Annotated in this window: 49 protein-coding genes and 1 riboswitch (1 of these 50 running past the window's edge); of the genes, 25 read left to right on the top strand and 24 right to left on the bottom strand. The window is 72.3% G+C overall.

The window, feature by feature from the left end:
* On the bottom strand, window positions 1-738 hold the 5' portion of the coding sequence (locus tag A3IG_RS0105890) for a metallophosphoesterase family protein (protein WP_018382618.1). The gene continues 24 nt to the left of window position 1, outside the view; only the first 738 of its 762 coding nucleotides appear in the window; the start codon lies at window positions 736-738; its stop codon lies off the left edge, out of view.
* Window positions 739-1,002: 264 nt separating this feature from the next.
* Between A3IG_RS0105890 and A3IG_RS0105885 the strand changes: the two genes are divergently transcribed.
* Window positions 1,003-2,790: an AMP-dependent synthetase/ligase gene (locus tag A3IG_RS0105885; protein WP_018382617.1), complete on the top strand. Its 1,788-nt coding sequence runs from the start codon at window positions 1,003-1,005 to the stop codon at window positions 2,788-2,790.
* Window positions 2,791-2,835: 45 nt separating this feature from the next.
* Here the strand turns inward: A3IG_RS0105885 and A3IG_RS0105880 are convergent, their stop codons facing one another.
* From A3IG_RS0105880 to A3IG_RS0105865, 4 genes are all read right to left on the bottom strand, one after another.
* Window positions 2,836-3,966: a glycosyltransferase family 4 protein gene (locus A3IG_RS0105880; RefSeq protein ID WP_018382616.1), complete on the bottom strand. Its 1,131-nt coding sequence runs from the start codon at window positions 3,964-3,966 to the stop codon at window positions 2,836-2,838.
* Window positions 3,967-4,087: 121 nt separating this feature from the next.
* Entirely contained in the window at window positions 4,088-5,167 is a 1,080-nt protein-coding gene (locus A3IG_RS0105875; RefSeq protein WP_018382615.1) for a tyrosine-protein phosphatase, read from the bottom strand.
* Between the two features lie 16 nt (window positions 5,168-5,183).
* Window positions 5,184-7,172, bottom strand: coding sequence for a hypothetical protein (locus A3IG_RS0105870; RefSeq protein WP_018382614.1), 1,989 nt, complete (start codon window positions 7,170-7,172; stop codon window positions 5,184-5,186).
* A 7-nt stretch (window positions 7,173-7,179) separates the two neighbouring features.
* On the bottom strand, window positions 7,180-8,091 hold the full coding sequence (locus A3IG_RS0105865; protein ID WP_018382613.1) for an SGNH/GDSL hydrolase family protein: 912 nt from the start codon (window positions 8,089-8,091) through the stop codon (window positions 7,180-7,182).
* A gap of 110 nt (window positions 8,092-8,201) precedes the next feature.
* Here A3IG_RS0105865 and A3IG_RS0105860 point away from each other — a divergent pair, with 110 nt between their 5' ends.
* Window positions 8,202-9,452 carry a PucR family transcriptional regulator gene (locus A3IG_RS0105860; protein ID WP_018382612.1) on the top strand — a complete coding sequence of 417 codons (1,251 nt, stop codon included), beginning with the start codon at window positions 8,202-8,204 and terminating at the stop codon, window positions 9,450-9,452.
* Window positions 9,453-9,560: 108 nt separating this feature from the next.
* Entirely contained in the window at window positions 9,561-10,757 is a 1,197-nt protein-coding gene (locus tag A3IG_RS0105855) for a glycosyltransferase family 39 protein (protein WP_244885037.1), read from the top strand.
* 21 nt (window positions 10,758-10,778) lie between these two features.
* Here the strand turns inward: A3IG_RS0105855 and A3IG_RS0105850 are convergent, their stop codons facing one another.
* Genes A3IG_RS0105850 through A3IG_RS0105840 form a run of 3 tightly spaced genes read right to left on the bottom strand, consistent with a single transcriptional unit; the run spans window position 10,779 to window position 14,453 of the window.
* Window positions 10,779-12,077: a M48 family metalloprotease gene (locus tag A3IG_RS0105850; RefSeq protein WP_018382610.1), complete on the bottom strand. Its 1,299-nt coding sequence runs from the start codon at window positions 12,075-12,077 to the stop codon at window positions 10,779-10,781.
* Complete coding sequence (locus tag A3IG_RS0105845; RefSeq protein ID WP_018382609.1) at window positions 12,074-13,297, bottom strand: hypothetical protein; 1,224 nt, start codon at window positions 13,295-13,297, stop codon at window positions 12,074-12,076. Before A3IG_RS0105845 ends, A3IG_RS0105850 begins: the two co-directional genes overlap by 4 nt.
* A gap of 52 nt (window positions 13,298-13,349) precedes the next feature.
* Complete coding sequence (locus A3IG_RS0105840) at window positions 13,350-14,453, bottom strand: C40 family peptidase (RefSeq protein ID WP_018382608.1); 1,104 nt, start codon at window positions 14,451-14,453, stop codon at window positions 13,350-13,352.
* 539 nt (window positions 14,454-14,992) lie between these two features.
* Between A3IG_RS0105840 and A3IG_RS0105835 the strand changes: the two genes are divergently transcribed.
* The gene (locus A3IG_RS0105835) at window positions 14,993-15,901 is read left to right on the top strand and encodes an aminoglycoside phosphotransferase family protein (RefSeq protein WP_018382607.1); all 909 of its coding nucleotides are present in this window, start codon (window positions 14,993-14,995) and stop codon (window positions 15,899-15,901) included.
* Window positions 15,902-16,504: 603 nt separating this feature from the next.
* Here A3IG_RS0105835 and A3IG_RS0105830 read toward each other — a convergent pair.
* The 3 genes from A3IG_RS0105830 to A3IG_RS0105820 form a co-directional block, all read right to left on the bottom strand.
* Complete coding sequence (locus tag A3IG_RS0105830) at window positions 16,505-17,563, bottom strand: C40 family peptidase (protein WP_018382606.1); 1,059 nt, start codon at window positions 17,561-17,563, stop codon at window positions 16,505-16,507.
* Window positions 17,564-17,573: 10 nt separating this feature from the next.
* Window positions 17,574-17,770, bottom strand: a riboswitch (cyclic di-AMP (ydaO/yuaA leader).
* 404 nt (window positions 17,771-18,174) lie between these two features.
* Window positions 18,175-19,512, bottom strand: a complete 1,338-nt coding sequence (locus A3IG_RS0105825; RefSeq protein ID WP_026219935.1) for an NYN domain-containing protein — start codon at window positions 19,510-19,512, stop codon at window positions 18,175-18,177.
* A gap of 608 nt (window positions 19,513-20,120) precedes the next feature.
* Complete coding sequence (locus A3IG_RS0105820; protein ID WP_018382604.1) at window positions 20,121-20,354, bottom strand: hypothetical protein; 234 nt, start codon at window positions 20,352-20,354, stop codon at window positions 20,121-20,123.
* A 224-nt stretch (window positions 20,355-20,578) separates the two neighbouring features.
* On the opposite strand from A3IG_RS0105820, the gene A3IG_RS0105815 reads away from it, so the two are divergent.
* On the top strand, window positions 20,579-20,860 hold the full coding sequence (locus A3IG_RS0105815; RefSeq protein ID WP_018382603.1) for an Lrp/AsnC family transcriptional regulator: 282 nt from the start codon (window positions 20,579-20,581) through the stop codon (window positions 20,858-20,860).
* Window positions 20,861-20,872: 12 nt separating this feature from the next.
* Here the strand turns inward: A3IG_RS0105815 and trpD are convergent, their stop codons facing one another.
* Window positions 20,873-21,937 (bottom strand): anthranilate phosphoribosyltransferase, encoded by a 1,065-nt coding sequence (gene trpD / locus A3IG_RS0105810; protein ID WP_026219934.1) that lies wholly within the window; start codon window positions 21,935-21,937, stop codon window positions 20,873-20,875.
* Window positions 21,938-22,142: 205 nt separating this feature from the next.
* On the bottom strand, window positions 22,143-22,565 hold the full coding sequence (locus A3IG_RS0105805) for a hypothetical protein (protein WP_018382601.1): 423 nt from the start codon (window positions 22,563-22,565) through the stop codon (window positions 22,143-22,145).
* Between the two features lie 221 nt (window positions 22,566-22,786).
* On the opposite strand from A3IG_RS0105805, the gene ctaE reads away from it, so the two are divergent.
* The 4 genes from ctaE (at window position 22,787) to qcrB (ending at window position 26,978) form a co-directional block, all read left to right on the top strand.
* Window positions 22,787-23,404, top strand: a complete 618-nt coding sequence (gene ctaE, locus A3IG_RS0105800) for an aa3-type cytochrome oxidase subunit III (RefSeq protein WP_026219933.1) — start codon at window positions 22,787-22,789, stop codon at window positions 23,402-23,404.
* Window positions 23,405-23,494: 90 nt separating this feature from the next.
* Window positions 23,495-24,301 (top strand): cytochrome bc1 complex diheme cytochrome c subunit, encoded by an 807-nt coding sequence (gene qcrC / locus A3IG_RS0105795; RefSeq protein WP_026219932.1) that lies wholly within the window; start codon window positions 23,495-23,497, stop codon window positions 24,299-24,301.
* Complete coding sequence (gene qcrA / locus A3IG_RS0105790; protein WP_018382598.1) at window positions 24,301-25,356, top strand: cytochrome bc1 complex Rieske iron-sulfur subunit; 1,056 nt, start codon at window positions 24,301-24,303, stop codon at window positions 25,354-25,356. Before qcrC ends, qcrA begins: the two co-directional genes overlap by 1 nt.
* Entirely contained in the window at window positions 25,353-26,978 is a 1,626-nt protein-coding gene (qcrB, locus tag A3IG_RS0105785; protein ID WP_018382597.1) for a cytochrome bc1 complex cytochrome b subunit, read from the top strand. Before qcrA ends, qcrB begins: the two co-directional genes overlap by 4 nt.
* 88 nt (window positions 26,979-27,066) lie before the next feature.
* Here qcrB and A3IG_RS0105780 read toward each other — a convergent pair whose 3' ends face one another.
* The 4 genes from A3IG_RS0105780 to ctaC all read right to left on the bottom strand — a co-directional run bounded on the left by A3IG_RS0105780 (window position 27,067) and on the right by ctaC (window position 31,644).
* Window positions 27,067-28,218 (bottom strand): L,D-transpeptidase, encoded by a 1,152-nt coding sequence (locus A3IG_RS0105780; protein ID WP_018382596.1) that lies wholly within the window; start codon window positions 28,216-28,218, stop codon window positions 27,067-27,069.
* Between the two features lie 302 nt (window positions 28,219-28,520).
* Window positions 28,521-28,919, bottom strand: coding sequence for a cytochrome c oxidase subunit 4 (locus A3IG_RS0105775; protein WP_018382595.1), 399 nt, complete (start codon window positions 28,917-28,919; stop codon window positions 28,521-28,523).
* Window positions 28,916-30,676, bottom strand: coding sequence for an aa3-type cytochrome oxidase subunit I (gene ctaD, locus A3IG_RS0105770; protein ID WP_018382594.1), 1,761 nt, complete (start codon window positions 30,674-30,676; stop codon window positions 28,916-28,918). The genes A3IG_RS0105775 and ctaD overlap by 4 nt, the downstream gene beginning before the upstream one ends.
* The gene (gene ctaC, locus A3IG_RS0105765; RefSeq protein ID WP_018382593.1) at window positions 30,673-31,644 is read right to left on the bottom strand and encodes an aa3-type cytochrome oxidase subunit II; all 972 of its coding nucleotides are present in this window, start codon (window positions 31,642-31,644) and stop codon (window positions 30,673-30,675) included. The genes ctaD and ctaC overlap by 4 nt, the downstream gene beginning before the upstream one ends.
* 688 nt (window positions 31,645-32,332) lie before the next feature.
* Between ctaC and A3IG_RS0105760 the strand changes: the two genes are divergently transcribed.
* A complete protein-coding gene (locus A3IG_RS0105760) occupies window positions 32,333-33,772 on the top strand; it encodes a cysteine desulfurase/sulfurtransferase TusA family protein (protein WP_018382592.1) in 1,440 nt (479 codons plus the stop codon).
* Between the two features lie 173 nt (window positions 33,773-33,945).
* Here the strand turns inward: A3IG_RS0105760 and A3IG_RS0105755 are convergent, their stop codons facing one another.
* Window positions 33,946-34,923, bottom strand: coding sequence for a carbohydrate kinase family protein (locus A3IG_RS0105755; protein ID WP_018382591.1), 978 nt, complete (start codon window positions 34,921-34,923; stop codon window positions 33,946-33,948).
* A 219-nt stretch (window positions 34,924-35,142) separates the two neighbouring features.
* On the opposite strand from A3IG_RS0105755, the gene A3IG_RS0105750 reads away from it, so the two are divergent.
* Together A3IG_RS0105750 and A3IG_RS34115 are read left to right on the top strand one after the other, a co-directional pair.
* Entirely contained in the window at window positions 35,143-35,382 is a 240-nt protein-coding gene (locus A3IG_RS0105750) for a hypothetical protein (RefSeq protein WP_018382590.1), read from the top strand.
* 122 nt (window positions 35,383-35,504) lie between these two features.
* The gene (locus tag A3IG_RS34115; RefSeq protein WP_018382589.1) at window positions 35,505-37,124 is read left to right on the top strand and encodes a hypothetical protein; all 1,620 of its coding nucleotides are present in this window, start codon (window positions 35,505-35,507) and stop codon (window positions 37,122-37,124) included.
* Between the two features lie 126 nt (window positions 37,125-37,250).
* Here the strand turns inward: A3IG_RS34115 and A3IG_RS0105740 are convergent, their stop codons facing one another.
* The gene (locus A3IG_RS0105740; protein ID WP_026219929.1) at window positions 37,251-37,604 is read right to left on the bottom strand and encodes a HesB/IscA family protein; all 354 of its coding nucleotides are present in this window, start codon (window positions 37,602-37,604) and stop codon (window positions 37,251-37,253) included.
* 430 nt (window positions 37,605-38,034) lie between these two features.
* On the opposite strand from A3IG_RS0105740, the gene nadA reads away from it, so the two are divergent.
* Complete coding sequence (gene nadA / locus A3IG_RS0105735; RefSeq protein WP_026219928.1) at window positions 38,035-39,240, top strand: quinolinate synthase NadA; 1,206 nt, start codon at window positions 38,035-38,037, stop codon at window positions 39,238-39,240.
* 195 nt (window positions 39,241-39,435) lie between these two features.
* On the top strand, window positions 39,436-42,321 hold the full coding sequence (locus A3IG_RS0105730; RefSeq protein WP_018382586.1) for an AfsR/SARP family transcriptional regulator: 2,886 nt from the start codon (window positions 39,436-39,438) through the stop codon (window positions 42,319-42,321).
* A gap of 115 nt (window positions 42,322-42,436) precedes the next feature.
* Here A3IG_RS0105730 and A3IG_RS0105725 read toward each other — a convergent pair whose 3' ends face one another.
* Complete coding sequence (locus A3IG_RS0105725) at window positions 42,437-43,018, bottom strand: M23 family metallopeptidase (RefSeq protein ID WP_051087398.1); 582 nt, start codon at window positions 43,016-43,018, stop codon at window positions 42,437-42,439.
* Window positions 43,019-43,256: 238 nt separating this feature from the next.
* Between A3IG_RS0105725 and A3IG_RS0105720 the strand changes: the two genes are divergently transcribed.
* Entirely contained in the window at window positions 43,257-44,120 is an 864-nt protein-coding gene (locus A3IG_RS0105720; protein WP_018382584.1) for a GNAT family N-acetyltransferase, read from the top strand.
* 130 nt (window positions 44,121-44,250) lie between these two features.
* Here the strand turns inward: A3IG_RS0105720 and pspAA are convergent, their stop codons facing one another.
* Window positions 44,251-44,535 (bottom strand): PspA-associated protein PspAA, encoded by a 285-nt coding sequence (pspAA, locus tag A3IG_RS0105715; RefSeq protein WP_018382583.1) that lies wholly within the window; start codon window positions 44,533-44,535, stop codon window positions 44,251-44,253.
* A gap of 152 nt (window positions 44,536-44,687) precedes the next feature.
* On the bottom strand, window positions 44,688-45,458 hold the full coding sequence (locus A3IG_RS0105710) for a PspA/IM30 family protein (protein WP_078500079.1): 771 nt from the start codon (window positions 45,456-45,458) through the stop codon (window positions 44,688-44,690).
* 231 nt (window positions 45,459-45,689) lie between these two features.
* Here A3IG_RS0105710 and A3IG_RS0105705 point away from each other — a divergent pair, with 231 nt between their 5' ends.
* Both A3IG_RS0105705 and A3IG_RS0105700 read left to right on the top strand, forming a co-directional pair.
* Entirely contained in the window at window positions 45,690-46,292 is a 603-nt protein-coding gene (locus tag A3IG_RS0105705) for a DUF3043 domain-containing protein (protein WP_018382581.1), read from the top strand.
* A gap of 123 nt (window positions 46,293-46,415) precedes the next feature.
* Window positions 46,416-47,414 carry an aldo/keto reductase family protein gene (locus tag A3IG_RS0105700; protein ID WP_018382580.1) on the top strand — a complete coding sequence of 333 codons (999 nt, stop codon included), beginning with the start codon at window positions 46,416-46,418 and terminating at the stop codon, window positions 47,412-47,414.
* A 64-nt stretch (window positions 47,415-47,478) separates the two neighbouring features.
* On the opposite strand, the gene A3IG_RS0105695 is transcribed toward A3IG_RS0105700, so the two are convergent.
* Entirely contained in the window at window positions 47,479-47,682 is a 204-nt protein-coding gene (locus A3IG_RS0105695; RefSeq protein ID WP_018382579.1) for a hypothetical protein, read from the bottom strand.
* A 127-nt stretch (window positions 47,683-47,809) separates the two neighbouring features.
* Here A3IG_RS0105695 and A3IG_RS0105690 point away from each other — a divergent pair, with 127 nt between their 5' ends.
* From A3IG_RS0105690 to A3IG_RS0105675, 4 genes are all read left to right on the top strand, one after another.
* The gene (locus A3IG_RS0105690) at window positions 47,810-49,003 is read left to right on the top strand and encodes a bifunctional adenosylcobinamide kinase/adenosylcobinamide-phosphate guanylyltransferase (RefSeq protein ID WP_018382578.1); all 1,194 of its coding nucleotides are present in this window, start codon (window positions 47,810-47,812) and stop codon (window positions 49,001-49,003) included.
* Between the two features lie 36 nt (window positions 49,004-49,039).
* Entirely contained in the window at window positions 49,040-50,335 is a 1,296-nt protein-coding gene (gene cobT, locus A3IG_RS0105685) for a nicotinate-nucleotide--dimethylbenzimidazole phosphoribosyltransferase (RefSeq protein ID WP_018382577.1), read from the top strand.
* Window positions 50,332-51,123 carry an adenosylcobinamide-GDP ribazoletransferase gene (locus A3IG_RS0105680; RefSeq protein WP_018382576.1) on the top strand — a complete coding sequence of 264 codons (792 nt, stop codon included), beginning with the start codon at window positions 50,332-50,334 and terminating at the stop codon, window positions 51,121-51,123. Before cobT ends, A3IG_RS0105680 begins: the two co-directional genes overlap by 4 nt.
* A 119-nt stretch (window positions 51,124-51,242) precedes the next feature.
* Window positions 51,243-52,775 (top strand): leucyl aminopeptidase, encoded by a 1,533-nt coding sequence (locus tag A3IG_RS0105675; protein ID WP_018382575.1) that lies wholly within the window; start codon window positions 51,243-51,245, stop codon window positions 52,773-52,775.
* 81 nt (window positions 52,776-52,856) lie between these two features.
* On the opposite strand, the gene A3IG_RS0105670 is transcribed toward A3IG_RS0105675, so the two are convergent.
* Entirely contained in the window at window positions 52,857-53,204 is a 348-nt protein-coding gene (locus A3IG_RS0105670) for a hypothetical protein (protein ID WP_026219926.1), read from the bottom strand.
* A 286-nt stretch (window positions 53,205-53,490) separates the two neighbouring features.
* Between A3IG_RS0105670 and lpdA the strand changes: the two genes are divergently transcribed.
* The 4 genes from lpdA to A3IG_RS32340 all read left to right on the top strand — a co-directional run.
* Window positions 53,491-54,879 carry a dihydrolipoyl dehydrogenase gene (gene lpdA / locus A3IG_RS0105665; RefSeq protein ID WP_018382573.1) on the top strand — a complete coding sequence of 463 codons (1,389 nt, stop codon included), beginning with the start codon at window positions 53,491-53,493 and terminating at the stop codon, window positions 54,877-54,879.
* Between the two features lie 55 nt (window positions 54,880-54,934).
* Window positions 54,935-56,701, top strand: coding sequence for a 2-oxoglutarate dehydrogenase, E2 component, dihydrolipoamide succinyltransferase (sucB, locus tag A3IG_RS0105660; protein WP_018382572.1), 1,767 nt, complete (start codon window positions 54,935-54,937; stop codon window positions 56,699-56,701).
* Between the two features lie 208 nt (window positions 56,702-56,909).
* Window positions 56,910-57,437 carry a DUF4240 domain-containing protein gene (locus tag A3IG_RS0105655; protein ID WP_026219925.1) on the top strand — a complete coding sequence of 176 codons (528 nt, stop codon included), beginning with the start codon at window positions 56,910-56,912 and terminating at the stop codon, window positions 57,435-57,437.
* Between the two features lie 40 nt (window positions 57,438-57,477).
* The coding region (locus A3IG_RS32340) for a transposase (RefSeq protein WP_026219924.1) at window positions 57,478-57,671 on the top strand (194 nt) is incomplete at its 3' end.

The following is a 57,671-nucleotide window of genomic DNA, read 5'->3' as shown; positions in this document are numbered from 1 at the left end:
GCCGGTGGCACGGAAGTGACCGACGTTGACGCACTCGGTGACGCCGATGCGCATCCGGTCCGCGAGCGGTTGGTGGACGTGCCCGAACAGGGCGTACCGGGGCTGGGTGGCGCGGATCGCCTCGAGCACCGCCTCGCTGCCCCGCTCGAACCGGCGGGCCACCACGTCGTAGGTGAGGTCGGGGACGGCCGGGGGGATGTGGGTGCACAGCACGTCCACCGGCCCCAGCGCGGCGACCTTGGCGGCGTAGGTCTCCTCGTCCACCTCGTACGGGGTGCGCATGGGACTGGGCAGGCCGCCGCCGACGAAACCGAAGGTCCACTCCCCTATCCGCACGGTGGCGCCGTCGAGCACGGTCACGCCGTCCCCGGCGTACTCCGGCCACAGGTGCGGCAGGTCCACGTTGCCGTAGGTGGCGTAGGTGGGGGTGGGGAACGCGGCGAAGAGCTGGGCGTACTGGCGGCGCACCGCGGTCTCGATCGCCTGCTCCCGGTCCAGGTCCTTCCACAGCTCCGCGGCCATCGCCCGCGCCTCGGCGAAGCGGTTGGCGGTGCGCAGCGCGACGATCCGGCTGGCCGCGGCGGCTCCGAACAGGTCCGGGAAGATGCCCCGGGAGTGGTCGGCGTAGTCGAGGAAGAGGATCAGGTCGCCGAGGCAGAGCAGCGCGTCCGCACCGTCTCCCGCGCGGGCGAGGGCCTCGTGGGAACCGTGGACATCGCTGACGACATGGACCCGCATGGCACCAGCCTAGAACCAATGAGCGGTTACCTGCGGGTCACTCCCGAACTGACGTAGTGTTCCGCCCGGGGTGCCGCTCCGCGGGGTCGCGGCCGGCACAGGAAAGGCCCGGTCAGTGCCTGGCGATTCCGCTGTGACACTCGGAACATGGGTTCCCGACCCCTACCGATCAGCGTTACCGATCGGTAGCGTCCGAACCGTCCAGCAACGTTCCGCCCGCTGGAACCACACGCCGGCCGCCGGCGCCGATGAGGAGCAGCAGTCTTGCGCGAGTTCAGCCTTCCGGCACTGTACGAGGTACCTGCGGACAGCAACCTGACGGATCTCATCCGCCGCAACGCCGCCGAACACCCCACCATGACGGTGGTCAGGAGGAAGTCCGGCGACTCCTGGCAGGACGTGACCGCCGAGGGGTTCCTGGCCGAGGTCCGCGAGGTGGCCAAGGGCCTGATCGCGTCCGGCGTGGGGGTCGGGGACCGGGTCGGCCTGATGGCGTCCACCAGCTACGAGTGGACGCTGGTCGACTTCGCCGTCTGGTACGCCGGCGCGGTCACCGTGCCGGTCTACGAGACCTCTTCCGCGGAACAGGTCGAGTGGATCCTCAGCGACTCCGGGGCGGTCGCCTGCGTGGTGGGCACCGCCGACCACGAGGAGTGCGTGGGGTCCGTGCGGGACCGGCTGCCGGACCTGCGGAACGTGTGGCGGCTGGACGACGGGGCGGTGCGGGACCTCGTCGCGGCCGGGGCGGACGTCACCGACGCCACCGTGGAGGAACGCGGCACCGCGGCCGACGCCGACTCCCCGGCCACCATCGTCTACACCTCCGGCACCACCGGCCGTCCCAAGGGCTGCGTGCTGACCCACCGCAACTTCTTCGCCGAGTGCGGCAACGCGGTGGAACGGCTGCGCCCGCTGTTCTCCGAGGGGTCGTCGATCCTGCTGTTCCTGCCGCTGGCGCACGTCTTCGGGCGGCTGGTGGAGGTGTGCGCGCTGCTGGCCCCGGTGCCGCTGGGACACTGCTCCGACGTCAAGCAGGTCACCAACGAGCTGGCCACCTTCCGTCCGACGCTGGTGCTGGGTGTGCCGCGGGTTTTCGAGAAGGTCTACAACACGGCCCGGGCCAAGGCCGCGGCGGACGGCAAGGGGAAGATCTTCGACCGGGCGGCCGAGGTGGCCACGGAGTACAGCCGTGCCCTGGACACCCCGACGGGGCCCGGCCTGGGCCTGCGGCTCAAGCACCGGCTCTTCGACCGGCTGGTCTACGGCAAGCTCCGGGCCGCGCTCGGCGGCAGGGCCACCCACGCGATCTCCGGCGGGGGGCCGCTCGGCGAGCGGCTGGGGCACTTCTACCGCGGCATCGGGTTCACCGTGCTCGAGGGCTACGGGCTCACCGAGTCCTGCGCGGCGACCACCTTCAACCCCTGGGACAAGGTGAAGATCGGCACCGTGGGGCAGCCCCTGCCCGGCTCCTCGGTGGCCGTCTCGGAGGACGGCGAGGTGATGCTCCGCGGGGAGCACGTCTTCACCGGCTACTGGAACAACCCCGACGCCACCGAGGAGGCGTTCACCGACGGCTGGTTCCACACCGGTGACCTGGGCGCCCTGGACGACGACGGCTATCTGACGATCACCGGTCGGAAGAAGGAGATCATCGTCACGGCCGGCGGCAAGAACGTCGCTCCCGCGGTGATCGAGGACCGGATGCGGGCGCACGCCCTGGTCGCCGAGTGCGTGGTGGTCGGCGAGGGCCGTCCCTTCGTGGGCGCGTTGATCACCCTGGACGAGGAGTTCCTCCCCCGCTGGGCCGAACAGCACGGCAAGTCGGCGGACCCGGCCACCCTCCGGAACGACCCCGACCTGCTGGCCGCCGTCCAGCAGGCGGTGGACGACGGCAACAGGGCCGTCTCCCGGGCCGAGGCGGTGAAGAAGTTCCACATCCTCACCACGCCCCTGACCGAGGAGGGCGGGCACCTGACGCCGTCGCTGAAGTTGCGCAGGCACGTGGTGTTGAAGGAGTTCGCCGCCGAGGTGGACGCGCTGTACGGGGGGTGAGCGGCGGGGCCCCGCCGCTCTGGCCCCGCGGGGCCAGAGCGGCGGTCACAGCAGCGCGGCGAGCCGCTGCGCCAGTCGGTCCCACCGCCAGGACTCCTCCACCCAGCTCCGGCCGCGCTCCCCCATCCTGCGCCGCAACCCCGGGTCGTCCAGGAGCTCCACGACCCGCTCGGCGACCGACGCCGGCGAACCGCCCCGGACCACGTAGCCGGTCTCGCCCTGGAGCACCGCGTCGGGCGCACCACCGGAGTCCCCGGCGATGACCGGCAGCCCCGTCGCGGACGCCTCCAGGTACACGATGCCCAGGCCCTCCACGTCCAGGCCGCGCAGCCGGGTGCGGCACGGCATCGCGAACACGTCCCCCGCGGCGTAGTGCGCGGGCAGTTCCGTCCAGGGCACCTCGCCGGTGAAACGCACCGCCTCGCGCACCCCCGCGGTCTCCGCGAGCCGCTCGAGCCGGCGCAGCCCGGGCCCACCGCCCACGACCAGCAACACCGCGTCCGGCACCCGCGCCAGCACCCGGGGCCACGCCCGGATCAGCGTGTCCTGGCCCTTGCGCGGCACCAGTCGGGACACGCACACCACCACCGGGCGCGTCGAGAGCCTCAACCGGTCCCGCACCGCCTGGCGGTCCACCCCCGGGTGGAACAGCTCCGCCTCCACCCCCGGGGTGAGCCGCACCATCGCCCCCGCCGCCCGCGGGCTCAACGCGGGAGCGATCCGGGAACGGGTGTACTCGCCGAGGAACGTCACGGTGTCCACCCCGTCACCGATCCGCCGCAGCAACTGCCGGGTCACCGGCAGCGCCGCCCAGCCCGCCTCGTGCCCGTGGGTGGTGGCGACGATCCGGCGTGCCCCAGCCTCCCGCAGCGCGGGAGCCATCAGCCCCAGCGGGGCCGCTGCCCCGAACCACACCGACGAGCACCCGTGTTCCCGCAGCAGCCGCACCGCGCGACGGGTCACCCTGCGGCTGGGCAGCAGCACCCTGGACCGGTCCCGCACCACGGGGAACGGCTGCCCGGCGTCGAACCGGGCCACCTCCGCGGTGTCCTTGGTGGTGGACGCGTAGACCACCACCTGCTTCGGGTCGAGTTGGAGCGCCAGGCAGTGCACGAACGCCTGGATGCCACCCGGGCGGGGCGGGAAGTCGTTGGTGACGATGAGGGTCTTGTCCATCACGGCCGACAGTACCGGGCCGCCGCGCCCCCGGCCCGCCGGGCCCGCGGTCCTGGCGCGCCCCGGCCCCGTCGCCCACCGGCGGTGCCCGGTGGGCGACGGGCGTGCGGTGCGTGCCCGGTCAGACCAGCAGCTTGGCCTTGAGCGCCGCGATGGTCGCGTCGTCCAGCATCAGGCCCTCGTGGACGTAGGCGTCGAAGCTGCCGTAGAGGTGGTCCACCTCGTCGAACGCCGCCCGGAGCCAGGACAGTTCCACGGCCTTGTCGTCGCCGAGGTAGCCGTTGCTCGCCAGGAAGTCCGCCTCGACCGTGGAGCGGGGGACACCGAGCACGGTGAGCAGGACCGCGGTCCCCCAACCGGTGCGGTCCTTGCCCGCGCTGCAGTGGAAGACGGTGGCGCCGTCGTTGGTGGCGACGGCGGTCAGCAGGTCGTGGAAGGCGTAGTCGGCGCCCACGAAGTCCACCATGAACGGGTAGCCGATGGACTGGCCGAGGTCGGAGGAGCCGGAGAGCAGGCCGGCGGCCAGCGCCTTGAACAGGGTGACGGTGGCCGAGTCGTGGAACTTCAGGCCGTGGCTGACGTCGGCGACGTCCGCGACCTGGTAGCGGATACCGGCCGGCAGCAGGTCGGGGTCCTCGTCGCGCTCGAACACGTTGCGCAGGTCCACATCGAGGGTGATGCGCTGGGAGAGCATCTTCTGCTGCTCGGCGGCGGTGAGCGAGGACAGCTTGTTGGACCGGTAGACCAGGCCGGTGCGCACCCAGCGGCCGTCGGTGGTGCGGTAGCCGCCGACGTCCCTGAAGTTCTTCGCCGACGCGATGCCCAGGGACCGTTCCGCCACGACGACGGGGGTGCCGGTGCTCGGGGTGAGCCTGAAGTACCAGCGCTGGGCCGTGGGCAGCGTCCCCGCGGGGACGGTGAGGGTGCCGGAACCCGACGCGGTGCCGAGGACCGTGCCGCCGGTGGCGGACGGGTCGGTGACGGCCGTCACGGTCACCGACTGGGCGGTGGACGCCCAGCTCAGGGTGTACTGCCCGTCGGCGGCGAGACGGGCCTCGGCCTGGGTGAACGGTGAGGCGGCGGTGACCTGGGCGACCGCCGCCGGGGGCGCGGCCGAGGCGGAGGCGGACAGGGCCGTGCCGGTTCCCAGGAGCAGGGCCGTGGCGAGGACGACTCCGGTCAGTTTCCGCGGGGTACGCATGGGGGTTCCTCTCCGGTCAGGGGACGGGGGAAGCTTCGCAGGGCAGGCCACCGCAGACATCGATGACCTTTCCCGTGGTCAGGAAGACGGCCTTCTGCTGCCGGGCCGCCGCCGAGTGGCGCGGGTCGGCGTGCGGGTCGTGGCCGTACGCGGGACCGCTGGGCGGGGTGTTGGTGAGCGGCGGGCTCGGGGTGCCGCTGTCCCAGACCACCATTGCCGAGCCGCCGGCGGGCAGACGGTCCGCGGGCACGGTCCGCAGGCCCCAGTAGGGGGTGCGGTCCGGGCTGCGGCCGGGCCGGAGCGCCGGGGTGACCAGCCGGGCCCCGATCGTGCGGGCCTCCACCTCCGCGGCCACGTTGGCCACCTGGTGATCGCCGTACGCGATGTGCATCAGCACCTGGCGGTCCTCGGCGAGCCGGGCGGCGTAGCCGTTGGTCTCGCCGCGGTCCCACACCATCTGGAAGAGCTGCAGGACGAGCTGCTGGTCCAGCTCGTCCGGGTAGGAGACGTCCAGGACCTGCTGGAAGGGCGCGAAGTCCGAGCTGCGGTTGAGCAGCAGGCCGTAGTTCATCCCGGTGACCCCGAGGACCCCCCGCCGGATGTCGGGCGAGGCGGCCACCAGGGCGCCGCCGAGGATGCCGCCCTGGCTGTTGCCGTCGTAGGCGAGGCCGTGGCCGGTGTCCAGCAGGGGCCGGCCGTCGGGTGCCCGGAAGGCGGCGGTGTCCGCAAGCCCCCTGGGGTGGATCATCGCCCGGCCGAGGAGGACGGCGTTGAGCATGCCCTGTTCGCTGCGCTCGGGAACGGTGGGGAAACGGCTCAGGTCGCGCAGCGCGGCGATGACCGAGGGGACGTCCTCCTCGGCCATGCCGATCCAGTCGGTGGCGCAGAAGGTGAAGTTGTGCTCGGCGGCCATCGCCTTGACGTTGGCGGCGGCCACCTCGTGCCGGCGGCCGAGCAGCCCGTGCCCGTACAGCGCGGGCCGTGACGGGGTGGTGAACGCGGACCGCGGTACCTCGCAGCGGAACAGGGCGACCTGGGTGTTCCCCGGCAGGTGCCGGGGGCGGCCGTCCGGGCCGCGGCTCAGCGTCGAACCGGGCGGGCCGCCGGGCTCGTCGAGGTAGCTGGGGACGGTGAGCCGGCCGGTCACCTCGCGGGCGATGAGCGGGTCCTGTTCGACGGGGCGGTCCACGACGTCGGTGACCGTGAACGTCGGCGCCCGGGTGCCGAGTCGGCGCAGCGCGTCGTCGCGGATGGCGAACAGGTCGCCGGTGAGGCCCTGGGCGCTGGCGACGGTGAAGTCCCAGGCGAGGTGGAGCCCGTCGGGGTCCACTCCGCCGCGTTCCAACCGCCGCAGCACCGGCCGCAGTTCCCTCTGCCGGGGGTACAGGGGGTGGGTGCGGGGCAGGCGCGCACCGGCCGCCGTGCGGAACGCCTCGGGGGCCGGGAGCACCCTGCCGTCCGCGTCCCTCAGCCGGCGCAGGGCGACCAGGTAGCGGTGGCCCTCGCGGAAGTTGCGGGCGGGGTGGATCAGCAGGGCCCTGCGGTCCCGCGCGGTGGCGTTGGCGTCGAGCTCCGCCCAGTACGGCCACCGTTCGCCGGTCTCGGCGTCGAGGAGCACGATCGGGGCCGAGGGGTCGAGCGAGCGGGCGATGTCGGTGATCGGCGCGGCGCCGGTGGCTTCCAGGTCGAGGTCGGGCACCTGCGCGATGAGCGTGGAACCGGGGGAGAAGCCGTCGGAGCGGTTCCACGCGGTGGGGTCGGCGCTGGTCCCCGTCGCGTTGCGGGGCAGCATGTCCGCGGTGAACGACACCCGGCGGCCCGTGGGCGCGGTCGGGTCGGCGCGGGTGAACCAGTCGTTGGGGAAGGGCAGCAGGCAGTCCGTGGTCGAGGCGAGCGGTTCGCAGCCCCGCGGGTCCTGCCTGGGGTGGGCGGCGGCGGTGGGCGACAGCAGTGCGGCGGCAACGCCGAGCGTCGCCGCCCACACCGTCAGGACACGTGCGAGCATGCGAGGTTCAGCCACCGATCCGGTTGCCGATGATGCGGGCGTACGACGCCTCGCCGAGCGCGTTGGGGTGCAGCGGCGCGGCGAGGTTCTCGGGCACGTAGCCCTCGACCCACCGCACGTCGCTCGACTGGCAGGCGTCGTGCCCCTTGCTCGGGGTGCGCACGTCCACGTACTCGGCGCCGTGGGCGGCGGCCTGCGTGGCGATCACGCCGTTCATCCGGTCCACCAGGCTCTGCAGCCAGTCGGCGTCCTTGCCGAGCACAGGGACCGACGGCCAGCAGCCGCCCGGCTTGATGTACTCGCCGTACCCGGTGACCAGGACCCGGGCCTGCGGGGCGCGCTGGTGGATGCCGTCGAGCACGGCACCGATCTTCGGCCCTGACGCGTCCACGCGCTGGGCGATGGTGTCCACGCCGTCCTTGACGAAGTCGTTCTTGCAGGGACTGGCGAACGGGTTGAGTTCCATGCAGTCCTGGGCGACCCCGACCAGACCGGCGTCGTTGCCGCCGATGGTGAGCGTCACCAGCGTGGTGTCCGAGCTGAGCGCGTCGAACTGCGGAGGGGCGGTGCCCATGTCCACGCCGGCCAGGGACAGCTTCTGCGGCTCGGTCATGTCCTTGGTGTCGGCGCCGCTACAGGTGACGTCGCGGAACTCGTCCACCTGGAGCTGCGCGGCGAGCAGGTGCGCGTAGTTGCGTTCGGACCGCCCGCAGGCGATCGGGCCGGTGATGGGCGTCACCAGCGGGGCGGAGGCCATCGAGTCACCGAGGGCCACGTAGACCTGCCGGTCGGCGGCCTCCGCGGTGGCGGGGGACGAGGCGGCGCCCACGACGGTGCCCGCCAGCGCGGCCACTCCCAGCGCGGCCCCGGCCAGTCGACGACGTCCCGTGGAGGTCTTCTTGCTGTGGGGAGAGTGCACTGCGGCTCCTGTCTGCTGTCACGGCAGGGTGGACTGTGCTGCCGAATATCGTGCAGACTCGGGGCGCCCGGGTTAACTGGTCGGTAATGAAGAGTTCCGCGGGAGCTTCTGTGACGAGTCACAAAGGAGCGGGGGACACCGAGGCCGATGCGCCGCTGCGGATCGGCGGCCGACCGGTCGCTCCCTACCTCCGGTCCAGAGCCCCGGCCCTGACCAGGCGTGTGGTGGACCGGCTGCTCGCCGAACTGCCCGTCTACGCGGGGCTGCCGGGCGAGGAGGTGTCCGGGGACATCGCCGACATCGTCCAGCACAACCTGCGGCTCGTCGCCGACGTCCTGGAGCACCGCCGCGCCGCCACCCACGCCGAACTGGGCCAGCAGCGCGACTCCGCGGCCCAACGCGCCGAGGAGGGCGTCCCCCTGGACGCCATCCTCACCGCGTACCAGCTCGGCATGGCGATGTGCTGGGACGAGGTCTCCGCCGACGCCCGCCCGGACGAACTCGCCGACGTGCGCGAGGTCGTCCGCCTCATCATGGTGCTGCAACGGCAGTTGACCTCGGCGGTCAGCGCCGCGTTCCTCGAGGCCACACGGATTCTGGACAGCCAGGAGAACAACGGCCGCCACGCCCTGATGACCGCGCTCCTCGCCGGCGAGCCGACGGACCGGCGCACCACCGCGCGCCCCGCCCCGTGTTACGTGGTGCTGACCCTCGCCCTGGGTCCGCACCCGGACGAGACCGGTCCCGAACCGGGCGCCCGCATCGCCGCCCGCCGGAAGATCAGACGGGTTCGAGCGGTCCTCGACCAGTACGTGGGCGAGCCCGCGCTCACCTCGTTCGACAGCGAGGGCGGCACCGCCCTGCTCCCCGTGGTCGCCGCGCCCCCCTGGGAGGCGCTGTGCGCGCTGGTGGGCAGGACCGCCGAGGCCGCCGCGGTGCCCATCACCGGTGCGGCGGAGGTCGCCGAACCGGAGAGCGTCCCCCACGCGGTCGCCCGCAGCAGGGAGATCGTGGAGCTGGTGCGCTCCACGGGGCGTCCACCGGGTCTGTACCGGCTGGCCGACGTGCTCCTCGACTACCAGCTCAGCCGACCGACGGAGGCGCTGCACGGGTTGGCGCTGCTGCTCGCGCCGCTGGAACGCAAACCGGAGCTCCTGGACACCCTGGAGACCTACCTCGACCACGGCCTCGACCGGCGGGCCACGGCCGCCGCCCTGTGCGTGCACCCGAACACGGTGGACTACCGCGTCCGGCGCATCACCCAGCTCACCGGTCTGAGCCCCGCGCGTCCCGGGGACCTCCAGCACCTCAACGCGGCACTGGTGGCCCGTCGTTCGCTGGGGGCCGTGGGGGCAGCGTGAGCCGGGCCCACCGACGGGGGCGGCCGGCGGCGTAGCCCCGGGCCCGGCCGCGCGGGGGCTCCCGTAGGATCGCCTTCCAGTCCACACCCTGACGTACCGGCGGGAACCGTGAGCAGCCTGCAGGACCGTGTGCGGTCGTTCCGGCCGGTTGGCGCCGTGCCCAGGCCCGCGCGTGCGCGCCCCGGGCGCCGCCACCGGTGGCGCGGGGTGTGGGTGCCGTTGGCCGCGCACGCGGCGACCGTGGGGCTCCAGTTCCTCGTGCTGTGGTGGATGATCCCGCCCGACAGCCAGGACGGGGTGCGCGACAAGCTGCTGTCCTGGGACGGGCAGTGGTACGTGGACGTGGCCCGGAACGGCTACCCGGACGGCCTGGAGTACCACGACGACGGCACCCTGTCCGGCAGCACGCTGGCGTTCTTCCCCCTGTACCCGGGGCTGGTCCGGCTCGTGCACGACCTGACCGGGCTGGGCCACGGGACGGCCGCCCTGGTGGTGTCCCGGGTGGCGGCGGCCTGCGCCGCGGTGGTCGTGTACCACCTGGGGCGCCGGTTGTACGACCACCGGGTCGGTCTGGTGCTGAGCGTGCTGGTGTGCGTGCAGCCCATGGCGTTGTCGCTGTCCATGGCGTACACCGAGGGGCTGTTCCTCGCGCTGGCGGCCGGCGCGCTGCTCGCCGCGCACCGCGAGGCGTGGCTGACCGCGGGGCTCCTGGGCCTGCTGGCCGGGCTCACCCGGTCCACCGCGGTGGCGGTCGCCGCCGCGCTCGCGGTCGCCGCCGGCCTGGCGATGTGGCGGCGACGCCGCGTGGTGTGGCGGGCGGTGGCCGGCTGCGCCCTGGGGGCGGCCGGGGTCCCGGCGTACCTGCTGTGGGTGGCGCACCGCACCGGCCGGCTGGACGGCTGGACCGCGATCCAGGAGGCGGGCTGGCAGACCCACTGGGACTGGGGGAGGGCCACGCTCCGGTTCTTCGGCGACACCCTGCGGCACGGCGACGGCTGGGTGGCCGTCAGCACCGTGATGCTGATCTGCGCGGCGCTGCTCGGGTCAGCGTTGACGATCATGGACCGGGTCTGGCCACCGCTGGTCGTCTACGGGCTGCTGGTGATCGGCCTCACCGTGGGACAGACCAACTACTACCACTCCAAGCCCCGGCTGCTGGTCCCCGCGCTGCTGGCGCTGCTGCCCCTGGCGGTGGCCCTGGCCCGGGCCAGGACCAGGGTCGCGGTGACGGTCCTGGTGGTGCTGGCCCTCTTCGGCACCTGGTACGGGGCCTACCTGCTCACGGTCTGGAAGTGGGCCGTCTGACCGTGCCCGGCCCCACGGTGCTCAACGGGGCCCGGCGGACCCGCGGGCGGCGAACGCCCGGGCCGCGGCGATGCGCTGGGTGGCGCTGGGGTGGGTGCCGAACAGGGCGTGGAGCAGCCGGGGCGGGTCCACGTCGGCCACGTTGGACACGGACAGCCGGCGCTGCATCGCGATGAACCGGTCCGGGTCCCCGGTGAGCTCGAGGGCGTGCCGGTCGGCCCGGGACTCGACCCGGCGGCTCACCGCACAGCCGACGGGGCCGGCGAGGGCGGCGGACGTCGAGGCGAGGGCAGCCAGCAGCACCAGTGAGCCGGGGTCCTGGAAGCGGTCCACCCCGGCGAGGTCGAGCAACGGTTCCCAGCGCGTCGCCGCCGCCAGCAGGCACACCCCGGCCGCGGCGCCGAGCGCCCCGAGGGCGGTGCCCCGGGGAACGTCACGGTGTTTGACGTGGCCGAGTTCGTGGGCCACCACCAGCGTCACCTCCTCGGGTTCCGCGGCGGTCAGCAGGGTGTCGTGGACGACGACGCGACGGGTGGCCCCGAAACCGGACACGTAGGCGTTGAGCGCCGAGGTGCGTCGGGAGGCGTCGGCCACCAGGACGTCCCGGACCGGGATGCCGTCCCGCTCAGCGAGCCGGAGCAGCTCGGTGCGCAGCTCCCCCTGCGGCATCGGGGTGAACCGGTTGAACACCGGCTCCAGCAGGACCGGAGCCAGCCAGGACAGCAGCACCGAGAGCACCGCGGCCGCGGCCGCGGCCACCACCCACCACGTGTCGGGCAGGGCCCTGGCCAGGGCGTAGACACCGACGACCACGGCCACCGCGAGCGGCAGGGTGATCAGCAGCCCGCGCAGCACGTCCGCCCACCAACCGGCCCAGCCCTGGGTGACCAGGCCGAACCTGTGCCGCACCACCCGGACCCGGGCGCTGAACGGCAGCCGCACGGCCTGCCCGAGCAGCACCAGGCCCACCGTGCCCACGGCGGCCTCGACCCACCAGGCGCCGGGTGCCGCGCTCACCAGCTCCTCCCCCGCGGGACTCAGGCCGAGGCCGAGCAGGACCGCCAGCCACACCGCGCGGCCGGCGAGCACCGGCGGCCACTGGGCGCGGCGCAGCGCCCTGCCGCGCCGTACCTCCTCGGCGGTGAAGTCGCCCGCGGCACCGTGCTCCCCGGGGGGCGGGGAGCCGCCCGCGGGTTCCCGGTCCCGCCGGTCGGGGGCGGCGCACCCGTGGTCGTGCTGGCCCTGGTCACGCTGGCCGGGCGTGCGGTGGCCGGAGGTGCGGTGGCCAGGGGTGCGGTGGGTGGTGTCGTCGGTGGTCAACGCAGTTCCCGTTCCAGGTAGTCGCGCCAGCGCCGGAGGAAGTCGTCGTACCCGGTCCCCAGGACCCGGCGGGTCCTGGCGTCGGTGTCGCCCGGTGTCCGGTAGAGCTCCACCAGTCGGTCCTGCCCGTACTCCTCGGCGATCAACCGGCACGCCAGCCAGGCCGTCTGGTAGCTCTGGGCGAGCCCGGCGGCGTCCGGCGCGAAGTCCGCGTCGGCCGGGAGACGCCCGGGGGCCCGGCCGGCCAGGACGTCCCGGCGCAGCTCGGGGGCGATCTCCCGGGGGGAACGCCCGCTGTCACGGTACGCCACCCAGTCGGCGAACCCCTCCGACAGCCACAGCGGCGTGGCGGGGCCCGTCCCGCGGCGGGTGGCGACGTGGGTGGTCTCGTGGGTGAGCACCGCCTGCCGGCCGAAGGCACTGAGGCGGTCGAACGCGTCGGGGTTGACGACCACCCGGTCGGCGGGCGCGGCCGAGCCGTGCCGGAGCTCGGCGGTGGTGACCGCGGCGATGTCCCGGTACGTCCCCTCGGGCACCCCGAGGAGTGCGGTCATCTGCCGCGACGTTCCGGGGACGAGCAGCACCACGGTGCCGTCCCAGCCGTCGTGCCACACCTGCCGCACCGCGGACACCGCCCGGTCGGCCTCCGCGGCGCGGGCGGCCAGCGTCCCGCGGTCACCGAGACCGAGGACCAGGCCGTGCTCCCCGCGGACCGCGCGCACCGGACCGAAGTCCCACAACTGCGCGGTGCCGCCGCGGTCCGCGCTGATCCGCAGGCGGCCGGCCCGCTCCGTGAGCAGGAACTCCTCGGCCCCGGTGACCGGCCGGTCGTCGTGCCCCCGCAACCGGTAGCGCAGTTCGGCGGTGGCGCGGGTCCGGCCGTCCCCGGCCGGCTCGGTGTCCAGCAGCCGGTAGCCGAACGAGGCCAGTGGCACCTCGCGCAGGTTGGTGAACCGCCGGTCCTCCGCGGCGCGGAACGCCTTCCGTTCCAGGTCGATCTGGCGCAGGTACGCCTGGCGGTCCCGGTCGAGGACCGCGTCGGCGCGGTGGCGCAGCACCTCGGCGACCGCGGCCCGGTCACGGTCCGGCTCCCCGCTCCGGGCCCCCCGCGGGCCGACCGGCAGGGCCAGCCAGGCGGCAGCGGCGAGCGCCACCAGGACACCGAGCGCCAGCAGCGTCCGGGCCGGGTGTCGCCGCCTCGTCTCCGCCGCGCCAGGCACCCGTCGATCCTACGGTCGGGCCGGGGTCGCCCGGCACGGCCGGGGGCGGGCGTCAGACCCGGACCACCGCGTTGACCGGCATCATGTCCACCGGGTCGAACCTGACCCGCTCCCCCGGGTGGGGGGCGTGGATGACCTGTCCGTTCCCCACGTACATCGCGACGTGGCTGGCGTCGGCGCGGTAGACGACCAGGTCCCCCGGGCGGGCCTGGGAGAGCGGGACGCGGCGGCCGGCGGAGAGCTGGCCCTGGGAGGTCCGGGGGATGGTCACCCCCGCCTGCTGGTACGCCCAGTAGGTGAGGCCGGAGCAGTCGAAGGCGTGCGGCCCCGCACTGGCCCAGCTGTACGGGGCGCCCAGGGCACGGTACGCCGCGGCGACGGCCGCCGCGGCGCGGGCCGAGGACGCCGAGTCGGTGGGCGGCTCCGCCTCGGTGGGGGGCTCCGCCGGGCGGGCGGGGCGCGGACGCGCGACCGGTCCGGCCCCGGGCTGGGGGGCGGCGACCGCGTCGTGCGACGCGGAGCGGCGCAGCGCGGCGGCGCGTTCCCTGGCGGTGAGGGTGTTGAGCAGCCGCCGGGCGGCGGCCAGCCGGCGTTGCACGGTCCGCTTGTGCCGGGCGAGTTCGGACCTGGTCCGCTGGAGCTCGGCGAGCTCGTCCGCGGTCTCCTGGCGCCGCTGGTCCAGGGCGCGCTGGGCCTGCCGCATCCGCCTCAGTTCACCGGTCTGCAGGAGGCCGACCCGGTACAGCACCGCGGCCCGCCTGAGGTACTCGTCGGGCTCGGAGGAGAGCATCAGTTGCAGACCGGGATCGACCGCGTCCTGCCGGTACTGGGCCGTGGCCAGGGACCCGATGCTGCTGCGCAGCCGGTTCGTCCTGGCCTGGCCCCTGGCGACCTGGTCCTGGAGCTGGTTGACCCTCCGCTGGGAGCGTTGTTGGCGCTCCCTGGCCGCGTTGTACTTCTCGGTCGCGGCCTCCGCCTGGACGTAGAGCCGTTCCACCTCTGTCCGGACCTCGTCGGCGTCCTGCCGTGGTGCGGCGCCGGCGGAGGGTGCCGAGGTCAACGACATCATGGCGGCGGTGGCCAGGCCTGCCGCGGCGACGGCGAGCGGGGCCGCCCGTGTCGCGTTCTGCTGCGGGGAACGACGGTGCGACGCCACGAGGAGCCGACTCCTTCACTCCGTGCAGCCGCCTGCCGGGAGTCCCCGTCCGGGACGCGGCCGGTACTCCCGGCCCCGGTCGTTGCTCCCGTCCCCGGTCGTGGTTCCCCGTCGGACCGCCACCGGGATTCGGCGGTTCCCCCGCGTGATCACCCTGGGTGGGCGGTCGACTACGCGGAGCTGCGGGGCAGACACTAGCCAGGCCGCCGGGAGCGACAAAAGCACCCCTTGCCGAGAGCACCTCTGATGACCGGTCTTCTACGCAGGTCATCAGGGGTGTGCGGCAACACGCCGGCCCCTTCGTTCACTCGTGTGGGTGCGGCCGGGTGCGGGACCTACCGCCCGGCCGTCCGACGGCCCGTCACCATCCCTCCGGCGACGGGGGACCGGCACGGCCCGGGCGCGAACACGACACCGGCCCCGCCTGGAGTACGGCTTCGAGCCGCTTGGGCCGGGAGGGCGGACAGTTCCCGGTCTGAGTTCGGGGCGATCGGAAATCGCTTGTGGTGATCCGATGGGGCGTCGTACGGTCGCCTCCGATGAACGAGACGTCCGAGGTTTTGCCGTTGCCGGACCGAAAACCAGTCGGTGCCGCGGTGGCGGGTAGGTTGATTGCCGCGCAGTTCCCGCAGTGGTCTGGCCTTGAGGTCCGGCCGGTCGATGCGCAGGGTTGGGACAACTGCACCTTTCGCCTCGGTGACGAGATGCTGGTGCGGCTACCGACTGCCGAGGAGTACGCGCTGGCGGTGGAGAAGGAGCACCGGTGGTTGCCGGTGCTCGCACCCGCGTTGCCCTTGGAGGTCCCGGTTCCGCTGGCCAGAGGCGTGCCCGATGAGAGCTTTCCGCACAACTGGTCGGTCTATCGGTGGATCGGTGGCGAGCCTGCGGCCCGTGCCGTCGTCGAGGACATGACGGCGTTCGCTACCCACCTTGCGAAGTTCCTCGTGTCCCTGCATCGGATCGACTCGACAGGCGGACCGGGCCCGGGACTGCACAATTGGTTCCGCGGCGGACCACTGACGACCTACGACGGGTGGGCCCGGGCAGCCCTGGAGACGTTGGACGGCCTGATCCGGACCGAGACCGCCGAGGAGATCTGGGAACGGGCGTTGCGAGCCTCGTGGGATGGTAAGCCAGTCTGGTTCCACGGGGACATGGCCTCGGGGAACCTTCTGGTGAAGGACGGTGCGCTCGCGGCCGTCATCGACTTCGGCACCTGCGGAGTCGGAGACCCGGCCTGCGATCTGTCGATCGCCTGGACGATGCTGACCGGCAAGAGCCGGGCCACGTTCCGCGATCGGCTAGGGGTAGACGAGGCGACCTGGGAGCGTGGACGAGGCTGGGCGCTTTGGAAGGCCCTGGTCGTCTGCGCCGGAGCGGTTCGCGACGGCGACGGCCTGCCGACGGATGCGTCGTTCGTTCTGGAGGAGATCCTCGCCGCCCATTAGCGGCTGGACCAGACAACACGTTGATGACGAGGCAGTAGTGCAACGACATCCCTGTTCGGCGTTGTCCAGGCTTCTTGTCGTGGGTTTGTCCGGCCGATCTGGCGCTTTTCTTCAGATCGTGGTGCGGCGTTGGCCCCGTGCCGGGCGGCTCGGTAGCCCTCGTCTGTGAGGTGTAGAAGTTGCGGCGTTTGCAGGGCCGCGTCCTGGGGTGGCTCGAAACACCCAGCTCAGCAGCCTTGGCTGTGGTCCGGTCCTTCAGCGGGAGGTCGGGGTCGTAGGCGGGCCTGGGCTCGGCCGGCAGAGCACGGCTTGGGTGGCCGGACCGGTAGCCGCTGAGCACCTCGCGGACGTGACCCGCCCGTTACTCCAGCCGCTGACACTGGTCGGCCGACAAGCCCGCCAGCAGCATGCCAACCCCGTCCGCGGCGGCCAAAGGGAATCAGCGATCGAACGGGTTCCAGCGGCCAGCCGCCCGAGCGGAACGGAGCTGTACTCGGAACCCACACCCCCGACCACGGGGGACCGGCACGGCCCGGGCGCGAACACGACACCGGCCCCGCCTGGAGTACGGGCGGGGCCGGGAGGTCGAGCGGGAGGCGATTGTCAGATGCGCACGGCAAACTGGGGTTCCATGTAGCTCAGCGTCTCGTACCTGACGCTGGCTCCGGGCTTGGGCGCGTGCAGCTGCATACCGTTGCCCACGTACAGGCCCACGTGGTGGAAGTCGCCGTACTGGATGACGAGGTCGCCGGGCTTGGCCTCGCTGAGCGGGATGCGGGTCCCGGCGTTGGCCTGCTCCTGCGAGGTCCTCGGAATGGCGACGCCCGCCTGCTGGTAGGCCCAGGAGGTGAGGCCCGAGCAGTCGAAGGAGTTCGGACCGGTGCCGCCCCACACGTACGGGGCGCCGATCTTGGTCTTGGCGGCCTCCAGGGCCGCGGAGGCCCGCTGGGAGGCCGGGACGCCGGTGACGGTGCCGGAGTCGCCGCCCCCCGACTGGCCCAGGTCAACACGCTCGCTGGCGCGGGAGGCGCGCTCCTGCTCGGCCGCCTCCATCGCCGCGCGCTCCTCGGCGGTGAGCGTGTTCAGCAGGTCCTGGGCCTTCTTCAGCTTGGTCTGGACGCTCTTCTTGTTCTTGGCCAGTTCCTTGCGGGTCTTCTCCAGGTCGGCCAGCTTGTCGGAGGCCTCTTCGCGCTCCTGGTCCAGCACCCGCTTCTGGTCCTGGATCTGCTTGATGGACTCCGCCTGCTGGGCGCCGACCTGGTCCAGTGCGGACGCCTGGTCGAGGTAGCTGTCGGGGTCGGCGGACAAGAAGAGCTGGAGGCTCGGGTCCACGCCTCCGTTGCGGTACTGGGCGCTGGCCAGGGTGCCGATGTCGCTCTGCAGGTCGTTCAGGTCGGACTGCTCACGAGCAATCTTGTCCTGGAGCTGATCGACCTGCTTCTGGAGCTTGCCCTGCTTCTCCTTGGCCCCGTTGTACTTCTCGGTGGCGATCTCCGCGTCGTGGTGGAGCCGGTCCACCTGCTCCTTGACCTCGTCCTTCGAGGGTTTCGCGGGTGCCGCGTTGGCTGCCTGGCTGGAGAGCACCACGGCCGCGGCGGCAGCGGTGGTGAGAACGGTCACGCGGGCCCTACTGGCCTGCTTGGGACGGCGGTGGGACGCCACGGAGGCGAACTCCTTCTTCCTTCGGCCGCTTACCGGGTGAGCTGACGGGTTCGGGCCGGAAGCTGCCCTACGGCGTGTCACCACCCCGTGGGGGCGGCCCTCGCGCCGATTCACCCCGGGAAAGACCCTCCCGCCCGAGGACGGGCGACAAGGGGTGGTTCCCCGGCTCCGCACGTCGGTCACTGGCGGTGCCAACGTTGCAGACTCAGCGGTACCCCCACCGTCACCCTGGATGGATGAACGACCAGGTGGAGGTTTGGCCCTGACCATAGTGACCTACTCGTGATCCGTTCAAATCTTCCCGCAAAAAAATTCCGCCACTTCAGCGATTTCCCCACCGAATGACACAGCCGGTAACAGCGAATTGACACTGTGTCCGCCCGGAATCACCCATCTCGGACACGCTGTGCCGCAGGTCACACGGGGCGGAAGGGCGCCCGAGAACGCACGCAAACGGACATAAGACTCGAGCCGCGGAATGCGCGGCGACTCTTTGCCTCGGGAGCGAATCGGGCATTCCCCACACGAACGGATCCACCCGGAACCCCGGAACGGCCGAACGGGAATAACACTCCGGTCCGGGAACACCGGCACCGGTGGTGCGGGCGCCGTCAGCCCCGGGTCAGCCGCTTCAGCAACAGCATCGACGACACCGGACGGGCGCCGGCCCGGCGCACCCCGTCGGCGACCTCGCGGTCGGTGGAGACCACCACCACGGGTCGGCCCGGCGGCTCGGCGCGCACCAGACGGCGGATCAGCTCGTCCGCGGTCTCCCCCGCCCTGCTGAACAGCACCCGCACCCCGCGCGGCGGCGCCAGCAGGACCGGAGCTGACAGGTCGGCACCATCGAAGACGCAGGTGACCTCCGCCCCGCTCTGCGCGGCCAGGGCGGAGAGCCCACCGAGGAGCCGCAGCCGCTGCTTGTCCAACGGCATGGTGGGGTAACCGGTCTTGGTGACGTTGTAGCCGTCCACCACCAGGTGCGCCTGAGGCAGCGCCAGCAACTGGTCGAGCAGCGCGGGATCGTCCTCGGACAGCGCGCGTCGGGCGATGTCCTTCGGGGTCATCCGGCCAGGGGTCACCGCCTCCACGGTGTCCGCCGGCCGGTCGGTGGTCGGCGGCAGCGCCAGCTCCCGGCGCAGCCCCTGCGCCGCGTCGAGCACGGTGTCGAGCAACAGCCGCAACCGCATGTCCTCGACGCTGCGGCCCTCCCGGGCGGCCCGACGGCTCGCCTCGAGCGCCGACTCCACCTCGGTGAGACGGGCCCGAAGCCGCCTGGCCTCGCTCTCCGCCGCGGTGCGTTCGGTGGCCGCCGTGGCCCGCACCTGCGCGATCTCGGCCTCGAGCTTGCGCAAGGCGGCCTCCCCGCGCCGCACGTCACTCACCGCGCTGCGCAGCTTGCGCTGGACCGAGTCGGCCTCCTTGCGGGCGGCCTCCAGGTCGGCGCGGGCCCGGTCCGCCTCCGCCTTCGCCGCGGCCCTGAGCGCGGCCAACTCCTCCCTGGCCCGCGCCAGCTCCCGCAGCACGTCCTCGTTGGCCCGCTCGACCCGCTCCCGTTCCAGCTCGGCGCCCGCGGCCGTCACCAGCCTCGGCCAGCCCGCCGGGCGCAGCAGGTACGCCGCCGCGGCCACGTCCAGCGGGTCGGCGGCGGCCGGAACGGTGCCGGCGTCCAGCGCCTGCGCGAGCTCCGGCTGTGCCTGACGGAGCCTCGCGGCCATCCGCTGCCGGAAGGCGGGGTTGTTCTCCAACGCGGTGGCCAGCGCGGTCGCGGCGAACTTGGCCCGGCGCGCCGGCGTGAACCGGGCGTACTGCCGCAACGGGGCCGGCATCTCAGCGGGGCTCAGACTGCTGAACCCGTCCGAGGCGATCCCTATCACCCGGCGCCGCACCTCCTCGGGGAGCGGGGCGTCGAGGCCCTCGGTGGCGCCGGTGGCCGACGGCTCGGTCACCTCGGGCCCCCCTGGCTCGTCGGTCGGCTCCGCCTCTGGGACGTCACCCCGGTTCCCGCCGGCGACGCGCGGCCGGTGCTGCTCCCCCGAGGACTGCGGCTCACCCGGGGTCCGCGGCTCACCGGCTCCGGGAACCGGGGAGCCGGTCTGGGGGGTCGGCCCCGCCGGTTCCCCTCCAGGGCCGGCGTCGGAGGCGGCGGCGTGCGACGGGGCGCCCGTGGGTGCGGAGGTGTCGGGTGTGCGCCCCTGGGAGCCGGGCGTCAGGGCGGTGGGCCCGCTCACCGGCCCGAGTCCACCACCGGTGGAGTACGCTCGGGGAGCACCCGGGACGGCGCGCAGGGCCGCGGAGGTCAGCGGGTCCACCACGCCCCGCTCGGGGCCCGCCCGGTCTGGGCCGGGCAGGTCAGGGACCGCTCCCCCGGGGGTCGCACCATGATCCACCCGCGTGTACTCGCCGGTGCGCTCCATCACGTTCGTCGCTCCGTTCTCCGCCCCACCACCCGTTGCAGGGGGCGGGACGCGCCGCGTTCTCCGTCTTCGGCGCCTCCCCGTGTCTCACCCGCCGCCACTTCTTCACATTGTCCCCCGGTCGCCGCCGGCCCCCGGAGTCAGCGCGGGGGACGCTGGACGAGCTCCACCTGGTCCACGGCGTTGCACCAGCGGCACCGCACCGACTCGAGGGACTCCTCCAGTACCTCGCGCTCCTCGACCGTCGGCTCTCCGGCGAGGTCGAGGTGCACGTAGTCGACGGCCCGGACGGTCCGGGTCACGTCGAACCGGGTCAGGTTGCCGCACAGGGTGCAGCGCCACCGGGTCTCCGCCGTTGGCACGGGGACGGGCATCGGGGTCGACCTCTTTCCTGTGGTGCGGCGACCGTCGTGCGGCGCACGTGATTCGCGCTTCGGGCAACCCTACGGCTTGCGGAGGCGTCCGGGGCGCGAGAAGCAAGCTGTGCCCGATACGCCCGGTTACCGGCCGGTCACCCCGGTGGAGGGGCATCCCGACAGGTACGCCCGGGGGCTACGCTGGTCCGCGCAGCCAGGGCGAACCGAGGAGACAGTCAGCCGTGATCACCGCGATCGTGCTTGTCAAGACCAGCGTCGACCAGATTCCCGACATCGCCGAGTCGATCGCCGCCCTGGACGGCGTCAGCGAGGTCTACTCGGTGACCGGCGAGTACGACCTGGTGGCCATGGTGCGCGTGCGGCACCACGACGACCTCGCCGACATCATCCCGGGTCAGCTCAACAAGGTCCCCGGGGTGAAGGACACCGAGACGCACGTGGCGTTCCGCACCTACTCCCAGCACGACCTCGAGGCGGCCTTCGCCATCGGCCTGGACTCCTGACCCCGGGCGGGGTCACTCCTTGGTCGCCTCCACCCAGCGGGTGAGGGTGAGCGCGGCGGCACCGGAGTCGATGGACTCCGCCGCCCGCTCCATCCCCGCCGCGAGCTGCTCGACGAGCGGGGCGTCGGTCTGGTCCGCCGCGACCAGGGCCGCGGCCGAGTTCAGCAGGACCGCGTCGCGCACCGGCCCACGCTCCCCGGCGAAGACCCGTCTGGCCACGTCCGCGTTGTGAGCCGCGTCAGCACCGCTGAGGGCCTGGACCGGGACCAGCTCGATGCCCACGTCCCGGGGGTCGAACGCCTCCTGGGTGACCCGGCCGTCCCGGACCCGCCACACCTGTGAGGTGGCGGTCGTGGTCAGCTCGTCCAGCCCGTCGTCGCCGCGGAAGACCAGCGCCGACACCCCCCGCTCGGCCAGCACCCCCGCCATGATCGGCGCCATCCGGGCGTCGGCGACGCCGGTGGCCTGGGCCATGACCCGTGCCGGGTTGGTCAGGGGACCGAGGAAGTTGAACGAGGTGCTGATCCCGAGCTCACGCCTGGCCTGGGCCACATGCCGCATCGCGGGGTGGAACTTCACCGCGAAACAGAAGGTGATGCCCGCCTCCTCGGCGACCTCGGCCACCCGCCGCGGCGAGAGCTCCAGGTTCACCCCGAGCTGCTCCAGCACGTCGGACGCCCCGCTCGCGGAGGACGAGGCACGGTTCCCGTGCTTGACCACCCGGACCCCGGCACCCGCCACCACCACCGAGGACATCGTAGAGATGTTGACGGTCTTGGCCCCGTCACCGCCGGTGCCCACGATGTCCACGGTGGGACCCGGCACCTCGATCAGCCTGGCGTGCTCGTACATCGTCCGCACCAGACCGGTCACCTCGGCGACGGTCTCACCCTTGGCGCGCAGCGCCACCGCGAAGCCGGCGATCTGGACGCTGGTCGCCTCGCCGTTCATGATCTGGTCCATCACCCAGGCGGTGTCGTCCGCGCTGAGGTCCTTCCCGCCCAGCAGGGAGTTCAGCACGGCCGGCCAGGTGCGGGCCTGCGCGCGGTCGCCGTCAGTCCGGGTCGCATCGCTCATGGTCCACACTCCAGCGGTCGGCCTCCTCGCACGTGGGGCGAGGGACAGTAGGAAGGTGCGGACCAGCCTACTGAGCCAACGGGGGGAACCGACCCCCTGCGTCCGTCAGCCGAGATGGGGGGACGGCCCCGCGTCGAGCGGGACGCGAGCAGCCCACCACCGACGGCCCGGGGAGCGGGCGGACCGCACCGGGCCAGACGGGGTCCTAGGACGCGGCCAGGTCGCGCTCCGACCGGCGCAGCAGTCCGGCGAGGCCCTCGGCCAGCGCCATCGGGTCCACGGGGTGGCTGACCGCCGCGTCCGCCCGGCTCCAGGTGGCCAGCCAGGCGTCCTGCGGGCGCCCCATCAGCAGCAGCACCGGCGGGCAGCGGAAGATCTCGTCCTTGATCTGGCGGCACACCCCCATGCCGCCGGCCGGGACCGCCTCCCCGTCGAGGACGCAGACGTCGACGCCCCCGAGCTCCAGCGCGGCGAGCACCGCGGGCACGGTGGCGCACTCGAGGTACTCCACCTGGGGCACGTCGGGGGCCGGGCGGCGGCCCGCGGCGAGCCTGACCTGCTGACGCGTGTTGGCGTCGTCGCTGTAGACCAGCACGGTTGCGGTCGTCCTGCGCACGCTGTCCTGCATGGTGCGGTACCCCCAGAAGTGATCCCGGCTACTGGCCGGGATGTTACTCCGCCGGGTGGGTTCCCAGCAGGTGCGGCTCCCGGGAACCCCCTGGGCACGGTGGGCAGCGGAGGGGGACGGCGCCTTCCGGAACGGGGACACCGGGCCGCCACACACCCCCGGAGGGGCTTGACACTCCGAAGGGGACCCCCGCGGAGGGGGCGGCTCAGGCGACCGACATAATGTCGGTCGTGGCGACAGCAACTGTAGATACCGGGCACGCGCATCCCTCGGTCAACCGGCCGAATCTGGTCAGCGTGGGAACCATCATCTGGTTGAGTTCCGAGCTGATGTTCTTCGCGGCCCTCTTCGCGATGTACTTCACCGCACGTTCGGTGTCGGGACAGGAGTTCTGGGACTCCAAGAACGACGCGCTGAACCTGCCGTTCTCGATGACGAACACGATGATCCTGGTGCTGTCCTCCCTTGCGTGCCAGCTCGGCGTGTTCGCCGCGGAACGGGGTGACGTCAAGAAGTTGCGCCGTTGGTTCAGCATCACGTTCGTGATGGGCGCGATCTTCATCGGCGGCCAGGTCTTCGAGTACACCGAGCTGGTCAAGCACGAGGGCCTCACCATCTCGTCGGACCAGTACGGCTCGGTGTTCTACCTGACCACCGGCTTCCACGGGCTGCACGTGACGGGCGGTCTGATCGCGTTCCTGCTCGTCCTCGGCAGGACGTACGCCGCCAAGAGGTTCACCCACGAGCAGGCCACCTCCGCGATCGTCGTGTCGTACTACTGGCACTTTGTCGACGTCGTCTGGATCGGCCTCTTCGCCACGATCTACTTGATCAAGTAATCAGACGATGTCCGGTCGTCCGACCAGGTGCACCGGCTCGACGAGCCACGAAGAACACAGACGCTGAAGATCCTGATACCGGGGTAATCCGTGAAAAAGCTCTCCGTGCGACGGCGCCACCCGATGGCGGCGCTCGTCGTCCTACTCTTCGCGCTCGCGGCCACCGGGGGACTGTATGCCGCGCTTGCGCCTGCCGAGAAGGCGAAGGCCGACTCGTCCTCCCAGTCGCTCGCGATCGAGGAGGGCAAGAAGCTCTACGCCGTCGGCTGCTCGAGCTGCCACGGCACCGGCGGTGAAGGCAGCAGTGACGGTCCCCCGCTGACCGGTGTCGGCGCCGCGGCGGTCGACTTCCAGGTCGGCACCGGCCGGATGCCCGCCCAGCAGCCCGGCGCCCAGGTGCCGAAGAAGAAGAACATCTACAGCCAGGCCGAGATCGACCAGCTCGCCGCGTACATCTCCACCTTCGGCCCCGGCCCCAGCGTCCCCAGCGAGAAGAGCTACGACTCCAAGGGCGCCAACCTCGCCAACGGCGGGGAGCTGTTCCGCACCAACTGCGCGCAGTGCCACAACTTCAACGGCCAGGGCGGAGCGCTGACGGACGGGAAGTACGCACCCAGTCTGGAAGGCTCCAGCGCCAAGCACATCTACGAGGCCATGCTGACCGGGCCGCAGAACATGCCGGTCTTCCCGGACACCCTGCTGCCCGAGGACGACAAGCGGGACATCACGGCGTTCGTCCGTAACGCCACGGCCAGCGACAGCCCCAACCCCGGCGGACTGTCCCTCGGACGTCTCGGCCCGGTCACCGAAGGCCTGTTCGGCTGGATCTTCGGCCTCGGCGCGCTGATCGCGCTGGCCTGCTGGATCGCCGCCAGGAACGCCAAGGCGAGGAGCTAATGAGCAGCGACGACATCAAGGGCGGGAACCTCCCGGACCGGCCGACGGGCCACTCCGGAGAGGTGGAGGAGACCGGCACCCCGTCCTTCCCCGACCCGGGCCTGCCGCCCCACCAGCCGCGCCGGCAGGACATCGACGAGGACGCCGCCGCACGTTCCGAGCGCGCCATCGCCTTCATGTTCACCCTGTCGATGTTGGCGACGATCGGGTTCATCGCCTCGTTCGTCGTCATCGACCGGACGACCATCGTGCACATCTGGCCGTTCGGTCACGTCAACGCGTTGAACTTCGCCCTGGGGCTCACCCTCGGCGTGGCGCTCTTCACCATCGGCGCCGGCGCCGTCCACTGGGCCCGCACGCTGATGTCCGGGCACGAGATCCCGCAGGAGCGGCACCCCATCGCGGCCTCCCCCGAGCTGCGCCAGCAGGTCCTGGCGGACTTCGCCGAGGGTGCCAAGGACAGCGTGCTGGGGCGCCGGAAGCTGATCCGCAACACCATGTTCGGCGCGCTGGCCCTGGTGCCGCTCTCCGGCGTGGTGCTGCTGCGTGACCTCGGCCCGCTGCCCGAGGACAAGCTCCGCCACACGTTGTGGGGGAAGGGCAAGCAGCTCATCAACCAGAACACCGGGCTGCCGATCAAGCCTTCCGACGTGACCGTGGGTTCCCTGGTCTTCGCCGTGCCCGAGGGCCTGGAGGAGGAAGACCACGACTTCTTGGAGCAGATCGCCAAGGCGGCCCTGATGATCGTCAGGCTCAACCCCGACGACATCAAGGACAAGCGCGAGCGCGACTGGGGCTACGAGGGCATCGTGGCCTTCTCCAAGATCTGCACCCACGTGGGCTGCCCGATCAGCCTCTACGAGTCGCAGACGCACCACGTGCTGTGCCCGTGCCACCAGTCCACGTTCGACCTGGCGGACGGCGCACGCGTGATCTTCGGACCCGCGGGTCACCCTCTCCCGCAGCTTCGGATCAGCGTCAACGAAGAGGGCAACCTACAGGCTCTGGGCGACTTCGATGAGCCTGTCGGCCCGAGCTTCTGGGAGCGCGGATGAGTACTACCGACAACGCGAAGCCGGTCCGCAAGGACCCGGCGGCGCTGAAGGCGGCCGACTGGGCAGACGGTCGGCTGGGTATCTACGGCCTGGCGAAGGCCAACCTGCGCAAGATCTTCCCGGACCACTGGTCCTTCATGCTCGGGGAGATCGCCATGTTCAGCTTCATCATCGTGATCCTGACTGGCGTCTACCTGACCCTCTTCTTCAACCCCAGCATGGGCGAGGTCGTCTACGACGGCGAGTACGTGCCCCTGCAGGGCGTACACATGTCCGAGGCGTACAAGTCGACGCTGGACATCAGCTTCGAGGTGCGCGGCGGCCTGCTGATCCGGCAGATCCACCACTGGGGGGCGATCGTCTTCGTCGCCGCACTCGTGGTGCACATGATGCGGGTGTTCTTCACCGGCGCGTTCCGCAAGCCGCGTGAGATCAACTGGCTGGTCGGCTGGACGCTGCTGTTCCTCGCCATGTTCGAGGGCTTCCTGGGCTACTCGCTCCCCGACGACCTGCTGTCCGGCACGGGCGTGCGGTTCATGGAGGGCGCGATCCTGTCCACGCCGTTGATCGGCACCTACCTCTCGTTCTTCCTGTACGGGGGCGAGTTCCCGGGCACGGACATCATCCCGCGGTTCTACAGCATCCACATCCTGCTGCTGCCGGGCATCATGGTGGGTCTGTTTGTGGTGCACCTGTTCCTGGTGATCTACCACAAGCACACCCAGTACCCCGGCCCCGGCCGCACCAACAGCAACGTGGTCGGCCAGCCGTTCATGCCGGTGTACATGGCCAAGGCCGGCGGCTTCATGTTCATCGTCTTCGGCGTCATCTCCATCATGGCGGCGATCGCCACGGTGAACCCGATCTGGGCCTACGGCCCCTATCGACCCGACCACGTCTCCACGGACGCCCAGCCAGACTGGTACATGGGCTTCGCGGAGGGCCTGATCCGGGTGATGCCTGGCTGGGAGATCAACGCCTGGGGTCACACCCTGGCGCTGGGGGTCTTCATCCCCGCGATGGTCTTCCCACTGGTCCTGCTGGCCATCGGCGTGTACCCGTTCATCGAGTCGTGGATCACGGGTGACAAGCGGGAGCACCACCTGCTGGACCGCCCGCGCAACGTCCCGGTCCGCACCGGGCTCGGCGCGGCCTGGATCAGCCTGTACATCCTGCTGCTCATCGGTGGCGGCAACGACCTGTTCGCGACCCACTTCCACCTGTCGATCAACGCGATCACCTGGTTCATCCGCATCGGTATCTTCGTGGTCCCGGTGTTGGTCTTCATGGCGACCAAGCGGATCTGCCTGGGCCTCCAGCGTCGGGACCGGGACAAGGTGCTGCACGGCCGGGAGACCGGTGTGATCAAGCGCCTGCCGCACGGCGAGTTCATCGAGGTGCACGAGCCGCTGTCCCAGGACCGGCTCTACGTCCTGACCCAACACGAACAGCCCAAGCCGTTCAAGGTCGAGGGGGCGGTCGACGAGAACGGCGTCGCCCGCAAGGTGAAGCTCACCGACAAGTTGCGGGCGCGGCTCTCGCGCGGCTACTTCGGCGAGGGCGGGCAGATCCCCAAGCCCACCGCGGAGGAGCACGCGGAGATCACCAGCGGCCACCACTGATCGACGCTCAGGGCCGAAGGAAGGGCCCCGGTCTCGGACAGCCGTCCGTGACCGGGGCCCTTCCCTTTCTCGTGCCCGCGGGTGGTGCCTAGGTGGTCTGGGGGCTGAGCCGGGCCGGCGCGGTCGACTCGCGAAGCGCCGTCTCCTGCTCCACCGCACTCCCCCGGCGCCACTGTTCCCAGGTGAGGTTCCAGTCGCCGAAGCCGTTGTCGAACGGCGTCATCTGCTCGCCCTCGCTGTTGATCACGGTGATCAGGTCACCCGGCCGGACCAGGTTGAAGAACCAGCGGGCGGCCTCGGTGCCCATCCCCGTGCAGCCGTGGCTGACGTTCGCCACCCCGTGGTTCCCGGTCGACCAGGGCGCCGCGTGCACGTACTCCCCGCTCCAGGTCACCCGGGTGGCCCAGCGGACCTGGAGGTCGTAGGAGTCGGCGCTCCCCGCGGGGATGCCGATGCTGCTGCCGGTCATCCGCACCGTCTCCTCCTGGGAGAGGACCACCTTGGTCCCGTTCCTGGTGGCGAAGCCGGGTTTGCCGGTGGTCACCGGGATGCTCCGCACCGTTCGGCCGTTCCGGTGCACCGTCATCCGGTGCGCCGCGGCGTCCACCACCGCCTCCACCCTGTCCCCCGTGGTGAAGCTCAGCGGGCGGCTCGAACCGCCGTGTAGGCCTTCCTGGATGCGCACACCGTGCAGGTTGCTGTGCACCGTCACGGTGGCGTGGGCCGGCCAGTACTCACGGGGTCGGTAGTGCAGCGTCCGGTCGTCCACCCAGTACCACCGACCCGTGTGCTGGGGGTGCGACGAGACCCGAAGTCCGCGCTCCACCACGGCCCGTGCGGCGCGGTCGGAGACCTTGTGGCTGAGCTGGGCGGTGATCGGCTGCCCCACGCCGTACCGCTTGCCCTCCGGCCCGAAGGTGGCCCGGAGCAGCTTGTCCGCGGGAGCGGTGGTGAACCCGAAGGCCCCCAGGCCGGTGTCTCCCTCCCGGGTGATGAGCTGTACCCGGACGGTGTAGCGCACCCCCGCCGCCAGCGAGGTGTTGCTGCGCCAGTGCTCCCCCCGGGGCGAGAGCCTGCCCCTGACCTGCCGCCCCGAGGCGTCGGTGACCACGACGTCGGTGATCCGGCTGCCCTTGGCCCTGGTGTCCACGGTGATCTCCCGGTCGGGGTCCACCTTCTCGCTGCCGTCAGCGGGTCGGACATCGACCTGGCCGGCCAGGTCGTTGGGGGGTGTGGCCATCGGGGCCGGACCCGAACAGGCGAGGACCGTCGCAGCCACCGGCACGGATATCAGTGCCCCGTACGCCGCGCGGCGGTGACGGGGGCGGTGTGACCGTATCTGGGACACCTCTGCCTCCCATGCTATGAGTCCCCCTCAGCGTAGGAAGACGGAGCAGGAGCACTCAGCCGGGCGGTCGTTCGCTGAGCCGCCCGGGTGGTGCGGCCACTCGTGCGGCCCTATTCCGGCCCGCACGCACCGGGGCCCGACCACGGTGTGTCGTGGTCGGGCCCCGGTGGGAGCAGCTCGGTGAGGTCCGGAACTCAGTACCGCTGGTCCTCGCCGTGGTAGAACTCGAACACCCACCCGAAGAGGCCGATGGCGAAGATCGGGAGCGAGAAGAACAGCAGCCACCAGCCGAAGACGATGCCCAGGAAGGCCAGTGCGCCACCGATCGCCAGGGCGAGCGGCTGCCAACTGTGCGGGGCGAAGAAGCCCAGCTCGCCGGCGTCGTCCGCGACGTCAGCCTCCTTGCGGTCCTGCGCTCCGGTGTCCACCCGGCGTGCGGTGAACACCAGGTAGTAGCCGATCATCAGGGTCAGGCCGAACGCCAGGGCCAGCGCCGTGGTGCCGGCCGGCTCCTTCGACCAGACGCCGTACAGGATCGTTATGGCCAACAGGAAGACGGCGAGGCCGAAGAACAGCTTGCCTTGGACCTTCACTCCAGGCCCTCCTTCTTGACCTCGGCCTGCCCGACCAGCACCAGGTCACTGTCATCGCTGTGGTTCTCGAGCCGGTCCATCGCGGCGATCTCCGGGTGGTGCAGGTCGAAGGCCGGGGACTCGGACCTGATGCGCGGCAGCGAGACGAAGTTGTGCCGCGGGGGCGGGCAGGAGGTGGCCCACTCGAGCGACCTGCCGAAGCCCCAGGGGTCGTCCACCTCGACCTTCTTGCCGTACTTGGCAGTCTTCCAGATGTTGTAGAAGAACGGCAGGATCGACAGGCCCAGCAGGAACGAGCAGATGGTGGAGAAGGTGTTCAGCGTGGTGAGCCCCTCACCGGCGAGGTAGTCCGCGTAGCGACGCGGCATGCCCTCGGCACCCAGCCAGTGCTGCACCAGGAAGGTGCCGTGGAACCCGAGGAAGAGCGTCCAGAACGTGATCTTGCCGAGCCGCTCGTCCAGCATCTTCCCGGTGAACTTGGGCCACCAGAAGTGGAACCCGGAGAACATCGCGAAGACCACGGTGCCGAACACCACGTAGTGGAAGTGCGCCACCACGAAGTAGGTGTCGGAGACGTGGAAGTCCATCGGCGGCGAGGCGAGGATGACGCCGGTGAGACCACCGAAGGTGAAGGTGATGAGGAAGCCGATGGCCCACAGCATCGGGGTCTCGAAACTCAGCGACCCCTTCCACATCGTTCCGATCCAGTTGAAGAACTTCACACCGGTGGGCACCGCGATGGCGAGGCTCATGAAGGAGAAGAACGGCAACAGCACGCCACCCGTGGCGAACATGTGGTGCGCCCACACCGTCACCGACAGACCGGCGATCATCACCGTCGCGGACACCAGGCCGATGTAGCCGAACATCGGCTTGCGGCTGAAGACCGGGACGACCTCGGAGATGATGCCGAAGAACGGCAACGCGATGATGTAGACCTCTGGATGGCCGAAGAACCAGAAGAGGTGTTGCCAGAGCAACGCGCCGCCGTTGGCTGGATCGAAGATGTGCGCTCCGAACTTCCGGTCCGCCTCCAGCGCGAACAGCGCGGCGGCGAGCACCGGGAAGGCCAGCAGGATCAGCACGCCGGTGAGCAGCACGTTCCAGGTGAAGATCGGCATCCGGAACATGGTCATACCGGGGGCGCGCATGCAGATGACGGTGGTGATGAAGTTGACCGCGCCCAGGATGGTGCCGAAGCCGGAGAAGGCCAGGCCCATGATCCACATGTCGGCGCCGATGCCCGGCGAACGCACCGCGTCGGAGAGCGGCGCATAGGCGAACCAGCCGAAGTCCGCGGCGCCCTGCGGGGTGAGGAAGCCAGCCACCGCAATCAGCGAGCCGAACAGGTACAGCCAGTACGCGAACATGTTCAGCCGGGGGAACGCCACGTCCGGGGCGCCGATCTGCAACGGCATGATCCAGTTGGCGAAGCCGGCGAACAGCGGGGTGGCGAACATCAGCAGCATGATCGTGCCGTGCATGGTGAACGCCTGGTTGAACTGCTCGTTCGACATCACCTGGAGCCCCGGGCGAGCCAGCTCAGCGCGCATCAGCAGCGCCATCAGGCCACCGATGCAGAAGAAGGCGAACGAGGTGACCAGGTACATCGTGCCGATGGTCTTGTGGTCGGTGGTGGTGATCCACTTGACCACGATCTGACCCGGTGACTTCCGGCGGGCCGCCGGCAGCGAGGCGGCCGCCTCGCCCGCGGGAGACGCCGTGGCGGCACCCTTGAACTGATTGGGGATGCTCACTTGTGCTCACTTCCCGCCGGGTGCTTCTCGAGCTCCTTGGCCTCTTCGGTGTCCCGGAACGTCGGGATGCCCGCCTTCAGGTAGCCGGTCTGTCCCTTGTCCTCGAGGGTCTTCAGGTAGTCCCGGTACTCGGCGGGTGAGACGACCTTGACGTTGAAGAGCATCCGGGAGTGGTCGACACCGCACAGCTCGGCGCACTTGCCGCGGAACGTCCCCTCCTTGGTCGCGGTGATCTCGAACCGGTTGGTGTGACCGGGAATGACGTCCATCTTGAACAGGAAGCTCGGCACCCAGAACGAGTGGATGACGTCACGCGAGGTCAGGATGAACTGGACGCTCTCGCCCTTCGGCAGGACCAGCGTCGGCGGCTTGCCAGGGGTACCGAACTCGTACACCCCTTCGGCGCCCTCGGGAACCCTGTCCAGCCAGTCGTTGTCGATCGCCTCGAGCTCCGGCTGGTCCTTGAGCGGGGTCTTGGGCGTGGCCGGGTCGCCGTCCACGTTCTCCATGTAGTTCCAGGCCCAGCTCCACTGGAAGCCGATCACGTTCACCACGTGGTCCGGCTTCTTGGAGGTCTCCATCAACTCGGACTCGTCCCGAGCGGTGAAGTAGAACAGGACAGCGATGACGATCAGGGGAACCACCGTGTACAACGCCTCGATGGGCAGGTTGTACCGGGTCTGTGCGGGCACCTCCACCTTGGTGCGGCTACGACGGTGGAAGATGACGGCCCACAGAACCAGGCCCCACACCAGCACGCCGATGGCGAGTGCGGCAGCCCAGGAGCCCTGCCACAGGCGGATCACGATTGGCCCCTGCTCCGTGGCGGGGCTGGGCAGACCGAGCCTGGGGAAGTCTTCGTAGGTGCAACCGGTGGCGGTCACCAGGACCAGGCCCGCGGCGATCGCCTGCGGCAGCCTCCGCCGCATCGAGCGCCGCGGTGAGCGGTCGGAGCCGTTGGGACTCACGTAGCGCCTTCCCGAGAGTCTCGCCCGCGGCTTCGTGCCTGGCCGCCGGCCTTGTGGCGGTCCGGCCCTTGCGCGGGCAGGGGTTTGATGTTTATGCGGACCAAACCCTACTGGACGCCTTTTGGGGTCGTGCGAGCAGGTGGCGCTAACCCGGCGTGGCGCTCCTTTCTCCTCCCTTCCGGGCTACCACCCCAGCTCCCCACACAGCCATGTGGACCACCCCCTCCACCGGAGCGTTCCCCTCCAACGGCCCAACCCCACGCGAGGGAGCGCGGCGTCGGGGAACCCAGACGGAGGCTCCCCAACCGAACACAACAAGGGGTGCAGCGTCGTGCACCCCCGCCCCGACGACGCGCAGACGTGAGCGAGCCGCAGTGACACCATGCGGCTGGCGCCGCGGACCGCTGCCCCTGCCAAGAGACGAAGACCAGCGACCGAGGAACGAGGGAGCAGGTCTGAGGAACGCCGGCAGGGGCACCCCAAAGCGGCCGGCGGCGAGCGAACACCAACAAAGGCCGCAGTGTCGTGCACCCGAACCCCGACGACGCGCAGACGTGAGCGAGCCAAAGGCCGCGCCCCTGCCAAGAGACGAAGCCAGCGACCGAGGAACGAGGGAGCCGGCTGAGGAACGCCGGCAGGGGCACCCCAAAGCGGCCGGCGGCGAGCGAACACAATAAAAGATGTCCCCATGACGTACTTCGACGTGGCCTCGTCGGCCCCGCTCCATCCCGTCGCCCGGCAGGCGCTGGTAGCTGCGCTGGAGGAGGGCTGGGCTGACCCGGCCAGGCTGTACCGGGAGGGCCGGCGGGCCCGGTTGTTGGTGGACGCGGCGCGGGAGAGCGCCGCGGAGGTGGTGGGGTGTCGTCCGGACGAGTTGTCCTTCACCTCGTCGGGGACGCAGGCGGTGCAGTTGGGGGTGCTCGGGGCGTTGGCGGGGCGCCGACGGGTGGGGCGGCGGCTCGTGGTGTCCGCGGTGGAGCACTCCTCGGTGCTGCACGCGGGTGAGGCGCATGAGGCGGCGGGGGGAACGGTGGCGCTGGTGGGCGTGGACCGGATGGGTCGGGTTTCCCCGGAGGCGTTCGCCGGGGCGTTGACCGCGGACACCGCGCTGGCCTGCCTCCAGTCCGCGAACCACGAGGTGGGCACCGTGCAGCCCGTTGCGGCGGTGGCCGAGGAGTGTCGGAAGGCCGGCGTTCCACTGCTGGTGGATGCGGCGCAGAGCCTGGGACGGCTGGACGTGCCGCCGGGTTGGTCGCTGCTGACCGCGAGCGCGCACAAGTGGGGCGGTCCTCCGGGGGTGGGCTTGCTGGCCGTGCGCAAGAGGGTGCGGTTCGCACCGGTGTGGCCCGGGGACGAACGCGAGCGGGGCCGGGTGCCGGGCTTTGAGAACGTGCCGGCGGTGGTCGCCGCCGCGGCCTCGTTGCGGGCGGTGCGTGCGGAGGCGGCGCGGCTGGCGGAACTGGCGGAGCTGGTGGACGTGATCAGGGCTCGGGTGCCGGAGCTGGTGCCGGACGTCCAGGTGGTGGGTGACCCGGTGCGCAGGCTTCCGCACCTGGTCACGTTCTCCTGTTTGTACGTGGACGGCGAGGCGTTGCTGAGCGAGCTGGACCGGGCGGGGTTCGCCGTGTCCTCGGGGTCCTCGTGTACGTCGAGCACGTTGACGCCGAGCCATGTGCTGCGGGCGATGGGGGTGCTCTCCGAAGGCAATGTGCGGGTGTCGTTGCCTTTGGGGACGACGCGGGCGGACGTTGACCGTTTCCTCGCCGTGTTGCCCGAGGTGGTGCGGGGGGTGCGGGAGCGCCTCGGGGTGTCCGGACCGGCGGCGTCCCGGACGGAGCCGTCGGGGATCGAGGGCCCGGGGCCGGCGGACCCGCAGGCCCCGGCGTTGGTGGTGGACGCGCTGGGGCGGCGTTGCCCGCTGCCGGTGATCGAGCTCGCCCGACGGATCGGGGAGGTTCCGGCGGGTTCCGCGGTCGCAGTGCTCAGTGACGACGAGGCGGCCCGGCTGGACATCCCCACCTGGTGCGAGATGCGGGGCCAGGAGTACCTGGGTGAGCGCCCGGCCCACGAGTTCGGCGCGGACCGGGGCTCGGCCTACCTGGTCAGGCGGGTGGAACCTGGCTCCTAGGGCCTGTCTGATAATTCCCGCCTGGGTCGTGACGCCTGGCACGCACGCTCGCTGCGTTGTCGGGATCGTCCATGTACGCCCAGTACGAGGACGACCCTCCGCCTTGCGATCGCACGCACCAGACGCCGCGACCCCCGCCCTCCGGGCGGACGGCGCTACTCATCAGACAGGCCCTAGGAGCCGAGGTGCGCGGTGAGCTCAGCGGCGGCGGTCTCGCCGTACGCCTTGGTGAAGCGTTCCACGAAGTGGCCGGGGCGCAGCTGGTACTCCTGGGTGCCGACCGTCTCGATCACCAGGGTGGCCAGCATGCAGCCGACCTGGGCACAGCGTTCGTGGCTGAGGTTCCAGGAGAGGCCGGCGAGGAAGCCTGCCCGGAAGGCGTCACCCACGCCGGTGGGGTCGACCTTGCGTTCCTCTTCGGCGCAGCCGACGACGATGGGTTCTTCGCCGGTGCGCTCCACACGGACCCCCTGGGCGCCCAGGGTGGTGACCCGGGTCCCGACCCGGGAGAGGATCTCCTCTCCCGACCAGCCGGTCTTGTTCTCGGTGAGCGCGCTCTCGTACTCGTTGGTGAACAGGTAACGCGCTCCGTCCACCAGGCGGCGGATGGCCTCGCCGTCCATTCGGGCGAGCTGCTGGGAGGGGTCGGCGGCGAACGGGATGCCCCGGACCCTGCACTCGTCGGTGTGCCGCAGCATGGCGTCCGGGTCGTCGGCGCCGATCAGCACGAGGTCGATGCCGCCGACCCGGTCGACGATGGGTTGCAACTCGATGTTGCGCGCCTCGCTCATGGCACCGGTGTAGAACGACGCGATCTGGTTGTGGTCGGCGTCGGTGGTGCAGACGAAGCGGGCGGTGTGGTGCACCTCGGAGAGGTGCACCGAGGCGGTGTCCACGTTGTGCCGCTCGAGCCAGGACCGGTACTCGTCGAAGTCGGCGCCCGCCGCGCCGACCAGGATCGGACTCAGCCCGAGCACGCCCATTCCGAAGCAGATGTTGCAGGCGACCCCGCCCCGGCGGACCTCCAGCGTGTCCACCAGGAAGGACAGCGAGACGGTATGGAGCTGTTCGGCCACGAGTTGTTCGGCGAACCGACCCGGGAAGGTCATCAGATGGTCAGTGGCGATCGAACCGGTGACAGCGATACGCACGACGGGCTGCTCCTGATGCTCGGACGGGGTGGGACGACCGGCGCTTGGGGCCGACGGGGTCACGGTACCGGTCGGGCGCGGCCCCACCCTCGACGAACGGTGGCCCACCGATCGACAGGACAACTTACTGCGGGGTACGGCTGACGTGGCCGTCGGGCCGCGCTTAGGGTCGCGGCAGACGCCCACGGTCGTGGTGGGCCGCGTTCCCTGGAGTTCTCCATGTCCCAGTCCAGGCAGTCCTCCGTTCTCCGAACCGGGCAGGTCGTGCCGCGGTCCCCGGACCAGCGCAACGGGGCCGAACTCGCCGAGCTGGTGGCTGACGGCGTGCGCATGGCCCCCCACTGGCCCGTTCCGCACACCCCGCCGGCGGCCACCGCGACCTCGTGGGACATCGCCGGGGTGCGGGTACCTGACCACTCCGCGCGGTTGCTGGCGGGCATGTCGGACTACGGCGACTGAGCCGGCGTCGCGCGCCGCGACCGTCGCCCGTGCGGGGAACCGGAATCGGGGTCGCCCCGTCACATCCCCGGAACCCAGCCAGTTCCGGATGAGATGACGAGCGGAACCGAAGGAGCGCAGTCGTGAGTGATGACACCCCGCAGGACACACCGCAGGCCGGTCCCGGGCTCGACGAGCCAGGCTCGCCGGGGCGTGCCCGGCGGCGGACCGCGCTGATCGCCGTCGCGACGGCGGCGGTGCTGCTCGCCGGGGGCGGCGGTGTGGTGCTGGCGACGGGCGGGGGGGACAGTGGTTCCGCCGCCGGGAGCAAGCCGGCGCCGCTGACCCTGGACGGCGTCCCGGTCGGTGCGGCCGAGGACCGTGTTGACGCACCGGGGTCCCCGGGCGTCGGGGCCGACCTGCGGACCACGGGGCCGCTGCCCGAAGGGCCGGAGGAGGCCCCGGTGTACCGGTCGGACGGGGTGGTGGCCCGCGAGGACGTGGCAGCGCTGGCCCGTGCCCTGGGGCTGGACGGCCCGGTCTCCAGGGGCAAGAACGCCTGGCTGGTGCGCGAGGACGGCAAGGACCGCCAGGGAGCGGTGCTCCGGGTGGACATGACCGCGCCGGGGGTCTGGAGCTACTCGGGTTCCGGCGGCACGATGTGCCTGGTCGATCCGGAGTACCTCAGCGACGGGTCCGTGTCCTGCCCGGCGGCCGGCGCGGACGTCGGGGCCGCGGGCGCGGGCACGGAGGCCTCGGCGGTTCCGGCCCCCACGGCGGACGGCTCTTCGGTGGACGGCGCGGAGGCCACCCCCCAGGTGCCCGCCACGGCGGAGCCGATCTCCGACGAGGAGGCCCGTCGGGCTACCGATCCCCTGTTCAAGGCCCTGGACCTCACGGACGCCGACGTGACCCTGGGGCCGAAGTGGCCGATGCGTACGGTCACCGCCGACCCGGAGGTGGGCGGTCTGCCGACGCACGGTTGGAGCACCACGGTGTTGGTGGGCCCGGACGGGGTGGAGTCGGCGAACGGCAGGCTGGTGCTGCCCACCGCCGGGACTGAGTACCCCACGATCAGCGCGGACCGCGCGGTGAAGCTGCTCAAGCAGCGGGGCGGGCCGGACAGCGGGGTGAGCACCGAGGCCATCGCGCCCTGCCCGCCGAGCGGGCCCGAGAAGAAGTCCGAGGCGGGGGCGGGGGCCGCGGACCAGCAGGCGCCCGCCGTCACCCTGCCGTGCGCGCCGGAGCCGGCCGCGCCGCCCCCGCTGCGGATCACCAAGGCGGAGTTCGGGCTGTCCTCGCAGAGCGTGTCGGGTCAGGCCTCGCTGGTGCCGTCCTGGCTGTTCACCCTGGAGCCGGGGGACGAGGAGGGCTTCGTGCTGGCACAGGTCGCGGTGGACCCCGCCTTCCTGAAGGAGTCCCCGGCTCCCGCCGATCCGCAGGAGCCCGACGAGCCGGAGGCCAGGACCGGCCCGGCGGGCCCGGCGGCCAGGCCCATGCCGATGACGGTCGAGTCGTACACCGTGCGCGGACGCACCCTGAGCCTGTGGTTCTGGGGCGGGGTGTGCCAGGACTGGGCGGCGAAGGCGAGTGAGTCGGGTGACACCGTGCGGGTGACGGTGACCGGCACCGACAAGAAGCCGGACGGGGCGTGCATCGAGCTCGCGAAGCAGTTCGAGCAGCGGGTACAACTGGACGAGCCGCTGGGGGACCGCGTGGTGGTGGACACCACCAGCGGCAAGGAGCTGAAGCCGGGCCGCTAGCCTCAACGGGGCGTGTCGTGCGGTCCGGTGACCGCAGGCACGCCCGGAGCTGATGACTCCGCCCCATGGACGAAGGCGGCGGTCACCCGGGTCGGGGATGACCGCCGCCTTCCTGGTCGCCGAGGATCAGTGGAACGAGTCGCCGCAGGCGCAGGAGCCGGTGGCGTTGGGGTTGTCGATGGTGAACCCCTGCTTCTCGATGGTGTCCACGAAGTCGATGGAGGCGCCGCCGAGGTAGGGCGCGCTCATCCGGTCGGTGACCACCTTGACCCCGTCGAACTCCTTGACCACGTCGCCGTCGAGCGAACGCTCGTCGAAGAAGAGCTGGTACCGCAGGCCGGAGCAGCCACCGGGCTGGACGGCGACACGCAACGCCAAGTCGTCCCGGCCCTCCTGCTCCAGCAGGCCCTTGACCTTCTTGGTGGCGGCGTCGGACAGGATGATGCCGCTGTCGGCGGTGGTCTCGTCCTGAACGGTCATCTGCATACTCCCAGGGTCGTACGGACTGCTGCCGCCGCCTTCAACCGGCGGGGTCCCCGTTTCATTTCCGGGCAGGGCAGTTCGCTGGCTTCGCTGGTCTTCCAGGTCAATGCTCGCACACCCGATGGCGGACCGGGGACTTCTGGGGCGTCGTGATGTGGTGCACACCTCCATGCCCGGGCGCGTCAAACTGACGCGAAGGCGCTATGATGAATAACGTCAGTTAGACGAAAAGCAGCATGCTCACGCGTTCGACCTGCGGCCGTGGTCCGGGCTGCGGACCACGGTCCGGGTGCGGGCCATCCGTGCCCGGTCACCCGTGCCGGTTCCCGCGTGCTCGGGGGCGCGGTCGCACGCGTCGGGTGCTGCCCACCGTCAGTGGCGTGTGCGATCCGTGCGCACCCGTCTCCGCCCCGTGCCGACAGAAAGGGTGCGTGTCGTGACCACCACCCACGCTCCGGACCTCACCCCGGGACCTTACGGGGAGCCCGAGCCCACCCCGCTGGCCCTGCTCCTGCTGGGCCGTTCCGCCGACCCGAACAGCGAGCGCGGCGTCGAGTGCCCGGGAGAGCTGCCGGCACCCTCCGACCCCGACCTGGTGGAACGGGCCCGTGCGGCCAAGCGACGCCTCGGGGACCGGGTGTTCGTGCTGGGCCACCACTACCAGCGGGACGAGGTGATCCAGTTCGCCGACGTCACGGGCGACTCCTTCAAGCTGGCCCGGGACGCCGCGGCCCGCCCCGAGGCGGAGTACATCGTCTTCTGCGGGGTGCACTTCATGGCGGAGAGCGCCGACATCCTCACCTCCGACGCCCAGCAGGTGATCCTCCCGGACCTGGCCGCGGGGTGCTCCATGGCGGACATGGCCACCGCGGAGCAGGTCGCCGAGTGCTGGGACGTGCTCACCGACGCGGGCGTGGCGGACCGCACCGTCCCGGTCTCGTACATGAACTCCTCCGCGGACATCAAGGCGTTCACCGGTGCCCACGGCGGCACCATCTGCACCTCGTCCAACGCCAGGCGCGCCCTGGAGTGGGCGTACGGCCAGGCCGAGAAGGTGCTCTTCCTGCCCGACCAGCACCTCGGGCGCAACACCGCGGTCCGCGAGCTCGGGTTCTCCCTCGAGGACTGCGTGGTCTACAACCCGCACCGGCCCAACGGCGGCCTCACCCCCGAACAGCTCCGCGACGCCCGCCTCATCCTGTGGCGCGGCCACTGCTCGGTGCACGGCCGCTTCTCCCTGGACTCGGTGCGCGACGTGCGCGAACGCATCCCGGGGGTGAACGTGCTGGTGCACCCCGAATGCCGGCACGAGGTGGTGGCCGCCGCCGACCACGTGGGGTCCACCGAGCACATCATCAGGACGCTCGACGCCGCTCCCGCCGGGTCCGCGTGGGCCGTGGGCACCGAGCTGAACCTGGTCCGCCGCCTCTCCAGGGCCCACCAGGACAAGCAGGTGGTCTTCCTGGACCGCACCGTGTGCTTCTGCTCCACCATGAACCGCATCGACCTGCCCCACCTGGTGTGGGCCCTGGAGTCCCTGGCGGACGGGCGGGTGGTCAACCGCATCCAGGTGGACGCCGAGACCGAGGCCAACGCCAAGCTCGCCCTGGAACGCATGCTGGCCCTGCCCTGAGGGCCTGTCCGAGAGGTCCCGCCCGGGTCCGCGGCCCCCGAGGACCCGGGCGGGCGGTCACCCGCGGAACCGCGGCGGGACGCGTCCCCGCCCCGTCGGGATCATCCAGGAGGGCGCGACCCGACTCCCTGTTCGACGAGTTCGCTCGCCAGTACCCTGTGCGCGGACATCACGGACTGCCCCGGAGGCGGGAGCATGGAGGAACCGACGTTCGGACTGCTGGGGCCGCTCCGCGTGCAGCACGAGGGCGCCGCTGTCCACATCGGTGGCCCCAAACCCCGGGCGGTTCTCGCCACCCTGCTGCTCCAGCCCGGCGGCTTCGTCTCCCTGGACCTGCTGACCGAGATCCTCTGGCCCGGGGGCGCGCCGCGCTCCGCCGTCGCCAACGTACGCACCTACGTGCGGGCACTCCGGCGGGCGCTCTCCGACGCGGGGATCAGCACCGCGGGACTGCGCACCCAGCCGTCCGGCTACGTGTTCGACGCTTCCCCCGACGAGGTCGACCTGCTCCTGTTCACACAGCGACTGGCCCAGGCCCGGGCCGCACGGCAGCGCGGCGACGACGACACCGCGCTGCGGGGCTACGAGTCCGCGCTCGGCCTCTGGCGGGGCAGCGTGCTCCAGGACGTGCCGGCCAGCGTGGCCTGGGACCCGGCCATCACCAGGGCCGAGGAGGCGCGGTCGGTCGCGGTCGACGAGTGCCTGGAGGTCCGGCTGCGCATGGGGGACTTCCCGCCGCTGGTCGCGGAACTGCGTTCCCGCCTCACCGAGTACCCGCTGCGGGAGGACCTGTGGGAGATGCTGGTCCGGGTGCTGCACCGCTCCGGGCGGACGGTCGAGGCCCGCTCGGCGTACGCCCAGGCGGAGCGGGTCATCGCCGCCGAACTCGGTGTCGAGCCGGGCGCGTCGCTACGCGGCGCCGGCGAGGAGGTCAACGGGTACGTCGGCCGGCACCTCAGGACAAGCCCCGTCCCGGTGTGCCAACTGCCCATCGGCGTTCCGGACTTCGCCGGCCGCGCGGAGCAGGCCAGGAGGCTCGAGGACCTGCTGGCGACGGCCGGCCGGCAGCCGGTCGTCGCAATCCTGTCCGGTCCGCCGGGCTCCGGGAAGACCACCCTGGCGGTCCACGTCGCCCACCGGATGCGGGAGGCGTTCCCGGACGGCCAGCTCTTCGTCGACCTCGGGGGGACGAGCGACCAGCCGCGCGAACCGGCCGACGTGCTCGCCGAGATGCTCCGGGGGCTCGGCGTCATCGACAGTGCCATCCCCCGTGACCTGGGGGAACGCGCCGCTCTGTTCCGCTCGCGCCTGGCGCAGCGCCGCTTCCTCATCGTCCTCGACGACGCCGCGAGCGGCACCCAGGTGCGCCCGCTGCTTCCGGGCACCGGGGGGTCGGCGGTCCTCGTCAGTTCCCGCCGTCGCGCACCCGGACTCCCCGCCCACCACGTCCCCGTCGGCGTGCTCGACCACTCCGACGCCCGCGCCCTGCTGGGCGCGATCGTGGGCCCCGACCGCCTACGGGAAGGCGGGACGGACACCGACCGGGTGCTTGCCTGCTGCGGTTCCCTGCCGCTGGCGGTGCGGATCGCCGGCTCCCGGCTGGCGAACCGGCCGGGGTGGACCGTCGGGACCCTGGCCGACCTCCTGCACGACGAGCGCGGCCGGCTCGACCAGCTCCAGACGGGCGAGATGGAGGTGCGGGCCAGCGCCGAGCTGAGCTACCGGCACCTGTCCCAGCCGGCCGCGACCGCCTTCCGCGCCTTCGGCGAGTTCGCCGACGAGGCGGCGGGCTGGCTGGTCACGGTGGCCGCCGGCCTGGGCCCCGAGGCCACCGCGGTCCTGGAGACGCTCGCCGACGAACACCTGGTCGAGGTGGTCGGCACTGACCGGCTGGGCCTCCAGCGGTACCGCATGCACGACCTGCTGCGCTGCTACGCCCGGGAGCTGGCCGAGGCGGACGACGCCGACCTGCGCCACCAGCGCCGGCTCCAGGTCATCGACACCCTGGTCGCGCTCACCCGGATCGCCAACGCCGCGATGCCCACGCGGTTCCTCGGTGTGCTCGGCGAGGAGGGGCGACCGGTGGTGCCGCCCACCGGGATCGCGCGGGCGGTACGGGCCCAGCCCGTGGAGTGGTTCGAGACCGAACGCCGACTCCTGGTGCACGCCGTGGGGTCCGCGGTGCGCCTCGGCCAGGTCCACCGGGCGGCCGACCTCGCGGTGGAACTGGCGAGCTTCTTCGACATGCGCGGCTACTACGACGACTGGTTGTGGACCCACCGGCTCGTGCTCGACGCGACACCCACGCCGTCCGACGCCCGCTCCGCCGCACTGCTCCGCAACCTCGGTCAGCTCCACCTCTACCAGGACCGGTACACCGACGCGCTCGCGGCGTTCGACGCCTCACGCGACCTCTTCGCCGCGCTCGGGCACCGTTCGGGGGAAGCGGTCGCCGCGGTCGGCGCCGGGTCCGTCCACCGGGTCACCGGCGCCCTCGACGCCGCGCTCGAGACGTTCACGACGGCCCTGGACACGTTCAGCGAGGCCGGTGACCAACACGGCCAGGCGGTGGCGCACAACGCCATCGCCTCGGTGTGGTTGGAGCGGCGGGCTCCCGGGGCCGCGGCCCCGTGGCTGGCCAGCGCCCTGAGCCTGTCCCGCGCCGTCGGTGACCGGCACCGGGAGGCACAGGTGCGCCGCCGGATCGCGGTGCTGCACGAACTGCGGGGAGAACCAGACGGGGCGCGAGCCGAACTGGAACGCGCCCTCCGCATCCTCGACGACCTCGCCGACACCCACTGCGCGGCGTACGTGCAGCAGAGCATCGGTGAGCTGTGCCTGCGCCAGGGCGACGCCGGCCGGGCGTCGGCCCTGCTGGTCGACGCCCTCGCCGTGCAGCAGCAGCTCGGGGACTGCAGGGCCCAGGCACGGGTCGCCTGCCTGCTCGGCGAGCTCCACCACGCCACCGGGCGGAAGCAGACCGCGCGCGGCTACTTCCACCGTTCCCTGTCGGCGTGGCGGCGGCTCAGGGCCGGCGACCAGGCCGACCTGGTGGACGCCAAACTGCGGTCGCTGCGCTGATCCGCTCCGGCAGGTCGGACGCGGCTGGGCCGCCGTTCCCGGGCGGCGGTCCCCCGCGCCGGCCGCCGGCCGGGGGACGGCCCGCGGCACCGTCGGCCCGCGCACCCGGAGGGGATCAGCAGCGGTTGGTGCTCGTCTGGTACCGCGCGACGTAGTCGGGGTAGGACACGCCCTGCACGACCGCGACGACCACCGACCCGTTGTAGATCTGCTCGTAGTGCAGGTGCGGGGAGAGTGTGTACTCGGCGGACGTGTTGCCGACCCGCCCGATGAGCTGGCCGCGCGAGACCTGGTCGCCCTTGCTGACCTCCCTGCTGTCCAGGTGCGCGTAACGGGTCTGCCAGCCGTCCCCGTGGCCGATGACGATGGTGTTGCCGTAGCCGGTGGTCGTGGAGTAGTAGGAGGACAGCACCGTGCCCCCGGCGCTGGCGAACACCCGGCGCCGGTAGTCGTCCGGGTTGCCGTTGGCGTCGTAGTGGTTCCAGTCGATCGAGTGCGCCGGGCTGTGTCCCTGCCAGTTGCTGCCGCGCCAGGTCTGACCACAGTCGAACGGCATCCTGAACGCCGGCCGCGTCGCGGCGGCCTCCAGGGAGGTGGACGCCGACTGTTGCGGAGCCGCGACCGCGGACGGCGCGGCGACCACGCAGGTGGCGAGCACGCACGCGGCCCCTATGTGAAGGCGGAATCGTCTCTGCATGACCTCTCCTCGGGTCGGTGACCCGACGATTGAAGGAGACGGTCATACAAAGCGGATACAAGCGTCGTGCCGACGGCGCCGGCGCCCACCCTACGGTCCCGCCTGGCCGGCCGGCCGACGGGGCGACCCGGCCCGGGGCGAGCGGGTCCGGTGTGCCCGGTGTGCACGCCGGGCCCCAGCACCGCTCCACCGCCCGCCCCCTTGCGCCCCCGCCGGGCCACACGGTGAGGTGGAGCGCATGCTGATGCGCCACGTCCACGACACCGAGGCGGACGCGGAGGCCGTGCGGGCGATCACCGCAGCCGCGTTCGACGACCCCCCCGACCACTGGCCGCACGAACGGGCCGTCCGGTACCGCAGACGGGTGCGGCACCTGGCCCGCACCGACCCCGGGGGCTGCTGGATCGCCCTGGACGAGGCCGGCGGCGACGCCCTGGGGGTGGCCCTGGCCCTGCGCCGGGAGGGAACGTGGGGGCTCTCCCTGTTCGCCGTGGTCCCCCACGCCCAGGGCAAGGGCGTCGGCAGGGCCCTGCTCGACCGCGCCACGCTCTACGGCCGCGGCTGTCTGCGCGGCCTGATCTGTGCCTCCAGCGACCCCCGGGCGGCCCGCAGGTACCGCAAGGCCGGCTTCACCCTGCACCCGGCGATGCGGCTCAGCGGAGTGGTGGAGGACCGCACCGGTCTCCCCGACCCCGACGGCATCCCGGTCCACCCGGGCAGCGCCCACCACCTGCACCTGCTGGACTCGGTGGACCGCCGGCTGCGCGGCGGAGCCCACGGCCCCGACCACGAGGAGTTACTCCGCCACCACCGGCTGCTGGTGGCGGACACCCTGGTCGGCAGCGGCTACTGCTACCTGCGGGACGGGCGCGTCGAGCTGCTCGCGGCCACCTCCCGGCGGCTGGCCACCCGGTTGCTCACCGAGGCGCTGCTGCTGGTGCCGCACGGCACCGAGGTGACCGTGGCGGACCTGACCGCGGAGCAGGACTGGGCCATCGACGTCGGCATGGCCGCCGGCCTGACCCTGTCCAACGCCGGCTACCTGTGCGTGCGGGGGATGCGGCCACCGGCGCCGTACATCCCCTCGGACGCCTTCCTGTGACCGTTCCAGCCCCCCCGGCGGGCCCCCGGGGTGAACGGCCCGCCGCAAGGCCGGGCGCCCCGACCCGGTGGGTCGGGGCGCCCTGACGTGTGGGGTACCGGCGGCAGTACCCGCGGCGGCGGTCGTCGGTTCAGCCGGGGAACAGGCCCTCCTCGCTCTGCGACAGCATGGCGCGGACGTCGTCGATGGTGGAGCCCCGGGCGGGCAGGATCAGCTCGGACGGCTCGAGCGCGTCGTCCGGCAGCGGTTCGCCCTGCTCGTGCACGGCGTCGAGCAGCGCGTGCAGGGTGAGCCGGAAGGACGCCTCGTCGCCCCGCTCCACCGCGGCGGACAGGGCGTCGTCGAACTCGTTCAGCCGGGCGAGGTGGCTGTCCGCCAGCCTCACCTGCCCCTCCCCCATGATCCGTACGATCATGACGGTTCCTCCACGGTCGGTGCTGGTTGGTGCTGGTACGGCCACTGCCGGCGCAGGAGTGGCCGCCCGCGCCGCCCCACGGCGACGGAGGTGTCCGTCGCCCGTCGCTCCATTGTGGGCCCGGCACCGCTGCGCTGCCGCTCCAGGATGAGCTAGGGCTTGTCGAAGCGGGGACGGTCCTGCGGGGTCTGGCCGCTCTCGATCGCCTGCTGCGGGGAACCACCGGCCAGCTCGGCCTTCATCCGCTGGAGCTCGAGCTCCACGTCGGAGCCGGCGGAGATCCGGTCCAGCTCGGCGGTGATGTCGTCCTTGGCCATCCCGCTCTGGTCGTCCAGGGCCCCCGAGGCGAGCAGCTCGTCGATGGCCCCTGCCCGCGCCTGGAGCTGCGCGGTCTTGTCCTCGGCGCGCTGGATCGCCAGGCCGACGTCGCCCATCTCCTCGGAGATGCCGGAGAACGCCTCGCCGATCCGGGTCTGGGCCTGGGCCGCGGTGTAGGTGGCCTTGATCGTCTCCTTGCGGGTACGGAAGGCGTCCACCTTGGCCTGGAGGCGCTGCGCGGCGAGGGTCAGCTTCTCCTCCTCGCCCTGGAGCGTCTGGTGCTGCGCCTCGAGGTCCATGACCTGCTGCTGCACCGAGGAGCGACGGGTCAGCGCCTCCCTGGCGAGGTCCTCGCGGCCCAGCGCCAGCGCCTTGCGCCCCTGGTCCTCGAGCTTGGCCGACTGCCGCTGCAACTGCGTGAGCTGCAGCTCGAGGCGCTTGCGCGACGTGGCGACGTCGGCGACCCCGCGGCGCACCTTCTGCAACAGCTCGAGCTGCTTCTGGTACGAGTAGTCAAGCGTCTCGCGCGGGTCCTCGGCCCTGTCCAGAGCCTTGTTGGCCTTCGCGCGGAAGATCATTCCCATCCGCTTCATGACACCGCTCATGGGCCTCGCGCGCCCCCTTCTCCGACATGTGCCGCCTCTACAGACCCCACAGTACGGGCCGTGGTTCCATTACCGCACCGTTAGGAGCCGGATGCGCTCCTCCTAGGGGACGATCAGGTCAGGCGCTGATCCGGCGCGGGGAGGACACGCCCACTGGGGGGCCGACGCCTGATATCGGATCGTTCCCTGTCCGAGTACGGCCCAACCCCCACCACCACGTACTCTTCAGGTGTGTTCCGACGTCGTTCCAAGGATGATCAGGCCGCCACCGCGGTCGCCGAGGCCCCGGCCGATCGGCAGAACCGCGACCCGCAGGCACCGAAGGGTCGCCCCACCCCCAAGCGCAGCGAGGCCGAGGCCGAGCGACGGGGCCGGGCCAAACGCTCGGTGGACCCGCGCAAGGCCAGCAAGGAGCAGCGCCGCGAGATGGCCAGGGAGCGCAGAGCGCAGCTCGCCAAGGAGCGAGCGGCGATGGCCACCGGGGACGAGCGCTACCTGCCGGCGCGGGACAAGGGCCCGGTGCGCAAACTGGCCCGGGACTTCGTGGACACCCGGATGAGCGTCGCCGAGTTCTTCCTGCCCATGGCCGTGATCATCCTGATCCTGAGCATGATCCCCTCGTTCCAGTCCGCGGCGTTGCTCGGCTGGGCGGTGGTGATCGCGTTGATCGTCCTGGACTCCGTCCGCACCGGCTTCTCCGTCAAGCGGCTGGCCCGCAAGCGGTACCCGAAGGAGAACCTGAAGGGCGTCGTCGCGTACGCCCTGATGCGGACCCTCCAGATGCGCCGGCTGCGGATGCCGAAGCCGCAGGTCAAGCGGGGCGACACGATCTGACGCCGGTGCGCGGCCCGAGGCGGCCGCCCCCTGCGGCCCCCGGGTCCGGGGTGGGTCCCGCGCCCGAACCGGAACCGGCCCGTTTCCACGGGTCGTCGAGATCCCCCGGTTAGGGTCCGTGCCATGGAGTATCGCCACCTCGGGCACAGCGGCCTGATCATCAGCGAGATCGCCTACGGCAACTGGATCACCCACGGGTCCCAGGTCGAGCGGGACACCGCCCTCGCCTGCGTGCGCGCGGCGCTCGACGCGGGGATCACCACGTTCGACACGGCGGACGTCTACGCCGGCACCCGGGCCGAGACGGTGCTCGGCGAGGCGCTCCGCGGCGAGCGCCGGGAGGGCCTGGAGATCTTCACCAAGGTGTACTTCCCCACCGGGGAGGGCCACAACGACCGGGGGCTCTCGCGCAAGCACATCATGGAGTCGATCAACGGCTCCCTGCGCCGGCTCGGCACCGACCACGTGGATCTCTACCAGGCCCACCGGTTCGACGTCGCGACCCCGCTCGAGGAGACCATGGAGGCGTTCGCCGACGTGGTGCGGGCCGGCAAGGCCCACTACATCGGCGTTTCGGAGTGGCGCGCCGAGCAGATCAGGGCGGCCCACGCGCTCGCCCGCGAACTGCGCGTGCCGCTGGTCTCCAACCAGCCGAGGTACTCGATGGTGTGGCGGGTGATCGAGTCGGAGGTGCTGCCGACCTGCGCCGAACTCGGCCTCGGCCAGATCGTGTTCTCCCCCCTGGAACAGGGCGTGCTGACCGGCAAGTACCTACCGGGCCAACAGCCGCCGGCCGGCAGCCGGGCCACCGACGCCAACGGCGGCGCCACCATGATCGAGCCCCTACTGCGCGACGAGGTGCTCCGGCGGGTCCAGGTGCTGCGCCCGCTGGCCCGGGAGGCCGACCTGACCCTCTCCCAGCTCGCGGTGGCCTGGGTGCTCCAGAACAGCGGCGTCTCGGCGGCGATCATCGGCGCTTCCCGCCCCGAGCAGGTCGAGGAGAACGTGCGGGCGGCAGGGGTGACGCTGGAGCCGGAACTGCTGCGGAGGATCGACGACGTGCTGCGCCCGGTGGTGGAACGGGACCCCGAGCTGACCGACACCCAGCCCGGACGTCCCTGAGCGCGAAAGAGGCGTGCCCGGGCGGCCCGCTGGGGACCGCCCGGGGGCACCCCTGGCGGTGGCCCTACGCCTCGTGCAGGCTCATCGGCCCGTAGACCACGCCTCCGTCGTCAAGGAGCGTCACCCGGTCCGCCCCGCCGTCGCGCAGCTCCTGCCAGTGCTCCCCGACCCAGGTCTCGGCGTCGCCCTGGGTGCTGAACTCCTCCGGCTCCACCACCGGGGTGACCGCGGTGCCGTCGGAACTCTCGAACCGCCACGTCCACGCCATCATCGACTCCCTCACGCAGTGGGTCCGGTGTAGCCCTGCACCGGCAGGGTAACCGGGGCCGCTGACCCTGGCGATGACCACCGGTCCGTGATGACCGGGCCGAGCCGTCGTTGAGACCATCCTGACCATGGAACTCACGCTGCTCGGCACCGGAGCACCCCTCGGTCTGCCCCGGCCCGGCTGCCCCTGCGCGGCCTGCGCCACCGCCACCGGAAGCGCGGCCCGTGCGGCGACGGCCCTGCTGGTGGACGGGACCCTGCTGTTCGACCTGACCCCCGGTCTCGGCGTCGCCGCGGCCCGCGCCGGGCGCAACCTGGACCGGGTGGGTCACGTCCTGCTCTCCCACCGGGACGACGGCTCCCCGCCGCGGGTGCCGGCCCCGCTCCCCACGCCGGGCCGGGTCCCCGAGGGCCGGGAGCACTTGCTCGGCGACCACCGGGTGCGCGCGGTCCCGGTGGACGTTCCCGGCACCGGGTACGAGGTCGCGGACCCGGAGGGGGCCCGGCTGCTGTACCTGCCGCCGGGCGCGGGGCCGGCCACCACCGAGTACCCCCAACTCCCCTACGACACGGTCCTGCTCGACGTCCTCGGCCGGCAGGACGCCCTGGCCGGTCTGCGCCGGACCGGGGCGGTGGACGGGTCCACCCACGTGCTCGCGGTGCACCTGGACCACACGGTGCCGCCCGGTCCCGAGACCCACCGGCGGCTGGCCTCGCTCGGCGCCAGGACGGTGCCCGACGGCACCACGGTCCTGGTGCGGGAGCGCAGCCGGGACGTGCGGGTGCCCCGCAGGACCCTGGTGCTCGGCGGTGCCAGGTCGGGCAAGTCCCGGGAGGCGGAGCGCCGGCTCGCCGCGTTCCCCGGCGTCGTCTACGTGGCGACGGGCGGCGCCCGCGAGGGCGACCCGGAGTGGGCCCGCCGGGTCGCCGTGCACCGGGAGCGCCGCCCCTCCTCCTGGCGGACCGTGGAGACCTGCGACCTGGAGCCGCTGCTCGCCGAGCCGGGGCCGCCGCTGCTGGTGGACTGCCTTTCGCTGTGGCTGACCGCCGTCATGGACGCCTACCAGGGGTGGGACGAGGAGGCCTGGCAGCGGGCCGGGGAGGCGCTGCTGCGCGAGCGGGTCGAGGCGCTGCGCGCGGCGTGGCGGACCACCGGGAGGACGGTGGTCGCGGTCAGCAACGAGGTCGGCAGCGGGGTGGTGCCGGCCACGCCGTCCGGCCGGCGCTTCCGTGACGAACTCGGCCGGCTGAACGCGGCGCTGGCCGAGGAGTCCGAGGAGGTGCTGCTGACGGTGGCCGGTCAGGTGATCCGGCTGCGCTGATCCCCCGCCGGAGGCGGGCCGTTAAGCTCCGTCAACGTGAGTGGTCTCAGTCTGGAAGACTTCGCCGACGTCATCGCGCGCCCCGACCCCGCCTTCGAGCGGGCCGCCCAGGAGCGGCGGCAGCGCCTGGAGCCGCCTCCCACGGCCCTGGGTCAGGTCGGCGAGCTGGGCGAGTGGCTCGCGGCGGTGCAGGGGCAGTGCCCCACCCGTCCGCTGCGGAACATCAAGGTGCTGCTCTTCGCCGGGGACCACGGGGTCGCCCGGCTCGGTGTCTCCGCCCGGGAGCCCGGCGGGACCGTCCGGCTGGTGCGGGCGGTACTGGACGGCGCGGCGCCGGTGAGCGTGCTGGCCCGGCACCTCGACGTCCCGGTGCGGGTGGTGGACGTGGCGGTGGACTGCGACCCCGCCGAGTTGCCCGACGAGGTCACCAGGCACCGGGTGCGCAGGGGCTCCGGCCAGGTGGACGTCGAGGACGCGCTCACCCAGGACGAGGCCGAGCGGGCGGTGCGGGTCGGCATGGCCATCGCCGACCAGGAGGCCGACGCCGGCACCGACCTGGTGGTCCTGGGTGACCTGAGCGTGGGTGGCACCACCGTCGCCGGGGTGCTGACCGCGGTGCTCTGCGGGACGGACGCCTCGGTGGTGACCGGGCGCGGCTCGGGTATCGACGACCTCGCCTGGATGCGCAAGTGCGCGGCGATCCGGGACGCGCTGCGCAGGGCCCGGCCGGTGGCCGGTGACCCGCTGCGGCTGCTGGCCACCTCCGGCGGGGCGGACATCGCCGCGATGGTGGGTTTCCTCGCCCAGTGCGCGGTGCGGCGCACCCCGGTGGTGCTCGACGGGGTGGTGTCCGCGGCGTGCGCGCTGGTGGTGCAGCGGATCGCCTTCCGGGCCCCGGACTGGTGGCGGGCCGGGCACAGTTCCGGTGAGCCGGCCCAGGCCAAGGCCCTGGACCGGTTGACCCTCGAGCCGTTGGTGGACCACCGGATCGCCTACGGCGAGGGCACCGGCGCGCTGCTCGCCGTGCCGCTGCTGCGCGCCGCCGCGGCGCTGCTGGCCGAGCTCCCGGAGCGCCCGGACGCCGGTGCGGCGGACGGCGCGGACACGGACCCCGGGGACGCCGCGGACGGACCCCCGCACGCGACCGAAGCCGTAACCGGCACCGACACCGGCACCGAAGCCGACACCGAAGCCGACGCCGCAGCCGAGACCGCGGCCGAGACCGGCACCCCGGCGGGCACGGACACCAAGGACAGTCAGGGCGGCACCGGCCCCTCCGCGCCCGGCGGGACGGACGGGCCGACGTCCCCAGAGCAGCCCGGGAAGGGATGAGCGGGCTCGGCCACGGACTGCGGTTCGCCCTGGGAACGTTGACCGTGCTGCCGGTGCGGGTCACCCGCTGGGACCGGCCGGCGGCGCGGGCCGGCATGCTCTGCGCACCGGTCGCCGGGGCGCTGGTGGGCGTGGCCGCCGGGGCCTGCGGCGCCGCCGTGCTGGCGGCGGACGGTGGCCCGCTGCTGGCGGCGGTGGGCACCGTGGCGGTGCCCGCGGCCCTCACCCGCGGGCTGCACCTGGACGGTCTCGCGGACACCGCGGACGGTCTGGGCAGCGGGCGGCCCGCCGATGCCGCGCTGCGGGTGATGAAGGCGTCGGACATCGGTCCGTTCGGGGTGCTGGCCCTGGTCCTCACGGTGCTGGCCCAGGTCGCCGCGGTCGCCGAACTCTTCGACCGGGACTGGCGCACCGGTGCGGCCGGGGCCCTGCTCGCCGCCGTGACGGCCCGGGTGGCCCTGACCCTGACCTGCCGCGGGGGGGTGCCCGCGGCCCGTCCGGACGGGCTGGGGGCCGCCGTGGCCGGGAGCGTCCCCGGCGCCCTCGCCGCCGTGGTGTGCGCCGCCGCCGCGGGTGGCGCCGCCGCGCTGGGCGGGTGCGGTGTCGTCCCGGCCGGTGGGCCGGCCGCCGCGGCGCGCTGGGCCGCCGCGGTCCTCGCCGGTCTGGTCGCCGGCGAGGTGCTGCTGCGCCACTGCCGCCGCCGGCTCGGCGGGGTCACCGGGGACGTGCTGGGCGCGGTCGCCGAGACGGCGTCGTTGACGACGTTGCTTTCGCTGGTGCTCTTCTGACGCCGGCTCAGCGACCTCCGGATATTACGGGCCTGCGTCACCGGCGCATCGGCCGCTACCGAAGCGTAGGCTCGGTCTACGCGCGGACGTGATCGAAGACGACTCGGAACAGGAACACCGTGACTGGACTCACTTTCAGTACCTCCTCCGCGGCCTCGCTGCGGGCGGACGCCGTCGTCGTGGGTGTGGCCAAGGGCAGCAAAGGCCCCGTTCTGGCCCCCGGTGCGGCGGAGATGGACGAAGCGTTCGACGGCAAGCTCGCCGAGATCCTGCAGACGCTCGGCGCGACCGGCGGTGAGGGGGAGGTCACCAAGCTGCCCAGCCCCGCGGCGGTGAAGTCCCCGGTGGTGCTCGCGGTCGGCCTCGGTGACGCCCCGCCCGAGGACGGCGGCTACTCCACGGAGACGCTGCGCCGGGCGGCCGGAGTGGCCGCCCGTACGCTGTCCGGCTGCCGGAAGGGGGCGTTCGCCCTCCCGGTGGCCGACGCCGCCTCGGCGGAGGCGGTGGCGCAGGGGGCGCTGCTCGGCGCCTACGCGTTCACCGCCTACCGCACCGGCGGGAACGGCGGCAAGGGCAAGAACGACGCCGTCAAGGCACCGCTGGCGGAGGTGGCCGTCCTCGGTGCCAAGCCGCGGGACCGGGAGTTCAAGGCCGCCCAGGAACGCGCCCTCGCGGTGGCCGACGCGGTCAACCGGACCCGGGACCTGGTGAACACCCCGCCCAACGACCTCACGCCCAAGGACTTCGCCGCCCGCGCCGTGGCGGACGGCAAGGAGTTCGGGGTCAAGGTCGAGGTGCTGGACGAGCGGGCGCTGGCCAAGGGCGGTTACGGCGGCATCCTCGGCGTCGGCGCCGGCTCGTCGAACCCGCCCCGCCTGGTGCGGCTGGCCTACACGCACCCGAAGGCCAAGAGCTCCCTCGCCTACGTCGGCAAGGGCATCACCTACGACTCGGGCGGCATCTCCCTGAAGCCGGCCGGCCACAACGAGACCATGAAGTGCGACATGGCCGGTGCCGCCGCGGTGTTCAACGCGGTGCTCGCGGTGGCCAAGCTCGGCCTCGAGGTGAACGTCACCGGCTGGCTGGCCCTGGCGGAGAACATGCCGTCCGGCTCGGCCACCCGCCCCGGGGACGTGCTGCGGATGTACTCGGGCAAGACCGTGGAGGTGCTCAACACCGACGCGGAGGGCCGGCTGGTCCTCGCCGACGCCCTGGCCAGGGCCTGCGAGGAGCAGCCGGACCGGGTGGTGGACGTGGCGACGCTCACCGGGGCCATGGTGCTGGCGCTCGGCAACCGCACCTTCGGGGTGATGTCCAACGAGGACGGGTTCCGGGAGTTGCTGCACACCCTGGCGGGTGACTCGGGGGAGCAGAGCTGGCCGATGCCGATGCCGCCGGAGCTGCGCAAGGGCATGGACTCACCGGTGGCGGACATCGCCAACATGGGCGAACGGATGGGTGGTGGTCTGGTCGCCGGGCTGTTCCTGAAGGAGTTCGTGGCCGCGGGGACCACCTGGGCGCACCTGGACATCGCCGGGCCGGCGTTCAACGAGTCCGGGCCGTTCGGCTACACCCCCAAGGGCGGGACCGGGACGGCGGTGCGCACCCTGGTCGCGCTCGCCGAGCAGGCCGCGTCGGGTGGGCTCGCGTAGCGACCGGCCGTGTCCACGTCCGCGCGGATGGTGCGTGCACGGCTCCGGACCGACGTCCGGGGCCGTGTGCCGCGTCGGTGGCTAGTCCCCCAGGAGGTCCTTCCGCTCCTGGGCGCGGCGCCGGTTCCACTCGCGCATCCGCTGGGGGTATCCCACGACCGCCGCTTCGTACAGGGGTATGCCGAGCCGTCCGGCGAGCGCCCGGGCGGCGTCCGGGCTCGGCACGCGGCGGCGGGTCCACTCGCCGTCCGAGGCGATGAGCATCACGGTGGTGGCGGTGACCGCGGTGGCGGGTTCGACGTACGCCTCCACGCCGCGCCGACTGGCGGCGAACTCCTCGAGGTGACGTTCCCCCTCCGCGATCTCCCGACGCCCGGTCCGCGTGGGCTCCGCACTGGGATTGCGGTTCCTTCTCCGAAAAAGTCGCACGATTCCCCTCCTCTTCTCCCCGCTGTCGACCTATCCCCGACTGCGACCGGTCACTCTAGAAGTACTTCGGCTCCGTGTTCGAGGATCCCTCTTCTCCGCCGCTGGTCCGAGCGGGGGAACGGGACGGTCGGGACGTCTCACACCATGGCCCCGCGTCCCGGGCTCCGGCGACAGGTGCGAAGATGGTCTACCGGCACGGCAGGGCCAGATCCGAACGGCCGAGAACCCGTCGTCCCACGGCCCCACCGGGCCGGCGGGACGGCGCAGCAATCATGGAGGACGTGACGTGGCGAACAACGCCAGCACCGTTTTCGACCTGGTGATCCTCGGCGGCGGCAGCGGCGGTTACGCCGCGGCGCTGCGCGCCGCCCAGCTCGGCCTGGACGTCGCCCTCATCGAGAAGGGCAAGGCGGGCGGCACCTGCCTGCACAACGGCTGCATCCCCACCAAAGCGCTGCTGCACGCCGGCGAACTGGCCGACCAGGCCAGGGAGGGCGCGCAGTTCGGCGTGCGCACCACGTTCGAGGGCATCGACATGGCAGCGGTGCACCGTTACAAGGACGGCGTGGTCAACGGTCTCTACAAGGGCCTGCAGGGGCTGCTGTCCTCCCGCAAGGTGACCTTCGTCGCCGGCGCGGGACGGCTGACCTCCCCCACCACGGTGGACGTCGACGGACGCCGCTACACCGGGCGGCACGTCCTGCTGGCCACCGGCTCCGCCCCCCGGTCGCTGCCCGGCCTGGAGATCGACGGCGAGCGTGTGATCACTTCGGACCACGCGCTGAGGCTCGACCGGGTCCCGGCCTCCGCGGTGGTCCTCGGCGGTGGCGTGATCGGCGTCGAGTTCGCCTCGGCCTGGAAGTCGTTCGGGGTCGACGTCACGGTCGTCGAGGCACTCGACCACCTGGTCCCGGCCGAGGACGTGGACAGCTCCAAGCTGCTGGAGCGGGCGTTCCGCAGGCGGGGCATCCGCTTCCACCTGGGCTCCCGGTTCTCCGGCGTGGAGCACACCGAGGGCGGGGTCAGGGTCTCGCTGGAGAACGGCACCGTGATCGACGCGGAGCTGCTGCTGGTCGCGGTGGGCCGGGGACCGGTCTCGGAGGGACTCGGCTACCCGGAGTCGGGGGTGGCCATGGACCGCGGGCACGTCCTCGTTGACGAGCTGATGCGCACCAACGTGCCGACGATCTCGGCAGTGGGTGACCTGGTGCCGACGCCACAGCTCGCCCACGTCGGTTTCGCGGAGGGAATCCTGGTCGCCGAGCGCCTCGCGGGGCTGCGGACGGTGCCGATCGACTACGACGGTGTGCCGCGGATCACCTACTGCCAGCCGGAGGTCGCCTCGGTCGGACTCACCGAGGCGAAGGCGAAGGAACAGTACGGCGAGGACAAGGTCGTCACCGTGCGGTACAACCTGGCCGGCAACGGCCGGAGCAAGATTCTCAGGACATCGGGCGAGATCAAGCTCGTTCAGGTCAGCGACGGACCCGTGGTCGGCGTCCACATGGTCGGCGACCGCATCGGCGAGCAGATGGGCGAGGCCCAGCTCATCTACAACTGGGAGGCCCTGCCGTCGGAGGTCGCCCAGCTCATCCACGCACACCCCACCCAGAGCGAGGCCCTCGGCGAGGCTCACCTGGCGCTGGCGGGCAAGCCGCTGCACGCCCATGACTGACCCAGGACACGCGAACTCATCTGCACAGAAGTAGTCAAAAGGAGCAACCGACACCATGGCGGTCTCAGTAACACTGCCCGCGCTCGGCGAGAGCGTGTCCGAAGGCACCGTCACCCGCTGGCTGAAGGCTGAGGGTGAGCGTGTGGAGGCCGACGAGCCGCTGCTCGAGGTCTCCACCGACAAGGTGGACACCGAGATCCCGGCCCCGGCCGCCGGTGTGCTGGCCTCCATCAAGGTCGCCGAGGACGAGACGGTCGAGGTCGGCGCGGAGCTGGCGATCATCGACGACGGCAGCGGCGCGCCCGCCGCCGCGCCGGCCCCCGCGCAGGAGCCCACCCCCGAGCCCGCCCCGGCCCCGGCCGAGGCGGCTCCCCAGCAGGAGGCTCCCGCCGCCGCGCCGCAGCCGGCACCCCAGCAGGAGGCGCCGGCCGGTGGCGCCGCCGAGGGCACCCCCGTGCTGCTCCCGGCGCTCGGCGAGAGCGTCACCGAGGGCACCGTCACCCGTTGGCTGAAGCAGGTCGGCGACGAGGTGGCGGCGGACGAGCCGCTGCTGGAGGTCTCCACCGACAAGGTGGACACCGAGATCCCGGCCCCGGCCGCCGGTGTGCTGCTCCAGATCCTCATCAGCGAGGACGAGACCGCCGAGGTGGGCACCGCGCTCGCGGTGATCGGCGCGCCGGGCGCGGCCCCGGCCGCGCAGGCCCCCGCCCCCGCCCAGCCGGCGCCGACCCCCGAGCCCGCGCCGGCCGCCGCTCCGGCACCCGCGCCCGCTCCGGCACCCGCGCCGGCCCCCGCGGCCCAGCAGCCCGCCCCGGCTCCCGCTCCCGCCCCGACTCCGGCTCCCGCCCCGCAGCCCGCGCCCGCCCCCGCACCGGCCCCCGCTCCGGCCCGGGAGAACGGCACCGGCACCTACGTCACCCCGCTGGTGCGCAAGCTCGCCGCCGAGCAGGGCATCGACCTGGGCTCGGTGCAGGGCTCCGGCGTCGGCGGGCGCATCCGCAAGCACGACGTCATCGCCGCCGCCGAGGCCCGCCGCGCCGCCGCGGAGACCCGCCCGGCCCCGGCGGCCAAGCCGGCCGCCGCCCCGGTCACCCCGTCGCCGCTGCGCGGCCAGACGCTGCCGATGTCCCGCATCCGCAAGGCCATCGCCAAGCACATGGTCCACTCACTCCAGGTGTCGGCCCAGCTCACCACCGTGGTCGAGGTGGACGTCACCCGGGTCATGCAGCTCCGGGCCCGGGCACGGAAGAGCTTCCTGGAGCGCGAGGGCGTCAAGCTCTCGCCGCTGCCGTTCTTCATCAAGGCCGCCACCGAGGCGCTGAAGGTGCACCCGTCGGTCAACGCCCGGGTGAACGACGACGACACCATCACGTACCACGACGTGGAGAACGTCGGCATCGCGGTGGACACCGAGAAGGGCCTGTTCGTCCCCGTCCTGCACAACGCCGGGGACCTGAGCATCGCCGGCATCGCCAAGCGGGTGGCCGACCTCGCCGCCCGCACCCGCGAGGGCGGTCTGAAGCCGGACGAGGCCACCGGCGGCACCTTCACCGTCACCAACACCGGTTCCCGGGGCGCCCTGTTCGACACGCCGATCCTCAACCAGCCGCAGGTCGGCATGTTGGGCGTCGGGGCGACCGTGCGCCGGCCCGTGGTGGTCAACCACCCGGACCTCGGCGAGACCATCGCGGTGCGCGACATGATGTACCTGGCCCTGTCCTACGACCACCGGATCGTGGACGGCGCCGACGCGGCCCGCTTCCTCGGCACCATCAAGGCGCGGCTGGAGGAGGGGGCCTTCGAGGCCGACCTCGGCCTGTAGTCGGGACGGGGCCCGACAGGACCGCGTCGCTCGACACGGGCCCCACACCTGCGTGACACCGTGGGCCGGCCCCGGGACAGTGTTCCCGGGGCCGGCCCACGCACGTGACCAGCCCCGACACCACCGGGTTCCCGCCTGGTCCGCCACCGGCCGGCTCCGCCTCTGGAGCACGGACCGTGGGGGGCAGGCCCGACGCTGGACGGACATGATGGACGAGACGGAGTTCTGGGAGATCGTGGACACCACCCGGGACGCCGCGGGCGGCGATCCCGAGACCCATGCCGACCTGCTGGTCGAGCGGCTCGCGCAGACCGACCCGGACACCGTGCTGGACTTCGCCCGGCACTTCGAGTCCCGCTACAACCGGGCCTGGCGCCGGGACCTGTGGGGTGCCGCCTCGGTGCTGCTCGGGGGCGCGGACAACGACGCGTTCGACGACTTCCGCTGCTGGCTCGTGGGCCAGGGCCGGGACGTCTTCGAGGGCGCGCTGCAGGACCCCGACGAGCTCGCCAACCTGCTGGAGGACTTCGACCCGCTGCGGGACGGCGACGGCGAGGACCTGGGCTACGCCGCCGACGAGGCGTACGAGCGGCTCACCGGGGTACCACTCCCGGACCTGGAGCTGATGGAACCGCCGGACGAACCCCTGGGCACCGTCTTCGACCTGGACGACGACGCCGAACTGGCCGACCGTTTCCCGCAACTCTGGGAACGCTTCGGCGCCGAGCGCCCCTAGGCCGTGTCCGTAAAGTCGGTTGCTCGTTGGTTGGTTCGTGGTGCGTCGTCATGAGTTGACTGATGAGTCGTGGGCGGTGATCGGGCCGTTGCTGGCCCCTCCCCGGATGGGCCGGCCGGTGCGGGACCGCCGCCAGGTGGTGAACGGGATTCTGTGGAAGCTGTCCACGGGTGCGGCCTGGCGGGACCTGCCCGAGCGCTACGGGCCGTGGAAGACGGTCTACGAGCGCTTTCG

It is taken from the genome of Wenjunlia vitaminophila DSM 41686, from assembly GCF_000380165.1.
Taxonomy (GTDB): domain Bacteria; phylum Actinomycetota; class Actinomycetes; order Streptomycetales; family Streptomycetaceae; genus Wenjunlia; species Wenjunlia vitaminophila.
This window is presented reverse-complemented; position numbering and strand designations above follow the sequence as displayed.

Excerpts from the sequence above, each read along its gene's own strand:
- A3IG_RS0105880 (WP_018382616.1), bottom strand. The coding sequence starts at position 3,966 with ATGGACAAGACCCTCATCGTCACCAACGACTTCCCGCCCCGCCCGGGT.
- A3IG_RS0105875 (WP_018382615.1), bottom strand. The coding sequence starts at position 5,167 with ATGCGTACCCCGCGGAAACTGACCGGAGTCGTCCTCGCCACGGCCCTG.
- A3IG_RS0105870 (WP_018382614.1), bottom strand. The coding sequence starts at position 7,172 with ATGCTCGCACGTGTCCTGACGGTGTGGGCGGCGACGCTCGGCGTTGCC.
- A3IG_RS0105835 (WP_018382607.1), top strand. The coding sequence starts at position 14,993 with ATGAACGAGACGTCCGAGGTTTTGCCGTTGCCGGACCGAAAACCAGTC.
- A3IG_RS0105820 (WP_018382604.1), bottom strand. The coding sequence starts at position 20,354 with ATGCCCGTCCCCGTGCCAACGGCGGAGACCCGGTGGCGCTGCACCCTG.
- trpD (WP_026219934.1), bottom strand. The coding sequence starts at position 21,937 with ATGAGCGATGCGACCCGGACTGACGGCGACCGCGCGCAGGCCCGCACC.
- A3IG_RS0105805 (WP_018382601.1), bottom strand. The coding sequence starts at position 22,565 with ATGCAGGACAGCGTGCGCAGGACGACCGCAACCGTGCTGGTCTACAGC.
- ctaE (WP_026219933.1), top strand. The coding sequence starts at position 22,787 with ATGTCGGTCGTGGCGACAGCAACTGTAGATACCGGGCACGCGCATCCC.
- qcrA (WP_018382598.1), top strand. The coding sequence starts at position 24,301 with ATGAGCAGCGACGACATCAAGGGCGGGAACCTCCCGGACCGGCCGACG.
- qcrB (WP_018382597.1), top strand. The coding sequence starts at position 25,353 with ATGAGTACTACCGACAACGCGAAGCCGGTCCGCAAGGACCCGGCGGCG.
- A3IG_RS0105780 (WP_018382596.1), bottom strand. The coding sequence starts at position 28,218 with ATGGCCACACCCCCCAACGACCTGGCCGGCCAGGTCGATGTCCGACCC.
- A3IG_RS0105760 (WP_018382592.1), top strand. The coding sequence starts at position 32,333 with ATGACGTACTTCGACGTGGCCTCGTCGGCCCCGCTCCATCCCGTCGCC.
- A3IG_RS0105750 (WP_018382590.1), top strand. The coding sequence starts at position 35,143 with ATGTCCCAGTCCAGGCAGTCCTCCGTTCTCCGAACCGGGCAGGTCGTG.
- A3IG_RS0105740 (WP_026219929.1), bottom strand. The coding sequence starts at position 37,604 with ATGACCGTTCAGGACGAGACCACCGCCGACAGCGGCATCATCCTGTCC.
- A3IG_RS0105730 (WP_018382586.1), top strand. The coding sequence starts at position 39,436 with ATGGAGGAACCGACGTTCGGACTGCTGGGGCCGCTCCGCGTGCAGCAC.
- A3IG_RS0105725 (WP_051087398.1), bottom strand. The coding sequence starts at position 43,018 with ATGCAGAGACGATTCCGCCTTCACATAGGGGCCGCGTGCGTGCTCGCC.
- A3IG_RS0105720 (WP_018382584.1), top strand. The coding sequence starts at position 43,257 with ATGCTGATGCGCCACGTCCACGACACCGAGGCGGACGCGGAGGCCGTG.
- pspAA (WP_018382583.1), bottom strand. The coding sequence starts at position 44,535 with ATGATCGTACGGATCATGGGGGAGGGGCAGGTGAGGCTGGCGGACAGC.
- A3IG_RS0105710 (WP_078500079.1), bottom strand. The coding sequence starts at position 45,458 with ATGAGCGGTGTCATGAAGCGGATGGGAATGATCTTCCGCGCGAAGGCC.
- A3IG_RS0105700 (WP_018382580.1), top strand. The coding sequence starts at position 46,416 with ATGGAGTATCGCCACCTCGGGCACAGCGGCCTGATCATCAGCGAGATC.
- A3IG_RS0105695 (WP_018382579.1), bottom strand. The coding sequence starts at position 47,682 with ATGGCGTGGACGTGGCGGTTCGAGAGTTCCGACGGCACCGCGGTCACC.
- A3IG_RS0105690 (WP_018382578.1), top strand. The coding sequence starts at position 47,810 with ATGGAACTCACGCTGCTCGGCACCGGAGCACCCCTCGGTCTGCCCCGG.
- A3IG_RS0105680 (WP_018382576.1), top strand. The coding sequence starts at position 50,332 with ATGAGCGGGCTCGGCCACGGACTGCGGTTCGCCCTGGGAACGTTGACC.
- sucB (WP_018382572.1), top strand. The coding sequence starts at position 54,935 with ATGGCGGTCTCAGTAACACTGCCCGCGCTCGGCGAGAGCGTGTCCGAA.
- A3IG_RS0105655 (WP_026219925.1), top strand. The coding sequence starts at position 56,910 with ATGGACGAGACGGAGTTCTGGGAGATCGTGGACACCACCCGGGACGCC.